The following is a 45,922-nucleotide window of genomic DNA, read 5'->3' on the forward strand; positions in this document are numbered from 1 at the left end:
CCCCCGCCAACGCCCCGAACAGCACCACCGCACCCACCAGCAGCGCATGGTCCTCCGACCGCAGCAGCACATAGAGCAGCCCATAAAGGACCGCCAACCCGGCGCCGAACGCCCCGCCCCGCCCGCGCCCCCCCAGGACGCCGCCGAGGTAGAAGCCCACCAGGCCACTGCAGGCCGCCGCCGCGATCGCATACGCCGGGCCGAAGCCCAGGTGCTCGGACAGCGACAGCAGCAGCAGGTAGAACATCGCCATCGCCAGCCCGGTCAGGCCGTACTGGACGACGTGGACCGGCCGCGCCGCCAGCGCCTCGACCAGGAACACCGCGCCGAACACCAGCGCCAGGAACAGCAGCGCGTACTTGATGGCCCGTTCGGTCATCAGGTAGCGGTCGACCGGCTCGACCAGCCGCACGCTGAATTCGCCCTCCTCCAGCGCCGAGCAGTGGGTGGCCGTGGGCACGCAGCCCGCCAGCACCTGCTGCACCCGGCTCGACAGCCGAGATACCGCCCAGCGTGCCTCGAAGCCTGTTTCGTCGATCTTGCGCGCATCGGGCAGGTGGCGACCCTCGAAGCCCGGGTGCGGCCAGTCACCGACCAGGCTGACGGTGGTGTCCGCGCCCACCGGCAGCCAGCCCAGGCGCTGGGTGCCGCTGAGGTCGAGGCTGACCGTGAAGTCCATCGGCGCCGCCAGCATCGCCACCGGTACCGGCGCGCCCAGGCCTTCGGGCAGCCAGCCCACGCGGGTGCCGGGCTGGACCGCCAGCTTGCGGCCGCCCAGCGTGATGCCCAGCGCCCGCACGCCACGGTTGTCGCCCAGGCCCAGGACCAGCCAGGCCCGCACCGGCTCCAGCCGCACGCCGTCCCGGGTCCGCGGGGCGTGCACCAGGCGCCCCTTCAGGCCCAGGCTGCCGTGGTAGAGCGGCACGCTGAACAGGCTGCGCCCGCGGCGCTCGGTCCGCAGGCGAGCGTCGATCGCCAGGGTTTCCGGGCTGACCAGGTAGTGGACGGTCTCGGTGTCCTGCTCGGTCTCCTGGCTCAGGTGCCCGTCGCGGCTGACCACGCGCTTGCGCTCGACCGGGCGCCGGGCCTCGACCAGCAGCAGCGGCCCGACCACCGACTGCGGCCCGGCCGAGGACCGGGCGATGTCCTCGGCCACCTCCAGGCCCCGCTGCTGGCGCTCGGCCACCAGCCCGTCCAGCATCGCCAGCGGCAGCAACAGCACCACCAGCAGGAATCCCACCAGCCCCAGCTTCCACCCGATGCGCATGGCGCCTTGCCCCGTTCATGCCGCCCAGCGCGGCAGGGGCATGGGAACCCGGCGGGCGGGCTTTGGCCGGGCGAAATCTGGCATCCGGCGGGCGAAAAGCGGCGGGAAAAGCGGCACGCAAAGCGGTACCGGGTTCATTTTCATCCTCGATGAGACAGCGCGGCCCGCCCGCCCTGTCTCATCGAGGATGAAAATGAACCCGGTACCCGGCATGGCCCCCGCTTTTCGGCTTGCCTGGCATGCCTGGCTTGGCCGGTGGGTTGGGCGGTTTATACTTGCGGGTCCTGCGCGGAACCCACCACCCTGCCCGGCCGGCGCGATCCCGCGCCGCCGCGGCCTGCGCCAAAGCTGAAGAGAGAGCGAGCCATGTCGCAATACATCTACACCATGATCGGCGTCAGCAAGACCGTGCCGCCGAAGCGCCAGATCATCAAGGACATCTCGCTGTCGTTCTACCCGGGCGCGAAGATCGGCCTGCTCGGCCTGAACGGCTCGGGCAAGTCCACCGTGCTGCGGATCATGGCCGGCGTCGACAAGGACTTCACCGGCGAGGCCCGTCCCCAGCCCGGCATCAAGGTCGGCTACCTCGAGCAGGAGCCGCGCCTGAACCCGGAGCACACCGTGCGCCAGGCCGTCGAGGAAGGCGTGGGCGACCTGCTGCACGCGCAGGCGCTGCTGGACGCGGTCTACGCCGCCTACGCCGAGGAAGACGCCGACTTCGACAAGCTCGCCGCCGAACAGCAGCGCCTGGAGTCGATCCTGGCCACCGGCGACGCCGCCACCCTGGAACTGCAGCTCGAAATCGCCGCCGACGCCCTGCGCCTGCCGCCCTGGGACGCGATCTGCGGCCAGCTTTCGGGCGGTGAGAAGCGCCGCGTGGCGCTGTGCCGCCTGCTGCTGTCCAAGCCCGACATGCTGCTGCTCGACGAACCCACCAACCACCTCGACGCCGAATCGGTCGAGTGGCTCGAGCAGTTCCTCACCCGCTTCCCCGGCACCGTCGTGGCCGTCACCCATGACCGCTACTTCCTCGACAACGCCGCCGAGTGGATCCTCGAGCTCGACCGCGGCAAGGGCATTCCCTGGAAGGGCAACTACAGCGAGTGGCTGACCCAGAAGACCGAGCGCCTGAAGCAGGAAGAGTCGGCCGAGAAGGGCCGCCAGAAGGCCCTGCAGAAGGAGCTGGAGTGGTCGCGCCAGAACGCCAAGGGCGGCCGCAGCAAGGGCAAGGCCCGCCTGCAGCGCCTCGAGGACCTGCAGTCGGTCGAGTACCAGAAGCGCAACGAGACCAACGAGATCTTCATCCCGCCGGGCGAGCGCCTGGGCGACAAGGTCATCGAGTTCAAGAACGTCTCGAAGTCCTTCGGCGACCGCCTGCTGATCGACGACCTCAACATCACCATCCCGCCGGGCGCGATTGTCGGAATCATCGGTCCCAATGGCGCCGGCAAGTCGACCCTGTTCCGCATGATCACGGGCCAGGAAAAGCCGGACAAGGGCGAGGTCAACATCGGCCACACCGTCAAGATCGCCTACGTCGACCAGAGCCGCGATTCGCTCGAGGCCGACAAGAACGTCTGGCAGGCGGTGTCCGGCGGCAGCGACATCATCACGATCGGCAAGGTCGAGATCCAGTCGCGCGCGTACATCGGCCGCTTCAACTTCAAGGGCAGCGACCAGCAGAAGCTCGTCGGCACGCTGTCGGGCGGCGAGCGCGGCCGCCTGCACATGGCCAAGACCCTGCTGCAGGGCGGCAACGTGCTGCTGCTCGACGAACCGTCCAACGACCTCGACATCGAGACCCTGCGCGCGCTCGAGGACGCCCTGCTCGAGTTCCCGGGCTGCGCCCTGGTCATCTCGCATGACCGCTGGTTCCTCGACCGCATCGCCACCCACATCATCGCCTTCGAGGGCGACTCGCACGTGGAGTTCTACCAGGGCAACTACCGCGAGTACGAGGAAGACAAGAAGCGCCGCCTGGGCGAGGAAGGCGCGCGTCCGCATCGCCTGCGCTACAAGGCGCTCAAGTAAGGCATCCGGCGGGAAAGCTTCGGGCCTGAAGGCCCTCCTACAGCAACACGGGTAGGAGGGCCTTCAGGCCCGAATGCGTTTGGGACGCTGGTAGGAGGGCCTTCAGGCCCGAAGGCGTTTCAGACGGTCGGCAAGCACCACGCCCGCGAAGTGGCCCCACAGCCCCAGCCACAGCACCGGCACCAGCCAGGCCGGCGTGTCGGCGGCCTCGAACTTGCGGAAGTAGCGCCACAGCCCGCGATGCTTGTGCCATTCCACCCAGGCCGGGCGGACGCGGCTGGAGACGCCGCGCACGTGGGTCGCGCGCAGGTCGTTGGCGACCACTACTTCGTAGCCGGCGGCGCGCACGCGCCGGCACAGGTCCAGGTCCTCGGCGTGCAGGCGATAGCCTTCGTCGAAACCCTCCAGGCGCACGAACAGCCCCAGCGGCATCAGCATCAGCGCACCGGACACGGCGTCCACCGGCTGCACCACCTGCGCCGGATCGTGGCCCAGGTACAGCGCATCGCGCCGGCCGAGGCTCGCCAGCTGTTCGCGCAGCGAGGGATCGGCGCGACGCGAGGCCAGGTCCACTTCGCCGTCCTCGCCCACCAGCTCGACGCCCAGCAGCCCGGCCCCGGGGCGCGCGGTGGCGTGCGCGACCAGCCGCGACAGCGTCTCGCGCTCGACGAAGGCATCGGGATTCACGAACGCCACCCAGGGCTGCGAAATCGCGGTCGCGCCCTGGTTGCAGGCGGCGCCGAAGCCGCGGTTGTCGGGATTGCGCACCAGCGCCAGGCGCGCGTCGCGGCGCGCCAGGCGCTCGACGATGGCCGCGGTGCCGTCGGGCGAGGCGTTGTCGATCACCACCACCCGCGCCACGTCGCGCGCCGCCAGCAGCCGGAACAGGCAGGCCTCGATGGTGGCTTCGCTGGCGTAGGTGACCACCACCACGCCGATGTCGCGCGCGCTGAAATCGCGAAGCCCGCTGGCGCCCAGCACCGGCCATTCGCGCGAGGTGTTCACTCCGGCGCCTGCCGCCGCTTGAGCTCCGCCTCGAGGTGGGCGATGTACGCCATCGCATTCCGGAAATTCACCACTTCGCGGCGATAGGCCTCGTACACGCCCTCGGCCTGGTCGCCGAACACCGACAGCGCCGGCAGTGCGGCCAGCGCCGCGGCGTCGCGCGCGCAGGCGGCCAGGAAGTACATCGGCGCATTGGCCACGCCGTCGTGAATGGCCTGGCCGTCGAGGCTGAAGGCCTGCGCCGGCGAGGTGGCGCCGTCGAGCGACCACAGCACCGACTGGAACAGCAGCTTCTGGCCGAACAGCCGCCGCGCCGGGAAGCGCCCGGCCAGCAGCGCCTCGAACTCCGGCCGGTACAGCTCGCGCACGTGGTGCGGGTTCTGCACGCCGGTCAGGTCGGTGTAGACGTGGCGGTCGGGCGTGGACACCAGCAGCAGGCCGCCGGGCGCGAGCAGCCGCGCGAAGCCGTCGAGCATGCGTTCCTGCGCCTCCACGTGCTCGAGCGTCTCGAAGCTAAGCACCAGGTCGAAGCTGGCGTCGGGCAGGTGGTCGAGCGCGGTCACGTCGGCTTGCGCGAACGCCAGCCCGGGCGTGCCGCCGTAGCGTGCGCGGGCATGCGCCACCACGTCCTCGCCGATGTCGAGCCCCAGCACCTGGCCGCCGGCGGCGGCGATCATCGCGCTGCCGTAGCCCTCGCCGCAGGCGGCGTCGAGCACCCGGCGACCGGCCGCCAGCGGCCGCGCGAAGGCGTAGCGATGCCAGTGCTCCTGCGCGATCTCGCGATCGCGCTCGGGCGTGTAGCGCTCGCCGGTGAATGCCATGACGGGGACCTGGGCCATGCGCAAATGCTATCCGAACAGGTCCCGCTGCGGGCCGGACGCGTCCAGCGACTGCAGCCGCTGCTCCAGCGCGATGCGCCGGGCGGCCAGCGGATCGGCCATGATGAAGCGCGCCACGCGCTCGTTGTAGTCGGGCCAGCGCGCCAGCAGCCGCGCGAGGTTGTCGCCACCCGGCGCCAGGTCCAGCGGCTGGAACGAGGCGCCGCCTTGATGCACCACGTAGGCGGTGTCGCACAGCACGTTGCGCCAGCCCATGGCGGCCGCGCGCAGGCAGAAGTCGTTCTCCTCGCCGTAGCCGCGGCCGAAGGTCTCGGCGTCGAAATCGCCCAGCTGGCGGAGCGCGGCGCGCCGCACGTACATGCAAAAGCCCACCGCGGTGGGCAGCTCGGGATAGGCCGGCGCGAGCCCTGCGGCGGCCTCGGCCACGGCATCCGGGAACTCCGGCGCCGGGTTGTCCTCGCAAAAGCGCGGCCAGGAGCAGATCTCGGCGTTGTTCGACCAGGGCGTGATGGTGGCGATGCGCGGGTCGCTGGCGGCGCAGCGCACCAGCTGCTGCAGCCAGCCCGCGGTGACGACGGTGTCGGAATTGAGCAGCACCACGTCCGCCTCGCCGGTCTCGGCGAAGGCGGCGTTGCAGTTGGCCGGGAACCCGAGGTTGCGCGGGCGCCGCACGTAGCGCGCCGCCAGCGGGCTGCGCTCGCACCAGCCGCGGGCCATCGGCTCGACCCGCGGATCGGTCGAGGCGTCGTCGGCCAGCAGCACCGGGCTGCCCGCCGGCAGCGTGCGGTCGAGCGACGCCAGGCAGGCGTCCAGCGCCTCGAGCGCGTTGTGGATCGGCACCACCACCACCGGGCCCGCGCTCATTCCCGGCTCCCGTGCCAGGCGTGCGGCAGCCGCGCCAGGCCGTATTCGCGCGCCGTGCCGGTGACCTTGACGTCCCGGTCCAGGGTGTCGAACAGGCGCAGGCCCTCGCCGTCGAGCGCGCTCGCGCGCAGGCGGTAGCTGCCCGGCAGCAGCGACAGCGGCTCGAACACCAGCCGGAACCGGAAGCGACCCTCGCCCAGCGGCTCGGCCGGCACCGCGTCCATCTCGGAGCTGACGCCATAGACCGGCGTGCCGTCGGCGCGCACCCAGCCGTTGAGCATCACCGGCGGCAGGCCGTCGCGGCTGTGGATGACCACGTCCTGCTCGATGCGCCCGCCCATCGGCACCGTCACCGGCCCCTTGCCGGGCTCGCCGTTGAGCGTGACCGATTCGACCCGGAACTCGGGCTGCCAGCCCGGTGCCGTCGCAGGCACCTCGACCTCCGCGGCGCGGCGCGCCTCCACCTCGGCCAGGTAGCGCTGGCTGACGTCGAACACCTCGCCCTGGGCGGCGATGCGGCCGTCCTTGAGCCAGATCGCGCGGCGGCAGAGCTTCTGCACGTGGTACATGCTGTGCGAGACCAGCAGCAGGGTGCCGCCGCCGGCCAGGTACTCGTCCATCCAGCGGATGCACTTGCGCTGGAAGTTGACGTCGCCGACCGCCAGCACTTCGTCGGTGATCAGCAGGTCCGGCCGCACCGCGGCCACCACCGCGAAGCCCAGCCGCACCACCATGCCCGACGAGTAGTGCTTCACCGGCTCGTCGATGTAGCGGCCGATGTCGGCGAAGGCCTCGATCTCGGGCATCTTCGCCGCCAGCGCCGGGCCTTCCAGGCCGCGCAGGGCGGCGGCCAGTCGCACGTTGTCGCGGCCGCTGAGCTCGGGATGGAAGCCGGCGCCCAGCTCCAGCAGCGCACCGACGCTGCCGCGGGTGGCCACGGTGCCGGCGCTGGGCGTCAGCACGCCGGTGATGAGCTTGAGCAGGGTCGATTTGCCGGCGCCGTTCTCGCCGATGATGGCCAGCGATTCGCCCGGCCACACCGCGAAGTCGATGTCCTCCAGGATGCTGGCCACGCGCCGCGGCGGACGCCCGCGCAGCACGTCCCAGAGCGCACTGACGCGGTCGCCGCGATGGCCCAGCACCGGGTAGCGCTTGGCCAGGCCCTCGGCGCGGACCAGCGGCTCGCCGCTCACAGGAAGTCCTCGAGATGGCTGCGCGCGCGCCGCGACAGCGCATTCGCCAGCCACAGCACGGCCAGCGCCACCGCCAGCGAGGCGCCCAGCGCCAGCCAGTCGGGCGAATGCCCGGTCAAGGCGCGGCGCACGCTTTCCACCGGCACCGCCAGCGGGTTGAAGGCCAGCCAGCCGGCCACCGGCCCGGGCAGCACGCTGCGGTCGTAGAGCACCGGCGTGACGAAGAAACCCAGCATCAGCAGCTGGCCGGTGACCGCGGCGATATCGCGCAGGAACACCTGCAGCACCGCCAGCAGCCGCGCCGCGGCCAGCGCATGCACGCCGACCACGGCCAGCGCCGCCAGCGCCGCCGGCAGCCCGGCCGGCGCCAGGCCCACGCCGAACGCCAGCAGCACCGCCAGCACCAGGACCAGGCCGGCCAGGTCGATCATCAGGCTGGCCACCACCCGCACGTCGATGTACAGGCGGTGCGGCACCGCGACCTTGCCGATCAGCGAGGCGTTGTCGGTCAGCGCCGTGACGCCGCGGTTGGCGGCATTGGCGAACAGGTTCCAGGGCCACAGCCCCAGCGCCAGGAAGGCGCCGTACGGCAGGTCGCCGCTCTGCGCGCGCGCCGGCAGCAAATGGCCGAAGACCCAGGACAGCACGGCCAGCTGCAGCAGCGGCAGCAGGAACAGCCAGGCGACGCCGAGCAGGCTGCCGCGGTAGCGCTCCTCTAGCTCGCGCCGCAGCAGCTCGCGGAAGACGGCGGAAACAGCGGGAACCATGGCGGACTCAGTCGGCGTCGCGCGGCTTGCCCAGCGGCTCCAGCGCGCGGAAGCGCTCGCCGTATTCGTCGGTGAGGCGGCGCGCCTCGGCCGGGTCGCGGATCACCCGCGGCGTCACCAGGATGATCACTTCCGAACGATTCGAGTCGCGCGTCTTGGTGCCGAACAGGCCGCCCACCACCGGCAGCCGGCTCAGGCCGGGGATGCCGCTGCTGCCGTCGGTGCTGCCTTCGGTGATCAGGCCGGCCAGCATCACGGTCTCGCCGCTCTTGATGGCGGCCTCGGTGATCAGGCTGCGCTTGTTGATGGGCACGTTGCCGGTCGGGTCGCCCGCGCGCGGGGCGCCGGGCGAACTCACTTCCTGCTCGATCTCCATGAACACGGTGCCGTCGCGGCTGATGCGCGGCGTCACCGTGAGGATGACGCCGGTGTCGAGGTACTGCACCTGGGTGAAGGTGCCGTTGCCCGAGCCCGGGTCGCCGGCGATCGGGTTGAAGCTGGTGCTGTTGACCGGGATCTTGGTGCCGACGTCGAGCTTGGCCTCGGCGTTGTTGCGCACCACCACCGAGGGCGTGGACAGCACGCGCACGTCGGAGACGTCGTCCAGCGCCGAGACCACGGCGGCGGCGTTGCGGCCCAGGAAGGTCCAGCCCAGGCCGTTGGCGCCGACGCTGCCGGAGATGTCGCCCCAGATGTCGCGGCCCAGGGCGCTGGGCAGGCCGGCGTCCTCGACGGCGTTCTCGAAGTACCAGTTCACGCCGTAGCTCAGCTCGCCGGTGAGCTGCACCTCGACCACCTGGGCCTCGATGTGCACCTGCAGCGGCATGGTGTCGAGGCGCTCGATGGCGCGGCGGATCGACTCCCACTGGCCGGGCGTGGCGCGCACCAGCAGGGCGTTGGATTCCTCCACCGCGCTGATGGCGACGTCGGCGTCGCTGCCCAGGGCGATGCCGTCGCCCCGGCCGGCCCCGCCGCCGCCGGCGCTGGCGGCGATGGCGTTGGCGTTCTCGGCGCGCGCCTTCGGATCGGCGGCATCGGCGGCCGGGGTGTCGATGGAGCGGATCTGCACCGGCGCCAGGCCGGGCATGATCGACGGCGGACCGCCGCGGTCGGTGCCGGCGCCCGCGCTGGCGGCGCCGCCGCCGAACACCTGGCTGAGCTGGTCGGCCAGGTCCACGGCCTTCATGTACAGCACTTCGTAGGTGTAAAGGCGCGCGCCTTCACCGCCACCGGCGTCGAGCCGCTCGATCCAGTCCTGCGCCTGGCGCAGGTAGCGCGCCTGCGGGGTGATCACCATCACCGCGTTCTGCCCTTCCAGCGGCATGAAGCGGAACATGCCCGAGACCGGCGTGCTGCCTTCCTCGCCGAACACGCCGTTGAGCTCGTCGACCATCTGCGCCGCTTCCGACGACTGCAGCGGGAACACGCCCACCGACATGCCGGCCAGCCAGTCGACGTCGAAGATCTCGACCGTGCGCAGGTAGTTCTGCAGCTCGCTGCGGGTGCCCGCCAGCACGATCAGGTTGCGCGAGGCGTCGACGCTGACCACGGCGTTGGCGCGGGCGTAGGGCTCGAGGATCTTCTTCATCTCGGCCGCCGAGATGTACTGCAGCGGCACGGCGCGCACTTCGTAGCCGCGGGCGTTGCCGACGCCGCCGGTGCGCGGCGACAGGTTGCCGGCCAGCGCCTGGTCGGCGGGCACCACGTTGTAGCGGCCGTCGGTCCAGACCAGGCGGGCGTTGTTCCAGCCCAGCACCATCTCGAGCAGGCTCAGCGCCTGCGCGGCGTTCACCGGGCGCGGCGTCGCCAGCGTCACCTGGCCCTGCACGCCCGGCGCGATCACGTAGTTCTGCTGCAGCAGGTCGCCCAGGATGGCCTTGACCACCGCATGCACCGACTCGCCCTCGAAGTTGAAGGTGGCCTCGCCCGGGCTGTCGATCGAGGGCGGCGCCGCGGCGGCGACGCGCTGGTTGATGACCTGGCCGGTCCCGGGCGCCAGCTGCGCGCCGCTGCCGGCCTCGGCCGCGGCGGCCGCGGCCTCGGGCGCCTGCTCGGCCGCAGCAGTCGCGGCCTCGTTCGCGCGCGGGTCGGCGCCGCGCTGGATCACCGGTCCGCCGGCGGTGGCGCAGCCGGTGAGGAAAACGACCAGGGCGAGGCCCAGGACAGGGGCCAGGGACGGGAAATTCTTCATCGGATCACTCTACCTGTTTGGCCCCGTCCTGCGCCGCCCGCTCCGCGGCGGCCTCGGCGGCGCGCTGGGCGCGACGGGCTTCGATGCGTCGGCGGATGGCTTCCACCTGCTGTTCGGGCGTGGCCGGGACGGCGGCTGCGGTCGCGGCCGCCGGGGCGGGTTCGCCGCCCGGGGGACTGGCGTCGGCCGGCGCGGGGGCCGGCGTCCGGGCGGCGTCGCGCGGACTGGCCGGGGCCGCGCCCGCGGCGACCGGGGCCTGGACCGCGGTGACCGGCTCGCCGCCGGTGCCGTCGAAGACGCGCAGGGGCAGTTCGCGGCGGCCTTCGGGGCCTTCGAACACGGCCTGGCGCGGCGCGATCTCGACCAGCCGCCAGGCGGTGCCTTCGACCAGGTCGCCGACCCGCACGCGGCGGCGGCTGCCGTCTGACTTGGCCTGCACGATCGCCAGCCGGACGTCGCCGGCGATCAGCACGCTGGTCAGCTCCACGTCCAGCGGCGCATCGCCGCTGCCCTCGCCCGCCACCAGGGCCGGCGGTCGCCGGTCGGCGCTGAGCAGGGGGCGATTGCCCACTTCCAGGTAGTCGGCGGCCGGTCCCAGGCGCGAGCCGACGGCTTCGAGCCGCACCTGCGGCACCGGCGGCGCCAGCGCGGCGTTGCCCGGGTGCAGGCCGACCCGCCCGCCCAGGCCGGCCAGCGCCAGCAGCAGCAGGCCGACCGACCAGGCCGCGATCGCGGCCAGCAGCGCACCCGCCGGGCGCAGGCGGCCGATCACGGCGCGGCTCCGGCGGGGGTCTTGAGGTAACCGTACAGGTCGAAGCTGGTGTCGATGGCGCCGCCCTCGGGGCCCGCGGCCAGGTAGCTGCGGCGCGACAGCAGGTCCAGGTTGTCGACGAACAGCTGCGGGCTGCCGCTTTCAAGCGCGTGCAGCACCGCGCCCAGCTCGGCCATGCCGCAGCGCAGGCGCACCTGCACGGTCGCGCGGACGAAGGGCTCCTCGACCCGCGACTCGGTCGGCGTGCGCGCGGTGATCTGGCAGCGGCCGGGCTGCGGGCTGGCCTCGGCGATCACCGCCTCGAGCCGCTGCACCAGGGCCGCGGTGGCCAGCTGGCGGTTGGTTTCGGGCAGGAAGCCGGGGTTGCCGCTTTCGAAGGCGCGCACCCGCGCCAGCTCGGCCTCGAGCACCGGGCGCTGGGCGATTTCCTCGCGCAGCGCCAGCTCCTGGTCGCGCAACTGGGCGATCTCGTCGCCCATCGCCAGCATCGGCGCGGTCCACCACCAGTGCAGCAGCAGGCCGTAGGCCAGCACCAGCGCCACGGCGGCGCCGGCCAGCAGCTTCAGGCGATCAGCGGCCTTCGTCATCGACGCCCTCCGTGGCGGCGTTGACCACGCGCGCGGTCAGGGTGAAACGGTCGCGGCCGGTGCGCGGGTCGGACTGCACCACGCCCGACAGCGCCGGATCGGTGATCAGCGGCGACGCCTGCAGCAGCGCGACCAGCGCCGGCGCGGCGCGGCTCTGGCCGACCATCACCAGCTGGTCGCCGGTGATCGCCAGCTTGTCGAGCGACGTGTCGTCGGGGATGCGACGGGTCAGCTCGTCCATCACCTCGAGCATGGTCGGGCGACTGGCGCGGGTGGCGGCCAGGAAGTTGGCGGCCTGGGCCGAGGACACCAGCTGGTTGCGCAGCAGGCGCGCCTCGCGGGCCTGGTCGTTGGCGCTGGCGACCAGGGCGCGCAGTTCGTCGCGGCGCTCGGCGCGGTTGTGCAGGCTCAGGCCCAGGGTCGCCAGCAGGCCGACCACCGCGGTGGCGGCGAGGGCAAGGTGCAGGCGGCGCACCGGGTCGCGGCGCTGCGCGCGGGCGGCGTCGGGCAGCAGGTTCAGGCCCAGGCGGCGGCCGTCGGCCTCGATGCCGTCGACGCCGGCCAGGCCGCGGGCCAGCGGGCCGATCGCGGCAAGTTCGGCGTCCAGGCGCGTGCGCGGCAGCACCAGCAGTTCGACCCGCAGCTGCTGCGCGGCGACGTCGCGCGACAGCACGCACCCCTCGAAACTGACCTGGTCGGCGGAGAACGGCGTCTGCCGGTCGAGCTCGAAGGCCAGCACCTCGCGCAGGCGCGGCTCGGCCGCGGCCGGCAGCACCAGCACCCGGCGCAGCATGCTGGCGGCCGGCACCATCAGCCAGCGCGGCGTGCCGCTGGCATCGGCGCGCGCGCCCAGCGCCTCGAGCAGGTCGGGATCCAGCGGCACTTCGCCCAGGCGCAGGTCGCCGCGGTGGCGGGCGGCCACCAGCACCAGGGTGTCGTCGTGGCGCCACAGGCACAGGCGCTGCGTTTCGCCGGCGACCTGGTCGCGCCAGCGCGCCGGCAGCAGCGACAGCACGGCCTCGCGCAGCCGCGCCGGCAGCGTGCTTCGCGCCAGGCGCAGCTTCAGGGGATCGAGCAGGGTGGCGAGGCGGTCGGCGGCGGGCATCAGTAAGGTTCTCCCGTCCGCCAGGCCAGCGGGGCATACAGTTGTCCGAAACCCGACCCCGCGCCGATGCGCAGCGTGGCGTGGACTTCGACGAGGGTGCCGTCCGGACGGGTGGCGCGGCTGGCCACACTATACGTACCCGACCCGTTCACGGCGAGGGTGCTGCCGTCGGGCAGCAGCGGCAGCGGCAGGCCCGGCCGCCAGGCCTGGCGCAGGGCCAGCAGTTCGGCCACCTGCGCCGGCGCCAGGCCCATCGCCTGCAGCACCGGCAGCTGCGCCAGGCTCATGTCGGGGCTCGGCATCGCGGTGTACACCGTGACGTGCGGCGCCAGCAGCCGGTAGGTGGCCAGGTCCATGCCCAGCAGCTGCTGCAGTTCGCCCAGCGTGGTGAACGGCTGGTCCTTGGCGCCGTATTCGAGGCCGGCGGCGGCGTAGTCGCGATCCTCGGCACCGCCGGACACGGCCAGCAGGCTGTCGGCGTCGCGCCAGTCCTGGATCACGCCGGCCAGGCGTTCGGCGCGGTCGGGCTCGACGCCCAGCCAGCCCATCAGCGCCGCGAGCTGGCCGGCGTCGGCGGCGTTGAGGTCCATCTTGGCGGCCTCGTCCTGCACCCGCACCTCGACCTGGTAGCCGTCGAACTCGAAGCGCTGCGGGCGGCCGTCGGGCACCCAGCGCGCGGCCGGGTCGGCTTCCACCAGGCGCAGGCTGGCCAGCTCGATGCCGGCCTCGGCGGCCAGGCGCGCCGCGACCTGCTGCCGCAGCGCACTGCCCTGCAGCGCCTCGGTGCGGGTGCCCAGCGCGAACACGGCGATCAGCCCCGCCATCAGCAGCAGCATCCACAGCACCAGCAGCAGGGCGGCCCCGCGGGCGGCGCGCGTCACGGGGTTTCCTCCGTCGGGTTGCCGTCGATGCGGCCGCCGCCCCAGCCCGCCGACACCGCGGCGGCCTGGCGCGGTGCGGCGACCAGGGTCGGGAAGCGCGCGCGTTCATCGGCCATGCGCAGCTCCAGGCGCACCAGCCGCGGCATCGTGTCGGGGCTGTCCCAGCGCGCGGTCCAGGCGCCGGGACGACCGTCGTCGTCGAGGGTGCGGAATTCGAAGCGGCCGTCGGCGATGCCCTCGAGCAGGATCTCGGGCTCGCGGTCGCTGTCGAGCGGGCCGTCGGGCGTCAGCAGTTGGTGTTCGAACTCCAGCCGCAGGCCGTCGCTGCCGCGCACCAGCCGGAAGGTCTGCACGTAAGGGCCGCCGCGCGACAGATAGCCCGGCATCGGCGCCACCAGCTGGATCTCGTCCTGGTCGGCGACGAAGAGCGTGGCGCGGCCGGTGCGCGTATCGGTCTCGATCGGCAGCGGCAGTGCGTCCTCGACCTGGCGGCGCAGGAAGGACTGCACCGCGCGCAGGCGCTCGTGGCGCTGGGCCATGTCCTCGGCGCGACCGGTGGCGACGGTGGCGTTGCGCAGCGTGGCGAAGGCCAGCGCCACGCCGGCCGCCAGCAGCGTCGTCGCCAGCAGCACTTCGACCAGGCTGAAGCCGCGGCGCGCGTTCACTGCAGTCCCTGGCCGGGGCTGGGATAGCGCACGCGCAGGGTGGCGAAGCGCAGCGTGCGCGGCGTCTCGTCCTCGCCCCAGCTCACGTCCAGCTGCACGCGGTACAGCACCGGCGCACCCACCGGCTGCAGGCCCACGCTTTCGATCGGCACCACGTCGGCGCCCGACTCGGCGCGCGGCGCCGGGTCCTCGACTTCGCTGATCGCCAGCTCCCAGCGGTAGCGGCCGCGGTCGAAATCGCCGCGCTCGACCCCGGGTTCGATCGGCTCGAGCACGCCCACCTGCTCGAGCAGCGACTGCGCGTGCAGGGTCGCCTCGGTGGCGTCGCCGGCGTTGCGCACCTGCGCCAGCCCGCCGCTGAGGATGGCGATCAGGATGCCCAGCCCGACCGACAGCAGGGCGAAGGCAAGGATCACCTCGAGCAGGCTGAAGCCGCGCGGACGCCTCATGGCGCACCCTCGCCGCGGCGCAGCCGCACTTCGCCGGTGAGCCAGGCGACGTCGACGCGCCAGGCGGCGTCGCCGTTGCGCAGCACGATCCGGCCGCCGGTGGCGGCGCCTTCGGGGAAGAAGCGGATCGCGACCACCTGCGGCGACGCGAGCTCCTCGCGCGCCCCGGTGACTTCCAGCGCGATCGCGGCGGGCAGCTCGCCGCTGCGATCGCCGGCGCCGCGCCAGCGTTTTTCGCCCACGTCGAGGCTGAACACCTGTTCGCGGCCGGTGGCGATGGCCTGGGCGCGGGTGAAGCGCAGCTCGGCGGCGAGCTCGCGCGCGGCGCCGCGCAGCTGCTGCCCCGGCAGGCCGCTGCCGATCGCGGCCAGGCCCAGCGTGGCCAGGGCGGCGATGAGCACCATCACCACCACCAGCTCCACCAGCGAGAAGCCGCGCGGACGCATCATCGGTGGCGACCGGGGGCCGGCGCTCAGGGCCGGCGGATGTCCTGGTTGACGCTGTCGCCGCCGGCCTGCGCGTCGGCGCCCAGGCTGACCAGTTCGAACGGACCGTTGGCGCCCGGGCGCTTGAACTCGATCGCGGTGCCCCACGGGTCCTTGAGCTCTTCGGCGCGGGCGTAGGGACCCAGCCAGTTGGTGGCGCCGGTGGACGTGACCAGCTGGTCCAGGGAGTCGGGCAGCTTGCCGGTGTCCATGCGGAACTGGTCGATCTTGCCGGCCAGCGTCACCAGCTGGGTCTCGGCGATGCGCACGTTGGCGCGGTCCTGGCCGCCCATGATGCGGCTGGTGATCAGGGCCAGCACCGAGCCGATCAGGACGATGACGATCATCAGTTCGATCAGGCTCATGCCGCGGGCGTGTCGGGGGGAAGCAGGCAGTCGTCGCATCTCGGGGTCCTGTCAGATGGAATTGGTGAGGTCGTAGATCGGCAGCAGCACCGACAGCATGATGGCGCCGACCACGAGTGTCATCAGCACGGTGAGTGCCGGCACCAGCGCCGCCAGCAGGCGGTCGAGCGCGTTCGCGGTTTCCTGGTCGAAGGTGTCGGCGGCCTTGAGCAGCATGGCATCGAGCTCGCCCGACTCCTCGCCGACCTGGATCATGTGCACCGCCAGCCGCGGGAACACCTTCTGCCGCCCCAGCGCATAGCCCAGGCCGCTGCCGGTCTTGACCTCCTCGGCCGCGGCTTCCACGGCCTCGGCCAGCACGCGGTTGGACAGCACCGGGCGCGACAGGTTCAGGGCCCCCAGCAGCGGCACGCCGTTGCGCACCAGGGTGCCCAGGGTGCGCGCCAGCCGCGCGGTGTCGAGCTTGGCGACCAGGTCGCCCGGGAACCGGTACCGCAGCAACCGTGCGTCGATGGCGCGGCGCACCGCCGGGTCGTTGAACCTGAACGCGGCCCAGGCCGCCCCGCCCAGCGCGAGCACCAGCAGCGCCCACCACCAGCTTCGGATGAACAGGCTGGTCTTGAGCACCGCCAGCGAATACCAGGGCAGGTCGGCGTTCATGCTCTCGAACAGGGCCTGGAACTGCGGCACCACGAAGGCCATCAGGAAGGTGATGGAGGCGAACACCAGCACCGTGAGGATGGCCGGGTAGATCATCGCGTTGAGCACGCGGGCGCGCAGCACCGCGCTGCGCTCGAGATAGTCGGCCAGCCGGCGCAGGCTCTCGTGCAGGTTGCCGCCGGCCTCGCCGGCCCGCACCAGGTTCACGTACAGGCGGGAGAACAGGCCGTGCTGCTGTTCGAGCGCGGTCGACAGCGGCGTGCCGCCGCGCACCGACTCGCGCACGCGCTCGACCACGCGTCGCGCCTCGGGCGTGTCGGGCAGCTCCAGCAGGATGCCGAGCGCGCGGTCCAGCGGCTGCCCGGCGCCGAGCAGGGTCGCCAGCTGCTGGGTGAACTGCAGCACCTGCGGGTCGCCGAACTCCTTGCGCTTGAGCAGCGCGCCCAGGCCGTCGCCGCCGCCCTGGTCGGCGCGTCGCGCCTCCACCGGCAGGTGGCCCTGGTCCTGCAGGCGCGCGATCACTTCCTCGGCGCTGGCGGCCTCCATCTGGCCGTCGAGGCTTTCGCCGGCGGTCGACAGCGCCTTGTAGCGGAACAGCGCCATCGGCCTAGGCGTCCTGCGTCACGCGCAGGACTTCCTCGATGGTGGTCAGGCCCTGCATGGCCTTGACCAGGCCGTCCTCGTACATGGTGCGCATGCCGCGCGCGCGCGCCGCTTCCTCGAGTTCGCCCATGCCCGCGTGCTGCATCACCAGCCGGCGCAGGCTGTCGTCCATCACCAGGAATTCCATGATGGTGGTGCGGCCGAGGTAGCCGGTCGGCGTCAGCGCCGAAGGCTTCGGCCGATACAGGTAGATCGTGCCCTCGGGCTGGAAGCGGCGCAGGCCGAACTCCTCCACCACTTCCGGCAGCGCCTCGTAGCGTTCGGCGTGGGTGGGCTCGATCCGGCGCACCAGGCGCTGGGCCAGGATGCCGTTGACCGTGGACGTGAGCAGGTAGTCCTCCACGCCCATGTCCATCATGCGGGTGATGCCGCCGGCGGCGTTGTTGGTGTGCAGGGTGCTGAGCACCAGGTGGCCGGTGAGCGCCGACTGGATCGCGATGCGCGAGGTTTCCAGGTCGCGCATCTCGCCGATCATGATGATGTCGGGGTCCTGGCGGACGATGCTGCGCAGCGCGTGGGCGAAGTCCAGGCCGATCTGCGGCTTGGCCTGGATCTGGTTGATGCCCTCGATCTGGTATTCGACCGGGTCCTCGACGGTGATGATCTTGACGTCGGGCGTGTTGAGCTGGCTGAGCGCGGCGTACAGCGTGGTGGTCTTGCCCGAGCCGGTCGGGCCGGTGACCAGCAGGATGCCGTGCGGCTGCTCGAGCACCTTCACGAACTGGCCGAGGAATTCATCGGTGAAGCCCAGCGCCTTGAAGTCGAGCACGACCGATTCGCGGTCGAGCAGTCGCATCACCACGCTCTCGCCGTGCGCGGTGGGCACGGTGCTCACGCGCAGGTCCAGCTCCTTGCCCTGCACCCGCACCATGATGCGGCCGTCCTGCGGCAGCCGGCGCTCGGCGATGTTGAGCTTGGCCATGATCTTGATGCGCGAGATCACCGCCGCGGTGAGGTTGGCCGGCGGCGATTCGGATTCCTCCAGCACGCCGTCGACGCGGTAGCGCACCTTCAGGCGGTTCTCGAAGGGCTCGATGTGGATGTCGGAGGCACGCAGTTCGACGGCGCGCTGGATGACCAGGTTCACCAGCCGGATGACCGGGGCTTCCGACGCCAGGTCGCGCAGCTGTTCGACGTCGGCCTCGTCGCCACCGGACTCGTCGCCCAGGTTCTCGACGATGGTGCCCATGGCCGACCGGCCGGAGCCGTAGTAGCGCTCGACCAGGTCGGCGATCTCGGCGCGCAGGCCCACCTTCACCCGCACGCCGCGGCCGGTGGCCAGGGCCACGGCCTCGGCGGCATACGGATCCTGGGGATCGGCCACCAGCAGCTCGACGTAATCCTCGCCCTCGCCCACCGGGCACACGGCCAGCTGCTTGAGGAAGCGCAGCGACAGCGCCACGCCCGGGGGCGGCGCGTCGGGGCAGTCCTTGGCCGCCAGCAGCGGCAGGTCCATCACCTCGGCGGCGGCCTCGGCCATGTCGCGCTCGGACACCATGCCCAGCCGCACCAGCAGCGCCGCCAGCGAACCGCCGGCCTCGGCCTGCAGGCGCTGGGCGCGCGCCAGGTCCGCTTCCTTGAGCCGGCCGCGCGCGGACAGCGCCGCGGCGATGCGGCTGTCGGCGGTTTCCATGGTTTCTTTCACGACCGAGGCCACGGCGGCTCCACGCAGGACGACCCCCGGAATTTAGCAGGTCACGGCGCTCGCCGGCGCTACCGTCACGGCCGAGGGGCTATCTTGGCGGGCCTGATTCCGTTCATCCAAGGAGGCCACCGCCATGACCAAGATCCGAGCCTGGGCCGCGCCCACCGCCGGCGCCGCCCTGCAAGCCTTCGAGTACGACCCCGGCCCGCTGGGCCCGGAAGACGTCGAGATCGCGGTCGAACACTGCGGCATCTGCCACTCCGACCTGTCCCTGCTCGACAACGAGTGGGGCTTCACCCAGTACCCGTTCGTGCCCGGCCATGAGGCCGTCGGCCGCGTGGTGGCCCTGGGCCCGCAGGCCAAGGGCGTGGTGCTGGGCCAGCGCGTGGGCCTGGGCTGGAACGCGCGCAGCTGCCTGCATTGCGAACAGTGCCTGGCCGGACGCCACAACCTGTGCGTGTCGGTGCAGCCGACCCTGGCCGGCCGCCACGGCGCCTTCGCCGACCGGGTGCGCGCCCACTGGGTGTGGGTCATGCCGCTGCCGGCCGGGCTGGACCCGCGCGAGGCCGGCCCGCTGCTGTGCGGCGGCATCACGGTGTTCGCGCCGCTGCGCGAGCTCAAGATCGCGCCGACGGCGCGGGTCGGCGTGGTCGGCATCGGCGGCCTGGGCCACCTGGCGCTGAAGTTCTGCAAGGCCTGGGGCTGCGAGGTCACGGCCTTCACCACCAGCGCGTCCAAGGCCGAGGAAGCGCGCGCGTTCGGCGCCCACCGTGTCGTGTCCACCGGCGACGCCGAGGCGCTGGCCCAGCTGGCCGGCCAGTTCGACCTGATCATCGACACCGTGAACGTGTCGCTGGACTGGGACGGCCTGCTGGCGGCCCTGGCGCCCGAGGGACGCCTGCACGTGGTCGGCGCGGTGCTCGAGCCGATCCCGGTGCCGGCGTTCTCGCTGATCATGGGCCAGAAGTCGATCTCGGGCTCGCCCACCGGCTCGCGCGCGGCGATCGACACGATGCTCGGCTTCGCCGCCCGCCATGGCGTGCTGCCCAAGACCGAGCATTTCCCGATGAGCCGCGTGAACGAAGCGCTGGACCACCTGCGCGCCGGCAAGGCGCGCTATCGCATCGTGCTCGACGCCGACTTCCGCTGAGCCCGCCAAGGAAAAAGCCGGCTTGCGCCGGCTTTTCCACGGGCCGCCGGCCGCCTGGCCGTGGTCAGCGCCCCGGCACCCGGCAGCACTGCGCCCAGGCGCGGGTGGACTGGGCGGTGCCGCCGAGGTTGTAGGTGAAGATGGTGCCGCCGGACGAGTTGATCGCGGAGTCGGCCATCACCACGTTCGCCGCCGCCTCGATGCCCAGCCCGGTCGCGGTGTAGCCCGACGGGCAGGTCGCCGACACGCCGAAGCCGTAGGTGTTGGCCGGGACGCTGACGAAATTGCCGAACTGCCGGGTGCACTGCAGCGCGGTGGCCATCGGCGCGGCGTAGTAGCCGACGACATCGGCCACGAAGTCCGCGGTGGCGAAGGTGTAGACGGAGAAATCCTGGCTGGTCAGCGGCGACGGCAGCTTCACCACGATCGAATTGTTGACGATCGACCCGGCGGTGTAGTTCACGCTCGACGCCAGCGGACGCGCGGTACCGAAGGGATAGGCCGTGGCGAAGCCGGCGCCCGCCGGCGTGACCACGGTGAGGTTGACCACCACCGCCGCCTGGCCGGCCGCCACCATGCCGCAATCGGTGGCGCTGCCGCCCTGGCTGCTGAAGTTGCCGCCGGCGCCGACCACGGCGTTGAAGTCGCGGCTGAAGGTGCCGGCGATCGCGCCACCCGACACGCGGGTGTCGAGGATGCGGCAGGGCGTCACCGGCGTGTACACCAGGTCCGACGCCGCCGAGCCCAGCGCCAGCGTCACGTCGTCCGCCGACAGCGCGACCGGGGCCAGCTTCGCCCGGGCCATGGAATCGATCACCTGCTCGTCCGACAAGCGCGACCCGGTGCCACTGAGCACGGCCGAGGCGCCTTCGTACGTCGTGCGCCGCAGGGCCTCGCGCAGGTTGTCGGGATCGGCGTGCGCGAAGGTGGACCCCATCCGCTCGGCCCAGGCCTGCGCGGACACGCCGTAGACCTCTTCGACGTAGGGCCCCCACTTGCGGACGAAGTCGCGCGCCAGCGCGTCGCGCCGGGCGGGCGACAGGGACGAGGCGGTGGCGGCCTGGGCCGGGGCCTCGACCCGCTTGGCCTGGCCCGGCGAGGGCGCGATGGCCGCGAGGCCGAGGCAAACCAGCGCCACCGCGGAGGGGAGACTGCTCGACATCACTTTGACCACGGACCTGCTCCTGGTTGAGGGGAATGACAGCACACCACACGCGGCACGGCCGCCGGAGCGGCCATGCCCCGCAGGCCGCCGGATCAGTCTACCCAGGCGCGGGCGTTCCGGAAGATCCGCAGCCAGGGCGAGTCCTCGCCCCAGCCGGCCGGATGCCAGCTCATCTGCAGGGTGCGGAAGACGCGCTCGGGGTGCGGCATCATCAGCGTGGCCCGGCCGTCGCGGCTGGTCAGGCCGGTGATGCCGGCCGGCGAACCGTTCGGGTTGGCCGGATAGGCTTCGGTCGCCTGGCCCTGGCCGTCGACGAATCGCAGCGCCACCCGCGCCTGGTCGGCATCGCCCGGCGCATCGAAGCGCGCCTGGCCCTCGCCGTGCGCCACCACCACCGGGATCCGGGAGCCGGCCATGCCGGCGAACAGGATCGACGGCGATTCCTCCACCTGCACCTGCGCCAGCCGGGCTTCGTACTGCTCGCTGCGGTTGCGCAGGAAGCGCGGCCAGTGCTCGGCGCCGGGCACCAGGCCCTTGAGCTGGGCCAGCATCTGGCAGCCGTTGCAGACGCCCAGGCTGAAGCTGTCGGCGCGCTCGAAGAAGCGCGCGAACTGCTCGCGCAGGTCCGGCCGCTCCAGGATCGAGGTGGCCCAGCCGCGGCCCGCGCCCAGCACGTCGCCGTAGCTGAAGCCGCCGCAGGCGGCCAGGCCCTTGAAGGTGTCGAGCCGCAGCCGGCCGGCGATCAGGTCGGACATGTGCACGTCGACGGCGGTGAAGCCGGCGCGGTCGAACGCCGCCGCCATTTCCACCTGGCCGTTGACGCCCTGCTCGCGCAGGATCGCCACGCGCGGGCGCACGCCGGTGTGGATCCAGGGCGCGGCGATGTCCTCGGCCGGATCGAACGAGAGCTTCGCCGACAGGCCGGGGTCGGCGAAATCAAGCCGCGCGGCGCGCTCTTCGTCGGCGCCGGCGGGATCGTCGCGCAAGGCCTGGATGGCGTGGGTCACTTCCCACCAGGCGCCGAACAGCTCCTGCCAGCTCCACTCGGCCAGCACCTGCGCGCCGTCGCTGACGCGCACCACCGGCACCGAGGTCGGGCGGCCGATGCGCTGGGCGCAGTGGGTCAGCTGGTGGCGGTTGACCAGGTCGGCGAAGGCCACGCGGTCTTCCGCGGCGACCTGCACCACCGCGCCCAGCTCTTCGTTGAACAGGGTGGTGAACGGATCCTCGCCCCAGCCTTCGAGGTTGATCTCGAGGCCGCAGTGGCTGGCGAAGGCCATTTCGCACAGGGCCGCGAACGCGCCGCCATCGGAGCGGTCGTGGTAGGCCAGCAGCAGGCCGTCGGCCCGCGCAGCCTGGACCAGCGCGAAGAAATCGCGCAGCCGCTCGGGCTCGTCCAGGTCCGGACTGGCGCCGCCGAAGGCCGAATGCACCTGGGCCAGGATCGAGCCGCCCATGCGCCGCGCGCCGGCGCCCAGGCCGATCAGCCACAGCTCGGACTCACCGCTGCGGTCGAGCACCGGCACCAGGGTCTGGCCGGCGTCGGCCACGCGCGCGAAGGCGGTGATCACCAGCGACACCGGCGACACCGACTTCTGCGGGCCTTCGGGCGCCTGCCACTGCGCCTGCATCGACAGCGAGTCCTTGCCGACCGGGATGGCGATGTCGAGCTCGGGGCACAGTTCCATGCCCACGGCCCTGACCGCGTCGAACAGCAGCGCATCCTCGCCCGGGAACGAGGCGGCGGCCATCCAGTTGGCCGACAGCTTCACTTCCGACAGCGAGGCCACGCCGGCCGCGGCCAGGTTGGTGATGGCTTCGCCGACCGCCATGCGCGCCGAGGCGGCGGCGTCGATCAGGGCCAGCGGGGTGCGCTCGCCGATCGCCATGGCTTCGCCGGCGACGGTGTTGAAACCGGTCAGCGTGACCGCGACGTCGGCCAGCGGCAGCTGCCACGGCCCGACCATCTGGTCGCGCGAGCACAGGCCGCCGACGCTGCGGTCGCCGATGGTGACCAGGAAGTTCTTGGCGGCGACGGTGGGATGCGCCATCACCCGCAGGCCCGCCTCGCGCAGCTCCAGCTTGGCCACGTCCAGGCGCGGCCAGCGGGTGGCCGACGGGCGCTGGGTGTCGCGGTGCATGCGCGGCGAATTGCCGAACAGCACGTCCATCGGCAGGTCGATCGGCTGGCTGCCGTCGGGCGCCTTGAGCACCAGGCGCTCTTCGGCGGTGGCGAAGCCGACCACCGCGAACACGGCGCGCTCGCGCCGGCAGATCGCCTCGAAGTCGGCGATGCGGTCGGCGGCGACGCCGAGCACGTAGCGCTCCTGGGCCTCGTTCGACCACAGCTGCATCGGCGACAGCGAGGGATCGTCGCTGGGGATGCGGGCCATCTCGATCACGCCGCCGACGCTGGAGTCGTGCAGCAGCTCGGGAATCGCGTTCGACAGGCCGCCGGCGCCGACGTCGTGCGCGGTCAGGATCGGGTTGCGCTCGCCCTGGGCGAAGCAGCGGTCGATCACTTCCTGGCAGCGGCGCTGCATCTCGGGGTTGTCGCGCTGCACCGAGGCGAAGTCGAGGTCTTCCGAACTCTGGCCGGCATCGACCGAAGAGGCCGCGCCGCCACCCAGGCCGATCAGCATGGCCGGGCCGCCCAGCACCACCACGGCGTCGCCGGGGCGCAGGTCGAGCTTCTTGACCTGGCTGCGGTCGATCGCGCCGAGGCCGCCGGCCAGCATGATCGGCTTGTCGTAGGCGCGGGTCAGGCCCGGCTGGTCGGTGGGCTGCTCGAAGCTGCGGAAGTAGCCGGTCAGCGCCGGACGGCCGAATTCATTGTTGAACGCGGCGGCGCCGATCGGACCGTCGGTCATGATCTCGAGCGCGGTGGCCATGCGCGGGTTCAGCGGGCGCTCGGCTTCCCAGGGGCGCGGCAGCGTGGGGATGCGCAGGTGCGAGACCGAGAACCCGGTGAGCCCGGCCTTGGGCTTGCCGCCGCGGCCGGTGGCGCCCTCGTCGCGGATCTCGCCACCGGAGCCGGTGGCGGCGCCCGGGAAGGGCGAGATCGCGGTCGGGTGGTTGTGGGTTTCCACCTTGATGCAGAAGGCCGAATCCAGCGGCGCGCCGTGGCCGTATTCGCCGGTGTCGGGCTCGGCGCGGAAGCGCGCGGCCGGATGGCCCTCGACCACCGCGGCGTTGTCCTTGTAGGCGCTGAGCGTGAACTGCGGCGACTTCGCATGCGTGTTCTTGATCATGCGGAACAGCGACAGCGGCTGCGGCTCGCCGTCGACGGTCCAGTCGGCGTTGAAGATCTTGTGCCGGCAGTGCTCGGAGTTGGCCTGCGCGAACATCATCAGTTCGGCGTCGGACGGGTCGCGGCCCAGCTCGGCGTAGCGCGCCTGCAGGTACTCGATCTCGTCGGGCGACAGCGCCAGGCCCAGGCGCAGGTTGGCCTCGGCCAGGGTGGCGGCGGGGATGCGCTCGAGCGCGCCCGGGGCCAGCTGGACGAACAGCCTGGCGGCGTCCTCGCGGGTGGCCAGCAGCGACTGCGTCATCGGGTCGTGCAGCGCGCGCGCCAGCTTGGGCCAGCGCGGGTCGCCGGCGGGCGGCAGGCCGGCCAGGTCCAGGCGCAGGCCGCGCTCGACCCGCTTCACCGCCAGGCCGGCGCCCTGGACGATCTCGGTGGCCTTGCTCGACCACGGCGACAGCGTGCCCAGGCGCGGCACCACGAAACGGGACGCGGCGCCGTCGGCGAGCGGTTCGCGGCCGGTGCAGCCCTCGAGGATGCGGCCGAGCGCGCCGAGGTCCGGCGAGGCGCCGGATTCGGGTTCGACGAAGTAGACATGCCAGGCCCCGGTGACCCGGAGGCCGTCGACGATCTGCTGCAGGCGGTTCTGAAGACGGTCGCGCCGAAAGGGCGACAGGGCCGGCAGGCCCTCGAGGACGATCATGTCCGCACAATTCCGTGGGAAACGAGCGCCGTATTGTAGAGCAAGACCGGGCCCGCGGCCCGGCCTGCCTGCCCGGCCGGTCCTACCTGGCGGCCTTGGCGGCCTTGGCGGCCAGTTCGTCGAGCCTGGCCAGCATGGCGGCGGGCTCCAGGTAGCCGCCCAGCTGGACGCCGTCGCGGGTGTAGATGGCCGGGGTGCCGTCCAGGCCGATCCGCCGGCCCAGGTCGTAGTCCATGGTCACCGGGTTGGTGCAGTCGCCCTTGGGCGGGACCCGGCCGGCCTTGGCGGCGGTCAGGGCCTCGTTGCGGTCGGGCGCGCACCAGACCGCGACGGCCTTGTCGAAGGACTCCGAGCCGATGCCGCCGCGCGGGTAGAACAGGTAGTCGACGGTGATGCCCAGGCGGTTGTACTCGGCGATCTGCTGGTGCATGCGCTGGCAGTAGCCGCAGTCGATGTCGGTGAACACGGTGATCGTGTACTTGGGCTGGGCCGCGGCGAAGGTGATCTTGCGGTCCTCGCCCACGGTCGCCAGCAGGTCCTTGCGCAGCACCGATTCGCTGGCGGAGGTCAGGCTTTCGCGCGCGGCGATGTCGAACAGGGTGCCCTGGATCAGGTACTTGCCGTCGTTGGAGACGTAGATGACGCGGCCCTCCAGCGGCACTTCCTGGAAACCGGGGATGGGCGAGGCGGACACCTTGCCGACCTCGGCGCCGGGGGCCAGCTCGGCCAGGGCGGCACGGACGACCTGTTCGACGCCGGCGGGGGCCGCGGGCGCGGAGGCCGAGGCGGCCGCCGCGACCGGCGCGGCCGGCGTGGCGGTGGCGGGCGCCGACGGCGGTTCGGCGGCACAGGCGGTCAGGCTGACCAGGAGGGCGACGGGCAGGGTGCGGCGGATCATTCGGGGCGTCCTTCGGTGTCGATGCGGTTCCGACCGCGGCCGGGGCGGAAAGTTCGGCGATTGTGGCACGGTCGCCGCCGGCTCAGGCACGGGGGTGGTGCTGCTGGTGCAGGCGCTTGAGGCCTTCACGGGCCACCAGCGTGTAGATCTGGGTGGTGGACAGCGAGCTGTGGCCCAGCAGCATCTGCAGCGCCCTCAGGTCGGCGCCGTGGTTGAGCAGGTGGGTGGCGAAGCTGTGGCGCAGGCCGTGCGGGCTGACCTTGGCCGGGTCGACGCCGGCCACGGCGGCCAGGCGCTTGACCACGTTCCAGAACTGCTGGCGGCTCAGGGCCTGGCCGGCGCGCCCGAGGAACAGCGGCACCGCCGCCCGGCCGCCCGCCAGCGCCGGCCGCGCCTCGGCGAGGTAGCGCTCCAGCCAGTGCTGGGCCTCCTCGCCCATCGGCACCAGGCGCTCCTTGCTGCCCTTGCCCATGACCCGCACCACGCCCTGGCGCAGGTTCACGGCGGTGGCGGGCAGGTTCACCAGCTCGCTCACGCGCAGGCCGGTGGCGTACATCAGCTCGACCATGGCGCGGTCGCGCAGGCCGGCCGGGACGGCGAGGTCGGGCGCCGCCATCAGCGCCTCGACGTCGCTCTCCGAGAGCGCCTTGGGCAGGGACCGGCCCAGCTTGGGCGGGTCCAGGCGCGCGGTCGGGTCGCTGTCGCGCAGGCCCAGCCGGACCTGCTGGCCGAAGAAGGCGCGCAGGGCCGACAGCAGGCGGGCGTTGCTGCGCGCCGCGTAGCCTTCGGTGGTGCGGCGGGAAAGATAGTCGAACAGCACTTCGCGATCGACGCCGGCGAGGTCGCGGCCGCGGGTGGCGAGCCAGCGCGCCAGCCCCTCCAGGTCGCGCCGGTAGCTGTCGAGCGTCAGCCGGGACAGGCCCGATTCGGCCCAGGCGCGGTCCAGGAAGCCGCCGATGGCGCGCTCGTCCTGCGGCGCCGCCGGAGGCAGCGCCTGGGCGCGGGCACGGCGATCGGCGGGGCGCGACGGGGACATGGCGGCAGGATAGCCCAGCGCGGCCGCGGCCTCCGCTATCCTTCGCGGATGTCCGAAGCCTCCCCGTCCCCTGCCATTCCCGCCCACCTGGGCTGGCGCCTGCTGGCGCTGGTCTACGACGCGCTGCCCAACATCGCGCTCTGGTTCGCCGTCAGCGGCCTGGCGCTGGTGATCACGCCGGGGCACGCCGCGTTCGCGCCCTGGAGCCCGGGCCAGTTCGTGCTGTGGCTGGCCTGCGCCGGCATCAGCGGCCTGTACGCGGTGCTGTCGTGGCGCGGCATCGGGCAGACGCTGGGCATGCGGCCCTGGCGGCTGAAGGTGGTCGGCACCGACGGGCGCCTGGCGCCGGCGCGGGCGCTCTGGCTGCGCTACGCGGTGGCCGTGCTGTCGCTGGCGGCCGGCGGGCTGGGCTTCCTGTGGTCGCTGGTGGACCGCGACCGCCGCACCTGGCACGACCTGGCCAGCGGCACGGTGCTGGTGCGGCTGCCGCGCTGAGCGCTACTCGCGGCGGGCGAACAGCCCCCAGCACAGGCCCAGCAGCGCCAGCGGCGGCAGCAGGTAGGCCAGGCGCGCATCGAAGCCGTAGACGTCGGACAGGCTCACCGCCAGGCGCTGCGCCAGCAGGTAGCCGACGCCGATGACGATGGCGATGAACAGGCGCTTGCCGAAGCCGCCCGAGCGCAGCGAGCCGAACGCGAACGGCAGCGCCGCCAGGCACAGCACCACCACGTTCACGGGGTAGAACCAGCGGCCCCAGTAGACGTTGCGGAAGGCCTTGGCATCGAGGCCGTTGCGCTCGAGGTATTCGATGTTGCGCTGCAGTTCGCTGGCGCTGAGGTAGCGCGGCCGCTTGGCGGCCGAGGCCAGCGCCTCGGCGTCGATCGCAGTGTCCCAGCGCTCCTCGGCGACGGTTTCGCTGGCCACCGCGCGCCCGGTGAAGCGCGCGCGCTGGACGTCGCGCAGGCGCCAGCCGTCCTCGCGATGCTCGGCCACGCGCGCCTCGGCCAGCGACAGCAGCCGGCCTTCGTCGTCGAATTCGAACAGGCGCACGCCCTGCAGCTCGGTCCAGGCACCGGCATCGGTCTCGCGGCGCACGCCGTTGCGGGCGTTGAGGTAGACGTTGCCCTCGCGCAGCCACACGCCGGAGACGCGGGCGACGATCATGTCGCCGGACTTGGCGGCGTTCACCACCGCCTGCGCGCTCTGTTCGCCGCGCGGCGCGATGGTCTCGGCGTTGACCATCATCAGCGCCGCCAGCAGGCCCAGCGACAGCAGCGCCCCGAGGCCGATGCGCAGGCGCGACATGCCGGCCGAACGCATCGCGGTGAGCTCGGAACGCGCCGACAGGCCGCCCAGCCCCAGCACGCAGCCAATCAGCGCGGTCGTCGGGAACAGCTCGTACATGCGGCGCGGCACCGTGTAGGCGGTGTACAGCACGGCGTGGCTGAGGGTGTAGCCGCCCTCGCCGATCTCGTCGAGTTCGTTGACGAAGGCGGAGATCAGGTCGAAGCCCAGCAGCACCGCCCAGGTCGCCAGCGCCGTCAGCAGCACGGTGCGCGCCAGGTACAGGTCGACGATGCGCGGGCGCAGGTTCATGCCGCCACCGCGCGCGGGCGGCGCAGGCGGCCGTCGACGTGGAACAGCCACGCGGTCAGCAGGCCCACCGGCACCAGCAGCCACCACAGTCCGGCCCAGGCCGGCACGGTGCCGAGCGCCAGCCAGCCCTTGCCCAGCACCAGCAGGACCATGGCGTTGACGTAGATCAGCAGCGCCGCGAGCATCCGGCCGTAGCGCGCCTGGCGCGGCTCGCCGCGGCCCAGCGGCAGCGCCAGGAAGCCGAGCGCCAGCGTCAGCAAGGGCGTGGCCAGGCGCCAGTGCAGCTCGGCCCGGGCGGCGGGGTCGGTCTGTGCCAGCAGCACCCGGGTCGACCGCGCTTCCAGCGCATCGGCCTCGGCCTCGACCTCGCGGTCCGGGATGCGCAGCTCGTTCTGGTTGAAGCGCATCAGCCGGAAATCCTTCGAGGCCGGCGTGCCCTCGACCCGGAAGCCGTCGCGCAGCCGCAGGAACCGGCCGGTTTCCTCGTCGAAGAAGATCTCGCCGTCACGGGCGGTGATCACGTCCAGGCGGCCGTCGCGCTCGGACTGCACGAACAGCTGGCCGAAACGGGTGCCGTCCGGGCTGAGTTCGCCGACATAGAGGATGCCGGCGCGGCCCGGCAGCTCGAGGAAGCGACCCGCCTCCAGCCCCGCGACCAGGAAACTGCGGTTGGCGGTCTCGATCATGTCGCGGGCGATGCGCGCGCCCGACGGCGCCAGCCACAGCGACGACACCGCCACGATGGCGACCACCGGCAGGGTCACCAGCAGCAGCGGCCGCCAGAGCTGTCGCGGCCCCAGGCCCACCGAGGTCAGCACGGCCATCTCGCTGTCGCCGTACAGCCGCCCGACGGCCAGCAGCAGGCCGACGAACAGGGCCAGCGGCATCAGCAGGGGCAGCACCTGGATCGAGCGCAGGCCCAGCTGCGACAGCAGCAGCGCCGCCGGCACCTTGCCGCGCGCGATCTCGGCCATCAGGTCCACCAGCAGGCCGCCCAGGCCGACCAGCAGCAGCACGGCCGCCACGGCGGCCACGCTGAGGGCGAACTGGCGCAGCAGGTAGCGTTCGATCAGCAGCAAATGGGGCGTCCTGGCCGGGCGGGGGTGGGCGTGGGGCTGAGTTGCTAGAATCGCGGGGTCATCACGGCGGCTCGCCACAATCGGCCAGCCTGCCCCCGAAACCCTTTCGATTGTACGGAATCCCAGACCATGGCCCTCGAATTTCACCTGAACCCCGCCGATCCCACCACCGCCGCCACCGATTGCCTGGTGATCGGCCTGTTCGCCGACGGCAGCTTCGCGCCGTCCGGCCAGGCCGTGGACAAGGCCAGCGGCGGCAAGCTGGCCGCCCTCGCCGCCCGCGGCGACCTGTCCGGCAAGACCGGCCGCACCGCCCTGCTGCCCGACGTGCCCGGCATCGCCGCGCCGCGCGTGCTGGTGGTGGGCCTGGGCGACGCCGGCAAGTTCGGCGTGCCGCAGTACCTCAAGGCGGTCGCCGATGCCGTGCGCGCGCTGCGCGCCGGCCCGGCCGACAGCGCCCTGCTGACCCTGTCCGAGATCGCCGTTGGCGGCCGCGACGCCGGCTGGAACCTCCGCCAGGCCGTGATCGCCGCCGACCACGCCGCCTACCGCTACACCGCCACCCGCAGCAAGAAGGAAGAAGCCGGCCTGGCGAAACTGGCGGTGCTGGGCGCCGAGGCGCAGCGCGCCGAGTTCGCGCGCGGCGTCGCCATCGCCGCCGGCGTCGAACTGGCCCGCGAGCTGGGCAACCTGCCGCCGAACATCTGCAACCCCGGCTACCTGGCCGACACCGCCCGCAAGATCGCCGCCGAGCACGCCAACGTCGAGGCCGAGATCCTCGAGCGCGCCGACATGGAGAAGCTGGGCATGGGCTCGCTGCTGGCCGTGGCCCGCGGCTCGGCCAACCCGCCGCGGCTGGTCGTGCTGCGCTACACCGGCGCCGGCAAGGACAAGCCGCACGCGCTGGTCGGCAAGGGCATCACCTTCGACACCGGCGGCATCAACCTCAAAGTCCAGGGCGGCATCGAGGAGATGAAGTTCGACATGTGCGGCGCCGCCACCGTCATCGGCACCTTCACCGCCGTGGCCAAGATGCAGCTGCCGATCAACCTGGTGATGGTGGTGCCGGCGGTCGAGAACATGCCCGACGCCGACGCCTACCGCCCCAGCGACATCCTCACCTCGATGTCGGGCAAGACCATCGAGGTCGGCAACACCGACGCCGAGGGCCGCCTGATCCTGTGCGACGCGCTGACCTACGTGCAGAAGTACGAGCCGCAGGCCACCGTCGACGTCGCCACCCTCACGGGCGCCTGCGTGGTCGCGCTGGGCAAGTTCGCCGCCGGCCTGATGAGCAAGCACGACGACCTGGCCGACGAGCTGCTGGCAGCCGGCGACACCGTGTTCGACCGCGCCTGGCGCCTGCCGCTGTGGGACGAGTACCAGACCCAGCTCGAGTCGGCCTTCGCCGACGTCTACAACATCGGCGGCAAGAACGCCGGTGCGATCACCGCCGGCTGCTTCCTGGCGCGCTTCACCGAAGGCCAGCGCTGGGCCCACCTCGACATCGCCGGCGTCGCCAACGGCGACGGCCGCAAGGGCATGGCCAGCGGCCGCCCGGTCGGCCTGCTGACGCAGTGGCTGATCGACCAGGCGGGCTGACGTGGCGCGCGCCGATTTCTACCTGATCGGCAAGCCCCGCTTCCGCGAGCAGCCGCTGCTGCTGGTCTGCGAGCTGGCCCGCAAGGCCAGCGACGCCGGCCTGCCGATGCTGGTGCTTTGCGCCAGCACCGCGCAGGCCGAGGCGCTGGACGACCTGCTGTGGTCCTTCGATCCGGACGCCTACGTGCCGCACCAGATCGTCGGCGCCGACGAGGACGAGGAGGAGGTGCCGGTGCTGATCGCCGCCCCCGAGCACGATGCCGCGCTGCGCCCGCTGGTCCTGAACCTGCGCGACGCGGCCGTGGCCGACGGCTTCGAGCGCGTGCTGGAAGTGGTGCCCGCCGACGACGGCGCCCGCGGCCCGCTGCGCGAGCGCTGGAAGCAGTACGTCGCCCGCGGGCTCGACGTCGCCAAACACGACATGTAATCCGCAAGGAGCCCCGATGGCCGCGAAGGACCGCTACGAATCCCTGGACGAACTGGGCAAGGTCACCGTCGTCCTGCTGTGCATCGAGATCACGCTGCAGGCGCTCTACTTCCTGGCCACGCTGGCGCGCACCGGGGAAATGGCCGACATCATCGCCGGCCGCGCCGCGCGCCCGGTCGACGTCACGCCGTTCGAGCTGCTGCAGGGCATCATCGGACTGGCCCTGGCGGCGATCGCCATCAGCCTGTTCTTCGTGATCGGCCGCTGGATCTTCCGCGCGGCCTGGAACATCCGCCACCTGGGCGCGAAGCGCCTGGAATTCTCGCCCGGCTGGGCGGTCGGCTGGTATTTCGTGCCCTTCGCCAACCTGGTGTACCCGTTCAGGGCGATGAAGGAGATCTGGCTGGCCAGCCACGACCCGGCGCGCTGGCGCGAGGGTTCGGTCGGGCTGCTGACCGCCTGGTGGACGCTGTGGCTGGCCGGGAACATCATCGGCAACATCGCCCTGCGCCTGTCGATCAACGCCGAGACCATGGAATCGATCCTGCTGGCCGAGCGGATCGGCCTGGTCTCCACGGCGCTGTCCATTCCTTGCTCGGTGCTGTTCCTCCGGATCGTGCGCAGGGTCGGCGCCGCCCAGGACCGCCAGGCCAACGCGCCTGCCCCGCCGGCGCCGCCTGAGCCCGAGTCCGAGACCTTGGTTGCCTGAGTTGACAGGCGACTTGCGCTTGCGTGGCGGCAGGGTTTGAACGCGGATCAGAGCGGAAACCGCGGATAAAAGCGGATTAAAGGCGTCTTTAGTGGGTCTTCGCCAGAATCATCCGCCTGGCGAAGAGCAGACAGAATTCTTTTGCCCCATCCGCTCTTATCGGCGGTTTCCGCTCTGATCCGCGTTCAAACACGCCCACCCCATGGACGCGCGCACCCCCTGCACGCCGCACAGCAATTCAGGCGAGCCCCGTTACCGCGACGCCAGCACGTCCTGCACGGCATCCACCGACTTGGGCACGCCGTCGGTCAGGACCTCGTGGCCCTCGCGCGTGACCAGCACGTCGTCCTCGATGCGGATGCCGATGCCCTGCCACTTCGCCGGCACGCCCTTGGTGCCCGGCGCGATGTACAGCCCGGGTTCGATGGTGAACACCATCCCCGGCTCGAGCTGGCGATACTCGCCCGCGAGCTTGTATTCGCCGACGTCGTGCACGTCCAGCCCCAGCCAGTGGCCGGTCTTGTGCATGTAGAACTTCTTGTAGCTGCCGCTGGCCAGCGCCGACTTCAGCGAGCCCTTCAGCAGGCCCAGCGACAGCAGGCCCTCGGTGAGCACGGTCACCGCCGCTTCGTGGCCGGCGATCCAGGGCTGGCCCGGGCGCGCCTGGTCCAGCGCCGCCGCCTGCGCCGACAGCACCACCTCGTACAGCGCGCGCTGCTCCTTGGAGTAGCGGCCATTGACCGGCCAGGTGCGGGTGATGTCGGAGGCGTAGTTGGCGAATTCGGCGCCGGCGTCGCACAGCAGCAGGTCGCCGTCGGCGGTGGGCGCGCGGTTGTCGCGGTAGTGCAGCACGCAGGCGTTCGGGCCCGAGCCGACGATGGGCTCGTAGGCGGCGACGGCGTTGTTGCGGCGGTAGACGTACTGCAGCGCCGCCTCGACCTCGTACTCGCGGCCGCCCGGGCGGGTGGCGCGCATCGCGGCCAGCTGCGCCTCGCAGGCGATGCGGGCGGACTCGCGCATCAGCTTGAGCTCGGCCGCGCTCTTGAACAGGCGCAGCTCGTGCAGCAGGTGGCCCAGCTCCAGGAACTCATGCGGCGGCTGCGCGCCGTGGCGCACCTGCGACCGCACGCGGTTCACCCAGCCGATCAGCTTGAGGTCGAACTCGGTGTCGCGGCCGAAGTGGTAGTAGACCCGCGAGCGCCCTTCGAGCAGGCCGGGCAGGATCTCGTCGAGGTCGGCGATCGGGTAGGCGTCGTCGAAGCCATGCGCTTCCACCGCGCCCTCGGGGCCGGCGCGCGGGCCGTCCCAGGCCTCGCGCTCGGCGTCGCGCTCGCGGCAGAACAGCAGCGCCTCGCCGTGCTTGCGGCCCGGCACCAGCACCAGCACGGCCTCGGGCTCGGCGAACCCGGCCAGGTACCAGAAATCGCTGTCCTGCCGGTAGGGATAGTGCGTGTCGTGGCTGCGCACGCGCAGCGGCGCGCTGGGCAGGATGATGATGGCGTCGTCGTCGGCCATCCGCATCAGCTGCTTGCGGCGGCGGGCGAACTCGGCGGCCTTGATCATGGCGACCTCAGTTGAGCTTGCGGCGGTGCCGGGGTCCCAGCACGCAGTCGCTGTGCAGCAGCAGCACGGCGACCCGGATGAATTCGGACACTTCCTCGAGCGCGGCGGCGTCTGCCTCGGGATCCTCGTAGCTCAGGTCGCTGGCGGCGATGCGGGCGATGTCGCCCAGCGCCTCCTCGGACTCCTCCGACAGCGGCGGCTTGGCGCCGGCCGCCAGCCCGAAACCGCCGAGGAAGCCCCGGCACCAGGCCACCAGGCCGTCGCCGCGCTCGCTGACCGGGGCGGGATCGGCCGGCAGCAGCAGTTCGAACTCGAAGTCCGGCGACTCGAGCTGGCGCGTGCTGGCCGAATACAGGCGATCCAGGGCGCCATCGGCCTCGGGCGCCGAAAGCAGCGGATCGGCCATGACCAGGGCGAACCAGGTGCGCCGGTCGTGCTTGCCGCCGCCCGAGAGATAGCCGCACAGCGAACCATGCAGGTCGCAGGGGTCCAGGCCGGCTTCCAGGGCCTGCAGTTCGGCGACGAGTTCGGCGTGGTCGGGCAGTTGGGCTTCGGACATGGCTGGGCGGCGTTCGGGAGACCCGCATTCTAGCAAGGCCGCCGGGGGCGGGCCGACGCCGCTTGTGGCGGTGTTAGCGCCACCCTACACTGCCTTGGTTGAGGGGCGCTGGTTCACAGGGGATTACCGGGCTACATGGCGCGTTCGCGAAACAGGGGCAGGCGTCGGACACACGGCCTGCCGGTCGGCGTGGCCGCAGGATGCCTGCTGCCCGCGCTTGCCCATGCCCAGGCCGCCGGATCGGGCGATGCCGGCTTCGTGCTGCAGCTGGTGCTGTTCGTCATCGCCCTGTTCCTGGGCTGGCTGCTGTGGCGGGTGTGGACCCACCGCCGGCGCCAGGAAACCTCCCTGCTGGGCGAGATCCGCGAGCGCGAGGAGCGCCTGAACCTGGCGCTCTGGGGCTCGGGCGACGAGTTCTGGGACTGGAACATCCGCGAGAACAGCCTCTACCGCCTCGGCGCCAACCAGCTGCTGGGCCAGGGCAGCCGCGAGGAAATGAGCACCGACGACTGGCGCACGCACTCGATCCACCCCGAGGACCTGCCGCGGGTGCAGAAGCTGCTGCAGGAGCACATCGTCGGGCATTCCGACGTCTTCGAGTCCGAGCACCGCATCCGCAACGCCCGCGGCGAGTGGGTCTGGGTGCGCTCGCGCGGCAAGGTGGTCGAACGCGACGCCAGCGGCAGCCCGCTGCGCATGGCCGGCACCGCCCGCGACATCACCATCATCCGGCGCGCCGAGCGCGAGCGCCGGGTGGCGCTGGAGGTGCTGCGTTCGATGAGCGAAGCGGTGGCGGTGATCGACCTCGACTTCCGCTTCATCTCGGTCAACCCGGCCTTCTCGCGCATCACCGGCTACAGCGAGGAAGAGGTGATCGGCCAGAACAGCCGCCTGCTCGACTCCAGCCAGCACAGCGCCGAGTTCTACCGGCGCGTGCGCGACGTGCTCGAGCGCACCGGCCACTGGGCCGGCGAGATGTGGCAGAAGCGCAAGGACGGCGAGGAGTTCCTGGGCTGGATCGAGATGAGCGAGGTCCGCGACGCGATGGGCCTGCGCAGCCATTTCGTCGCCGTGGTCAACGACATCACCGACAAGAAGCGCGCCGAGCAGGAGCTGCGCTACCTGGCCAACTACGACACGCTCACCGGCCTGCCCAACCGCGCCCTGCTGTCGGAGCGGCTGGGCCGCGCCATCGTGCGGGCGCGCCGGCAGGAGACGCGGGTGGCGGTGCTGTTCCTCGACCTCGACCGCTTCAAGGACATCAACGATTCGCTGGGCCACGCCGCCGGCGACCGCCTGCTCAAGGCGGCGGCGACGCGCCTGCAGGCCACCGTGGGCGCCTCGGACACCGTGGCGCGGCTGGGCGGCGACGAATTCACGGTCGTGCTCGAGGACGTCGAGTCGATCCCGGCGGTCGAGCGCATGGCGCGCGAGATCCTCACCGCGTTCTCGATGCCGCTGGAAGTGGACGAGCGCCACGACGTGTCGATCACGCCGTCGCTGGGCATCAGCCTCTACCCCGACCACGCGCTGGTGCCCACCGACCTGCTCAAGTATTCCGACACGGCCATGTACCAGGCCAAGGCCGAGGGCCGGAACACATACCAGATCTACAACGAGACCATGGACGCCGAGTCGCGCCGGCGCGCCACCGTGCTGGCCTCGCTGCGCAAGGCGCTCGACCGCGGCGAGTTCCGCCTGGTCTACCAGCCGCGCATGGCCCTGGCCGACGGCCGCATCACGGGCGTCGAGTCGCTGCTGCGCTGGCACAGCGCCGAGCTCGGCGAGATCCCGCCCACCGTGTTCATCCCGCTGGCCGAGGAATCGGGCCTGATCCTGCAGATCGGCGACTGGGTGCTGAGCGAGGCGCTGCAGACCCTCAAGCGCTGGCGCGGGCATGGCCTGAGCGAGATCTCGATCGGCATCAACGTCTCGGTGCTGCAGCTGCTGCGCGGCAACCTGCCCGAGACCCTGCGCAACCTGATCCGCGACCTGGGCGTGCCGGCCAACCGCATCGAGCTGGAGGTCACCGAGTCGATGGTGATGCAGAACGCCGAGCAGACCACCCACGTGCTCAACGAGCTGCGCAAGCTCGGCATCACCCTGGCCATCGACGACTTCGGCACCGGCTATTCCTCGCTGGTCTACCTCAAGCGCCTGCCGATCGACACGCTCAAGATCGACAAGGAATTCATCGGCGACCTCACCCGCGACCCGGACGACGAGGCGATCACCGCCACCGTCATCACCATGGGCCATTCGCTGGGCCTGAACGTGATCGCCGAGGGCGTGGAGAGCGAGCAGCAGCTGAGCTACCTGCGCGAACAGGGCTGTGACGAGATCCAGGGCTTCTGGCTGTCGCCGCCGCTGGACTCGCACCGCTGCCTGGCCTTCATCCGCAGCTGGCAGCCCGGCACCGTGGCGGCGATCCCGGCGCCGTATTGACCCCTTCCCCCCGCCCCGCCTAAGGTGGCCGCGATGAGCGCGAACGATCCCATTTCCCAGCTCCAGGCCCTGGCCGAGCGCTTCGAGCGCCTCGCGGACCAGCACCGCCGGCTGCTCGAGGAAAACAAGAGCCTGCGCCAGGGTCAGGAACAGCTGGTGGCCGAGCGCGCGGCGCTGCTCAACAAGAACGAACAGGCCCGGTCCCGGGTGGAAGCCATGATCACGCGGCTCAAGTCGCTGGAGCACAACGCGTGAGCGAGCCGGTCAACGTCAAGATCCTGGACCGCGAGTACACCGTCGGCGTCGAGCCGGCCGAGCGCGACAGCCTGATGGCCGCGGCGCAGCTGCTGGACGCCCGCATGCGCGAGCTGCGCGGCAGCAACCGCATGGCCGCGATCGACCGGGTGGCGGTGCTGACCGCCCTGAACCTGGCCCACGAGCTGCAGCAGCTCAAGCAGGCCGCCGAGCAGCGCGACCAGGCCCTCGCCCGCACCCTGGGCGAACTCAACCGCAAGCTCGACGGCCTCTTCGACGCCCCGCGCTGACCCCGCTTCCCTGTAGGAGCGCCTTCAGGCGCGAAGCTCTTCGCGAAAAGATTCGCGCCTGAAGGCGCTCCTACCGGGAAGCGCGTTCACGCTTCGGATAGGGGGCGGGTCTATAATCGCGACGTCCTCTGCCGTGTTCGACAGCGTGCCTAACATTACACCTTGTCCCATAAACACGACCCGGGAATCCGCCCCATCCGTGGTGTGCATGTCCGCCCTGTTGCGGAAAGCCTGAAGCGGTGGTTCGGGTACCCACTTGATCCCTGGGATCAAGGTCGTTTCGTACGCATCGGCATGGTGGAGGAACTCCTTTGACTTCGACGCGCGCCACCCTCCGCGCCGAACTGCGCGCCCGCCGCGCGGCGCTGCGCCCCGGCGAACGGCTGGCCGCGGCCGATGCCGTCGCCCGGCACCTGGGCGAGCGCCCCGAACTGCGTGAACCCGGCTACGTCGGCGGCTACTGGGCCGTGAACGGCGAACTGCCGCTGCATGCGGTGCAGCTGCGGCTCGCGCCCGGCCAGGTCTGGTGCCTGCCGGTGACCACGACCGACGGCAACCTCCGCTTCGCGCCCTGGCGCCCCGGCGACGCGCTGGTACCCAACCGCTACGGCATCCCCGAACCGGTCGCCGATGCCACCCTGGCCCCGGCCGAGATGGGCCTGGTGCTGGTGCCCCTGCTGGGCTTCAGCGCCGAGGGCCATCGCCTGGGCATGGGCGGCGGCTACTACGACCGCGCCTTCGCCTTCCGCCGCGACCGGGGCGCGCCGCCGCGCCTGGTCGGCGTGGGCTATGCCTGCCAGCAGGTCGCCGGCCTGGCCGCCGAGGCCTGGGACGTGCCGCTGGATGCGGTCGCGACCGAGCAAGGATTCCTCGCGTTCGGGCGATAATGGCGGCATGAAACGATACTGGCTGATGAAGTCCGAGCCCGAAGAGTTCTCGATCGAGGCCCTGGAGAAAGTGGGGCGCGAGCCCTGGACCGGCGTGCGCAACTACCAGGCGCGCAATTTCATGATGAAGGACATGAAGGTCGGCGACGGCATCCTGTTCTACCACTCCAACTGCGCCGTGCCAGGCGTGGCGGGGCTGGCCGAGGTGGTGTCCGACGCCTACCCGGACCCGACCCAGTTCCAGAAGAAGTCCGACTACTACGACCCGGGCAGCAAGCCCGACGAGCCGCGCTGGTGGATGGTCGACGTCGGCTTCGTGCGCCGGCTCAAGCGCACCGTGTCGCTGGACGACATGCGCGCCGAAGCCGAGGCGCTGGGCGAGGACTTCGCCCTGCTCCGCCGCGGCAACCGCCTGTCGGTGCTGCCGGTGACGGCGGCCCAGTACAAGCACATCCTTTCCCTCGAATAAGCCGGAGCCGCCGATGTCCCGCGACGCACAGAAGAAACTCGCCGCCGAGAAGGCCCTGGAGTACGTCGAGGACGGCACCGTGGTCGGCGTCGGCACCGGCTCCACCGTGGCCTTCTTCATCGACGGCCTGGCGCGGATGAAGGGCCGGATCGAGGGCGCGGTGTCGAGTTCGGAGCAGAGCACGCGCCAGCTCAAGTCGCACGGCATCCCGGTGTTCGACCTCAATGCGGTCGGGCCGCTGAAGCTCTACGTGGACGGCGCCGACGAGTGCGACCCGTTCAACCGCCTGATCAAGGGCGGCGGCGCCGCGCTGACCCGCGAGAAGATCATCGCCGAGGCCAGCGAGCGCTTCGTCTGCATCATCGACGAGGCCAAGCAGGTCGAACTGCTGGGCCAGTTCCCGCTGCCGATCGAAGTGATCCCGATGGCGCGCAGCCTGGTCGCCCGCCGCATCGTCGAGCTCGGCGGCCAGCCGGTCTGGCGCGAAGGCGTGACCACCGACAACGGCAACTGGATCCTGGACGTCCACCACTGGCGCATCGCCGACCCGGTGGGCCTGGAGGCCAAGCTCAACCAGATCGTCGGCGTGGTGGCCTGCGGCCTGTTCGCCGCCCGTCCCGCCGACGACGTCATCATCAACGGCCAGGTCCGCCCCCTCCGCCATCCCTGACCAACCCCTGCCGGGCGCCTGATGGACGCCTGATGTATCCCTGTAGGAGCGCCTTCAGGCGCGAAGCTCTTCGCGAAGAGATTCGCGCCTGAAGGCGCTCCTACAAAAATACCGGGGTCAGGCGGGCGCGTTCGCGGCCATCAGCCGCAGCATGGCGCCGAGGCCGCCATGCAGGGCGCTGACCTCGTAGCCCAGGCGCTTGAGCACGAAGGCGGCAGCGGCCGAACGCTCGCCGGTGTTGCAGTACACGACCACCCGCGCGCCCGAGGGCAGCACGTTGGCGACATCCTCGCGCAGGCGGTAGAGCGGGACGTTGATCGAGCCGTCGATGGCGCGCTGGGCGTGCTCCTCCGGCATGCGCACGTCCAGCAGCGCGGCGCCGCCCTGCACCAGGCGGGCGGCCTCGGCCGGCAGCACCCACGACAGCATCGGCGGCTTGAGCACCGCCTCGAAGGCCTCGCGCGAGAGCCGCATCAGCTGGCCGCCCTGCATCATCCGCACCGTGGCATTGCGCGGCAGGTTCGACAGCAGCGCGTCCTCGCCGAAGGTGTCGCCCTCGCGCAGGTAGGCCACCACCTGCGGCGCCCCGTCGAGGTACTTGGAAATGGACGCGGTGCCTTCGCGGACGACGTAGAAATAGTCGGCGGCGTCACCCTCGCGCATCACGATCTCGCTGGGCTTGACGCTCACCGGCTCGAACAGCTGGAACATCTTCTCGATGTTGCCGGTGGGCAGGCGTGCGAAGGCCTGGCTGCGCAGCAGGCGGAACACCCAGTTGTTGCCGCCCGGCGCCGAGCCGAAGTGGCGGTAGTTCTCGTCGCGGCTCAGCTGGTCCCAGGTGATCAGCTTCTCGAGGTAGCGGCGATCGATCCGCATCACCCGCGCCTTCGACGACACCACCTTGGCCGTGAAGCGGCGCGGCACCGCGTCGTTGAGCGAATAGCGGCCGTGCGGCGCGCTGGCGATATGGGCGACGCTGCGGCCATCGGGGTAGCTGCAGCGCAGCTCGCCCTCGAGCAGGTAGATGGTGTCCTCGTCCAGGTCGCCGGCCTCGAACACGTTCTCGTTGCGGCCGTAGTCCGACACCGAGGCCTCGCGCGCCAGCTGGTCGCGGGTCTCCTGGCGCAGGGACTCGAGGGGGAAGAGGCGGGCCAGGTGGTCGGCGGGAACGGGCATGGGGCGGACTCCGGAGGCGTATGCGCCGAGTCTATCGCCGGAGAGGCGGGCTGCGGTAGCCGCCCTTCCCTGTAGGAGCGCCTTCAGGCGCGAAGCTTTTCGCTGCGGGCTTCGGGTTTTGGGTGTTTGGTGAAAAGATTCGCGCCTGAAGGCGCTCCTACAGTCCCCCGGCCAAAAAAGAAGGGCCCCCTTTCGGGGGCCCTTCTTTTTTTGGCTGGGGGACTAGGATTCGAACCTAGATAGGCAGAGTCAGAGTCTGCAGTCCTACCATTAGACGATCCCCCAATCTGGGGTCGCCGCCAGACCTGGAAGCGATTAGCGCTTCGAGAACTGGGTGGCGCGGCGGGCCTTGTGGAGGCCAACCTTCTTACGCTCGACCTCGCGGGCGTCGCGGGTCATGAGGCCAGCCTTGCGCAGGTCCGGCTTCAGGGTGTCGTTGTACTCGACCAGCGCGCGGGCGATGCCCAGGCGGATGGCGCCGGCCTGGCCGGTGATGCCACCGCCCTCGACCGTGACGGTGAAATCGAACTTGTCGCCCATCTGGCTGACGACCAGCGGCTGGCGCACGATCATGCGCGAGGTCTCGCGGCCGAAGAACTCGTCGACCGGACGGCCGTTGACGACGATCTTGCCGGTGCCCGAACGCATGAACACGCGGGCGGTGGAGGACTTGCGACGGCCGGTGCCGTAGTTCTGCTGGATAGCCATGTCTTTGCCTTAAGCCTTGAAGTCCAGAGCCTGCGGCTGCTGGGCGGAATGCGGATGCTCCGAGCCCTTGTACACCTTGAGCTTGCGGTACATGGCGCGGCCGAGCGGATTCTTGGGCAGCATGCCCTTGACCGCGATCTCGATCACGCGCTCCGGATGGGCGTCCAGCGCCTGGCCCAGCGACTCGGTCTTGAGGTTGCCGACGTAGCCGGTGAAGCGGTGGTACTTCTTGTCCTGCAGCTTGTTGCCGGTGACGTGGATCTTCTCGGCGTTGATCACGACGAGGTAGTCACCCGTATCAACGTGCGGGGTGTATTCCGGCTTGTGCTTGCCGCGCAGACGACGCGCGAGTTCCGAGCACAGGCGGCCCAGGGTCTTGCCGTTGGCATCGACCACGTACCAGTCTTGCTTGACGGTCTGGGCGTTGGCGCTGACGGTCATGGTCTTCATGACGGCTCCAAAATATAGAAAGCGGGGTGGAAAGAGGCGGAATGATAGCGGCCCTTTCCGGCCCGTGCAAGCCCGGATTAACCCCGTGTTAGCATCCGGGCATGCCCACGCCGCCTGAAACGGCCTCCCGCCCCGCGCCCGGCGCGCCTGCCGCCGGCCTGGTGGCGCTGGCCGACCGCTGCGTGCAGTGCGGGCTTTGCCTGCCCCATTGCCCCACGTACGGGCTGGACCGCAGCGAGGCCGAATCCCCGCGCGGCCGCATAGCCTACATCCGCGCCACCGCCTCGGGCCAGCTGGCGCCGACCGCCGCCGGCGACATCCACCTCGACCATTGCCTGGGCTGCCGCCGCTGCGAGCAGGCCTGCCCCGCGGGCGTCGAATACGGCGCCCTGCTGCTGGGCGCCCGGGCCGCGCAGGCCCAGCGCCGGCCGGCCTCGCGGCCCCAGCGCCTGGCCGGATGGCTGCTGGCCCGGCCGCCGCTGCTGGGGCGGCTGCTGGATGCCCATCGCCTGCTGGCCCCGGTCCTGCCCGGCGTCCTGGCCCCCGGCCTGCCGCCGCCCGCGCGGCCGCAGCCGCTGCCGGACGCCGCCGGACGGCCCACGCTCGCGGTGTTCGCCGGCTGCATCGCCGACCGGCACGAATCCGGCACCCGCGCCGCGCTGGCGAAATTGCTGGGCGCCGCCGGCCTGGCGCTGGCGCTGCCCGCCGGCCAGGGCTGCTGCGGCGCCGCCGCGGCCCACGCCGGCGATGCCGCCACCGCCGCCCGCCTCGGCGACGCCAACCGCGCCGCCTTCCAGGGCCACGAGCGCGTCCTTTGCCTGGCCAGCGGCTGCCTCGACACCCTGTCGCGCAGCCTCGACGGCGGCGCCGAGGACGCGCTGGCGGCGCTGGATGCGCTCGGCGACCGCCTGGCGTTCCGCCCCGCCGCCGGGCGCGTCGCGCTGCACCTGCCCTGCACCCAGCGCAGCGGCGCCGCCCTGCGCCGCCTGCTGGGCCGGATCCCCGGCCTGGACGTGGCCGTGCTGCCGGACGCTGGCTGCTGCGGCGCCGCGGGCCTGCACCAGGTGGCTTTCCCGGACCGCGCGGCGGCGCTGCGCGGGCCGGTTCACGCCGCGGTGGCGGCCAGCGGTGCCACCCTGTTGCTGTCGGCCAACATTGGTTGCCGGCTGCACCTGGCGCAGGGCCTTACAATCCCGGTACGCCATCCCCTGGACTTCCTCGCCGAGCACCTGGCATGACCGTCGCACGCCGCTACAGCCCGCTGGATCGAATCCTCATCGAGGCCCAGCACGCCCTGGGCACCACCCTGGGTTCGGCCCGCGCCGAGCGCGCGAATCCGGCCGGCGACCTGCCCCCGGCCCGCCTGGAGGCCGCGGAACGCCGCCACGCCGCCGGCCTGATGCGGATCAACCACACCGGCGAGGTCTGCGCGCAGGCGCTGTATGTCGGCCAGGCCGCCGTGGCCCGCGACGCCGCCACGCGCGCCCAGCTCGAGCACGCGGCGCAGGAGGAAACCGACCACCTGGCCTGGTGCGCCGACCGCCTGCGCGAGCTCGACAGCCGCCCCAGCCTGTTCAATCCGCTCTTCTACGCCGGCAGCTACGCCATCGGCCTGGCCGCGGGCCTGCGCGGCGACGGTTGGAACCTGGGCTTCGTGGTCGAGACCGAACGCCAGGTCGAGGCCCACCTGGAGGAACACCTGGCCACCCTGCCCCCGGGCGACGACCGCAGCCGCGCGATCCTGCGCACCATGAAGGCCGACGAGGCCCGCCACGCCGACGAAGCCCTCGCCGCCGGCGCCCGCACCCTGCCCTCGCCCATTCCCCGGCTGATGGCCCTGACCTCGCGCCTCATGAAAGCCGTCGCCTACCGGGCCTAGTTTTTTTGGCCACGGATGAACACGGATGAACACGGATAAAAGCAGGTAAAGCAGACGCACACGGGGATTTTGGCGAGGCCATCCATCGCGCGGAGAGCCAATCAGTCTTGTTCCTTATCGGTTTTTATCCGTGTCCATCCGTGTTCATCCGTGGCAAAAACAAAAAGCCCGGCACTCGCGTACCGGGCTGATTCTCGCGCCGACGGGAAGGCTCAGTCGGCGAGGTTGTGGCCGTTGAAGAGCTCGACGATCTCGCGCTTGAGCTGGTTCTCGATGCGCATGCGGTCCTTGAAGCCGAGGTTCTTGGCCTTTTCCTCGAACAGGTAGGTGTCGAGGTCGAATTCCTTCAGGTGCATCTTCGTGTGGAACAGGTTTTCCTGGTACACGTTGACGTCGATCATCTCGTACTTGCCCTTGATGGGCTTGGACAGGAAGTCCTGGATCGAGTTGATCTTGTGGTCGATGTAGTGCTTCTTGCCCTTCACGTCGCGGGTGAAGCCGCGCACGCGGTAGTCCATCACCACGATGTCGGACTCGAAGGACTCGATCAGGTAGTTCAGGGCCTTCAGCGGCGAGATGACGCCGCAGGTCGCGACGTCGATGTCGGCGCGGAAGGTGGCGATGCCGTTGTGCGGGTGGGTTTCCGGATAGGTGTGCACGGTGATGTGCGACTTGTCCAGGTGGGCCACCACGGCGTCGGAGATCAGCTCCTTGCCGGCCGCCTTCTTGTCGATCACGGGCTCTTCCGAGATCAGGATCGTCACCGAGGCACCCTGCGGGTCGTAGTCCTGGCGGGCCACGTTCAGGATGTTGGCGCCGATGATCTCGGCCACGTCGGTCAGGATCTGGGTCAGGCGCTCGGCGTTGTAGGCCTCGTCGATGTACTCGATGTAGCGCTGGCGCTGCTCTTCCGAGACCGCGTAGCAGACGTCGTAGATGTTGAAGCTCAACGCCTTGGTGAGGTTGTTGAAACCCTGGAGCCGGAGGCGAGGCAGTGGCTTGACCACGTGGGCATTCCCATATGCGGAGGGGGTACAGCGAGGGGGCGCATTATCGGCCAAACGGCCCCCCGGGGGAACCTTGGCCCCGGCGAGGGCCCCGCCGGCATTGCCCGGGGCACGTTCCCGGCCTAAGCTGAACGCTTCAGCGGGCCACGAGAGCCCGCCCTGGCGCCGAAATTACAGGAGTTCGCCGAATGTCGATCCAGCCGCCGAAACTGGTCAACAGCCCGCTGGCGCCCGATGCCGCGACGATGGGCCGCTTCCTGGACCACTGCCACCGGCGACGCTATCCGACCCGCACGGACGTGTTCCGGCCCGGCACCCCCGCCACCTCGCTCTACTACGTGGTCAGTGGCTCGCTCAGCGTGGTCAGCGAGGAGCCCGATGGCCGCGAGCTGATCCTGGGCTACGTCAACGCCGGCGAGTTCATCGGCGAGATGGGCCTGTTCTTCGCCGCCGACGCCCGCGCGGTGGTGGTCCGCACCCGCAGCGCCTGCGAGCTGGCCGAGATCAACTACGACCGCCTGCACCAGCTCTTCGCCGGCCCGCTGCAGTCCGAGTGCCCGCGCATCCTCTACGCCATCGGCCTGCAGCTGTCCAAGCGCCTGCTCGACACCAGCCGCAAGGCCAGCCGCCTGGCCTTCCTGGACGTCAGCGGCCGCATCATCCGGACGCTGCACGACCTGTGCGCCGAGCCCGATGCGCTGTCGCACCCGCAGGGCACGCAGATCCGGGTCTCGCGCCAGGAGCTGGCCCGCATCGTCGGCTGCAGCCGCGAGATGGCCGGCCGGGTGCTCAAGCAGCTGCAGGAGCAGAACCTTCTGCATGCGCGCGGCAAGACGGTCGTGGTGTACGGCACCCGCTGAGCCATGGGCCGGACCGGCACGGCGGCCACCGATTCGCTGCTGGTCCGACCGGCCACGGCCCAGGACGCCGCCGGCGTGGCGACGCTGCTGGGCGTGCTGGGCTATCCCTGTGACCGGGCCGAAGCCGCCAGTCGGCTGCGGGCGCTGGACGACGAGCCGGACCAGGAGATCCTGGTCGCCGATCGCCACGGTTGCCTGGTCGGGCTGTTGGCGCTGGACCTGATGTACTACCTGCCGCTGGGTGCGCGCACTTGCCGGATCACGTCGCTGGTGGTCTCGGAAGGCGAGCAGCGCCGGGGCGTGGGGCGGCTGCTGTTGCGGGAGGCGGAGCACCGGGCCCGGCAGGCCGGTGCGGCGCGCATCGAGCTCACTTCAGCCACGCACCGCACGGAAGCCCACGCGTTCTACCGCGCCTGCGGCTTCAACGAAAGCGCCCTGCGCTTCCTCAAGCGCCTCGGCGACTGACTCCCTGTTCGAGCGCGTGCGCTCTGCGCACGAAGGGCCGCACGCCGTGGCCTCGCGGCAGCGCCGCCGCCCGCTGCACTAGTCCTTCTGCCCGCCGTCTTGCTAGCGCCATCCCTGGCAGCAAACGTCGGCCGTTACGGGCTTCCTGCCCTTCACTTCAGAAGGACTAGTGCAGCGTGCGACGTCGCCCCGGAGG

The 45,922-nt window shown here is 71.5% G+C and carries 45 protein-coding genes, 1 tRNA gene and 1 other RNA gene; 17 read left to right on the forward strand and 30 right to left on the reverse strand.

Features of this window, described 5'->3' with window-relative positions; genetic code table 11:
- A partial coding sequence (gene creD, locus VFQ84_RS00970) for a cell envelope integrity protein CreD (RefSeq protein ID WP_325128271.1) occupies nt 1-1,267 on the reverse strand: 1,267 nt, incomplete at its 3' end.
- Between the two features lie 366 nt (nt 1,268-1,633).
- Between creD and ettA the strand changes: the two genes are divergently transcribed.
- Nucleotides 1,634-3,298 (forward strand): energy-dependent translational throttle protein EttA, encoded by a 1,665-nt coding sequence (ettA, locus tag VFQ84_RS00975; protein ID WP_325128273.1) that lies wholly within the window; start codon nt 1,634-1,636, stop codon nt 3,296-3,298.
- Nucleotides 3,299-3,400: 102 nt separating this feature from the next.
- Here the strand turns inward: ettA and VFQ84_RS00980 are convergent, their stop codons facing one another.
- From VFQ84_RS00980 to gspE, 16 genes are all read right to left on the reverse strand, one after another.
- Nucleotides 3,401-4,237, reverse strand: a complete 837-nt coding sequence (locus tag VFQ84_RS00980; RefSeq protein WP_414636984.1) for a glycosyltransferase family 2 protein — start codon at nt 4,235-4,237, stop codon at nt 3,401-3,403.
- A 62-nt stretch (nt 4,238-4,299) separates the two neighbouring features.
- A complete protein-coding gene (locus tag VFQ84_RS00985) occupies nt 4,300-5,142 on the reverse strand; it encodes a class I SAM-dependent methyltransferase (RefSeq protein ID WP_325128276.1) in 843 nt (280 codons plus the stop codon).
- Between the two features lie 9 nt (nt 5,143-5,151).
- On the reverse strand, nt 5,152-6,006 hold the full coding sequence (locus VFQ84_RS00990) for a glycosyltransferase family 2 protein (protein ID WP_325128279.1): 855 nt from the start codon (nt 6,004-6,006) through the stop codon (nt 5,152-5,154).
- On the reverse strand, nt 6,003-7,199 hold the full coding sequence (locus VFQ84_RS00995) for an ABC transporter ATP-binding protein (protein WP_325128280.1): 1,197 nt from the start codon (nt 7,197-7,199) through the stop codon (nt 6,003-6,005). Before VFQ84_RS00995 ends, VFQ84_RS00990 begins: the two co-directional genes overlap by 4 nt.
- Complete coding sequence (locus VFQ84_RS01000) at nt 7,196-7,966, reverse strand: ABC transporter permease (RefSeq protein ID WP_325128281.1); 771 nt, start codon at nt 7,964-7,966, stop codon at nt 7,196-7,198. Before VFQ84_RS01000 ends, VFQ84_RS00995 begins: the two co-directional genes overlap by 4 nt.
- Before the next feature lie 7 nt (nt 7,967-7,973).
- A complete protein-coding gene (gene gspD, locus VFQ84_RS01005) occupies nt 7,974-10,157 on the reverse strand; it encodes a type II secretion system secretin GspD (protein WP_325128283.1) in 2,184 nt (727 codons plus the stop codon).
- 4 nt (nt 10,158-10,161) lie between these two features.
- The gene (locus VFQ84_RS01010) at nt 10,162-10,929 is read right to left on the reverse strand and encodes a hypothetical protein (RefSeq protein WP_325128285.1); all 768 of its coding nucleotides are present in this window, start codon (nt 10,927-10,929) and stop codon (nt 10,162-10,164) included.
- A complete protein-coding gene (gene gspM, locus VFQ84_RS01015) occupies nt 10,926-11,516 on the reverse strand; it encodes a type II secretion system protein GspM (RefSeq protein WP_325128287.1) in 591 nt (196 codons plus the stop codon). The genes VFQ84_RS01010 and gspM overlap by 4 nt, the downstream gene beginning before the upstream one ends.
- Nucleotides 11,500-12,621 (reverse strand): PilN domain-containing protein, encoded by a 1,122-nt coding sequence (locus VFQ84_RS01020; RefSeq protein ID WP_325128289.1) that lies wholly within the window; start codon nt 12,619-12,621, stop codon nt 11,500-11,502. Before VFQ84_RS01020 ends, gspM begins: the two co-directional genes overlap by 17 nt.
- On the reverse strand, nt 12,621-13,502 hold the full coding sequence (locus tag VFQ84_RS01025; protein WP_325128291.1) for a type II secretion system minor pseudopilin GspK: 882 nt from the start codon (nt 13,500-13,502) through the stop codon (nt 12,621-12,623). Before VFQ84_RS01025 ends, VFQ84_RS01020 begins: the two co-directional genes overlap by 1 nt.
- Nucleotides 13,499-14,167, reverse strand: coding sequence for a prepilin-type N-terminal cleavage/methylation domain-containing protein (locus tag VFQ84_RS01030; protein ID WP_325128293.1), 669 nt, complete (start codon nt 14,165-14,167; stop codon nt 13,499-13,501). The genes VFQ84_RS01025 and VFQ84_RS01030 overlap by 4 nt, the downstream gene beginning before the upstream one ends.
- Nucleotides 14,164-14,616 (reverse strand): type IV pilus modification PilV family protein, encoded by a 453-nt coding sequence (locus tag VFQ84_RS01035; protein ID WP_325128295.1) that lies wholly within the window; start codon nt 14,614-14,616, stop codon nt 14,164-14,166. Before VFQ84_RS01035 ends, VFQ84_RS01030 begins: the two co-directional genes overlap by 4 nt.
- Nucleotides 14,613-15,065, reverse strand: a complete 453-nt coding sequence (gene xpsH / locus VFQ84_RS01040; RefSeq protein WP_325128297.1) for a type II secretion system protein XpsH — start codon at nt 15,063-15,065, stop codon at nt 14,613-14,615. Before xpsH ends, VFQ84_RS01035 begins: the two co-directional genes overlap by 4 nt.
- 23 nt (nt 15,066-15,088) lie before the next feature.
- A complete protein-coding gene (gspG, locus tag VFQ84_RS01045) occupies nt 15,089-15,505 on the reverse strand; it encodes a type II secretion system major pseudopilin GspG (RefSeq protein ID WP_325128299.1) in 417 nt (138 codons plus the stop codon).
- Nucleotides 15,506-15,517: 12 nt separating this feature from the next.
- Nucleotides 15,518-16,729 (reverse strand): type II secretion system F family protein, encoded by a 1,212-nt coding sequence (locus VFQ84_RS01050; RefSeq protein ID WP_325128301.1) that lies wholly within the window; start codon nt 16,727-16,729, stop codon nt 15,518-15,520.
- 4 nt (nt 16,730-16,733) lie between these two features.
- Nucleotides 16,734-18,422 (reverse strand): type II secretion system ATPase GspE, encoded by a 1,689-nt coding sequence (gene gspE / locus VFQ84_RS01055; protein WP_325128303.1) that lies wholly within the window; start codon nt 18,420-18,422, stop codon nt 16,734-16,736.
- Between the two features lie 145 nt (nt 18,423-18,567).
- On the opposite strand from gspE, the gene ahr reads away from it, so the two are divergent.
- Entirely contained in the window at nt 18,568-19,584 is a 1,017-nt protein-coding gene (ahr, locus tag VFQ84_RS01060) for an NADPH-dependent aldehyde reductase Ahr (protein WP_325128304.1), read from the forward strand.
- 64 nt (nt 19,585-19,648) lie between these two features.
- On the opposite strand, the gene VFQ84_RS01065 is transcribed toward ahr, so the two are convergent.
- The 4 genes from VFQ84_RS01065 to xerD form a co-directional block, all read right to left on the reverse strand.
- Nucleotides 19,649-20,758 carry a hypothetical protein gene (locus tag VFQ84_RS01065; RefSeq protein ID WP_325128307.1) on the reverse strand — a complete coding sequence of 370 codons (1,110 nt, stop codon included), beginning with the start codon at nt 20,756-20,758 and terminating at the stop codon, nt 19,649-19,651.
- Nucleotides 20,759-20,841: 83 nt separating this feature from the next.
- Nucleotides 20,842-24,696, reverse strand: coding sequence for a phosphoribosylformylglycinamidine synthase (gene purL / locus VFQ84_RS01070; RefSeq protein WP_325128309.1), 3,855 nt, complete (start codon nt 24,694-24,696; stop codon nt 20,842-20,844).
- 82 nt (nt 24,697-24,778) lie between these two features.
- Nucleotides 24,779-25,594, reverse strand: coding sequence for a thioredoxin fold domain-containing protein (locus tag VFQ84_RS01075; RefSeq protein ID WP_325128311.1), 816 nt, complete (start codon nt 25,592-25,594; stop codon nt 24,779-24,781).
- Nucleotides 25,595-25,676: 82 nt separating this feature from the next.
- Complete coding sequence (xerD, locus tag VFQ84_RS01080; protein ID WP_325128314.1) at nt 25,677-26,630, reverse strand: site-specific tyrosine recombinase XerD; 954 nt, start codon at nt 26,628-26,630, stop codon at nt 25,677-25,679.
- A 48-nt stretch (nt 26,631-26,678) separates the two neighbouring features.
- On the opposite strand from xerD, the gene VFQ84_RS01085 reads away from it, so the two are divergent.
- Nucleotides 26,679-27,125 (forward strand): RDD family protein, encoded by a 447-nt coding sequence (locus VFQ84_RS01085; RefSeq protein WP_325128316.1) that lies wholly within the window; start codon nt 26,679-26,681, stop codon nt 27,123-27,125.
- Nucleotides 27,126-27,128: 3 nt separating this feature from the next.
- Here VFQ84_RS01085 and lptG read toward each other — a convergent pair whose 3' ends face one another.
- Together lptG and lptF are read right to left on the reverse strand one after the other, a co-directional pair.
- Nucleotides 27,129-28,226, reverse strand: coding sequence for an LPS export ABC transporter permease LptG (gene lptG, locus VFQ84_RS01090; protein WP_325128318.1), 1,098 nt, complete (start codon nt 28,224-28,226; stop codon nt 27,129-27,131).
- Nucleotides 28,223-29,305 (reverse strand): LPS export ABC transporter permease LptF, encoded by a 1,083-nt coding sequence (gene lptF, locus VFQ84_RS01095; protein WP_325128322.1) that lies wholly within the window; start codon nt 29,303-29,305, stop codon nt 28,223-28,225. The genes lptG and lptF overlap by 4 nt, the downstream gene beginning before the upstream one ends.
- 129 nt (nt 29,306-29,434) lie before the next feature.
- Between lptF and VFQ84_RS01100 the strand changes: the two genes are divergently transcribed.
- The 3 genes from VFQ84_RS01100 to VFQ84_RS01110 are packed head-to-tail and all read left to right on the forward strand — an operon-like array spanning nt 29,435 to nt 32,043.
- Entirely contained in the window at nt 29,435-30,907 is a 1,473-nt protein-coding gene (locus tag VFQ84_RS01100; protein ID WP_325128324.1) for a leucyl aminopeptidase, read from the forward strand.
- Nucleotide 30,908: 1 nt separating this feature from the next.
- Nucleotides 30,909-31,334: a DNA polymerase III subunit chi gene (locus VFQ84_RS01105; protein ID WP_325128327.1), complete on the forward strand. Its 426-nt coding sequence runs from the start codon at nt 30,909-30,911 to the stop codon at nt 31,332-31,334.
- A 16-nt stretch (nt 31,335-31,350) separates the two neighbouring features.
- On the forward strand, nt 31,351-32,043 hold the full coding sequence (locus VFQ84_RS01110) for a DUF4328 domain-containing protein (protein WP_325128329.1): 693 nt from the start codon (nt 31,351-31,353) through the stop codon (nt 32,041-32,043).
- Between the two features lie 252 nt (nt 32,044-32,295).
- Here VFQ84_RS01110 and VFQ84_RS01115 read toward each other — a convergent pair whose 3' ends face one another.
- Together VFQ84_RS01115 and VFQ84_RS01120 are read right to left on the reverse strand one after the other, a co-directional pair.
- Entirely contained in the window at nt 32,296-33,606 is a 1,311-nt protein-coding gene (locus VFQ84_RS01115; RefSeq protein ID WP_325128331.1) for an aminopeptidase P N-terminal domain-containing protein, read from the reverse strand.
- A gap of 7 nt (nt 33,607-33,613) precedes the next feature.
- Entirely contained in the window at nt 33,614-34,165 is a 552-nt protein-coding gene (locus VFQ84_RS01120) for a UPF0149 family protein (RefSeq protein WP_325128335.1), read from the reverse strand.
- A gap of 189 nt (nt 34,166-34,354) precedes the next feature.
- Between VFQ84_RS01120 and VFQ84_RS01125 the strand changes: the two genes are divergently transcribed.
- The 7 genes from VFQ84_RS01125 to rpiA all read left to right on the forward strand — a co-directional run bounded on the left by VFQ84_RS01125 (nt 34,355) and on the right by rpiA (nt 39,181).
- Nucleotides 34,355-36,610: a putative bifunctional diguanylate cyclase/phosphodiesterase gene (locus VFQ84_RS01125; protein ID WP_325128337.1), complete on the forward strand. Its 2,256-nt coding sequence runs from the start codon at nt 34,355-34,357 to the stop codon at nt 36,608-36,610.
- Nucleotides 36,611-36,643: 33 nt separating this feature from the next.
- A complete protein-coding gene (locus tag VFQ84_RS01130) occupies nt 36,644-36,865 on the forward strand; it encodes a TIGR02449 family protein (RefSeq protein WP_325128339.1) in 222 nt (73 codons plus the stop codon).
- A complete protein-coding gene (locus VFQ84_RS01135; protein WP_325128341.1) occupies nt 36,862-37,155 on the forward strand; it encodes a cell division protein ZapA in 294 nt (97 codons plus the stop codon). Before VFQ84_RS01130 ends, VFQ84_RS01135 begins: the two co-directional genes overlap by 4 nt.
- Before the next feature lie 122 nt (nt 37,156-37,277).
- Nucleotides 37,278-37,463: non-coding RNA, 6S RNA (gene ssrS, locus VFQ84_RS01140), on the forward strand.
- A gap of 3 nt (nt 37,464-37,466) precedes the next feature.
- Complete coding sequence (locus VFQ84_RS01145) at nt 37,467-38,042, forward strand: 5-formyltetrahydrofolate cyclo-ligase (RefSeq protein ID WP_325128343.1); 576 nt, start codon at nt 37,467-37,469, stop codon at nt 38,040-38,042.
- A 7-nt stretch (nt 38,043-38,049) separates the two neighbouring features.
- Entirely contained in the window at nt 38,050-38,511 is a 462-nt protein-coding gene (locus VFQ84_RS01150; protein ID WP_325128345.1) for an EVE domain-containing protein, read from the forward strand.
- Nucleotides 38,512-38,524: 13 nt separating this feature from the next.
- Nucleotides 38,525-39,181: a ribose-5-phosphate isomerase RpiA gene (rpiA, locus tag VFQ84_RS01155; RefSeq protein ID WP_325128347.1), complete on the forward strand. Its 657-nt coding sequence runs from the start codon at nt 38,525-38,527 to the stop codon at nt 39,179-39,181.
- 117 nt (nt 39,182-39,298) lie between these two features.
- On the opposite strand, the gene VFQ84_RS01160 is transcribed toward rpiA, so the two are convergent.
- The 4 genes from VFQ84_RS01160 to rplM all read right to left on the reverse strand — a co-directional run bounded on the left by VFQ84_RS01160 (nt 39,299) and on the right by rplM (nt 41,515).
- A complete protein-coding gene (locus tag VFQ84_RS01160) occupies nt 39,299-40,357 on the reverse strand; it encodes a cyclic nucleotide-binding domain-containing protein (protein ID WP_325128349.1) in 1,059 nt (352 codons plus the stop codon).
- A gap of 211 nt (nt 40,358-40,568) precedes the next feature.
- Nucleotides 40,569-40,642: transfer RNA gene (locus VFQ84_RS01165), tRNA-Gln, on the reverse strand.
- Nucleotides 40,643-40,672: 30 nt separating this feature from the next.
- On the reverse strand, nt 40,673-41,065 hold the full coding sequence (gene rpsI, locus VFQ84_RS01170; protein WP_325128351.1) for a 30S ribosomal protein S9: 393 nt from the start codon (nt 41,063-41,065) through the stop codon (nt 40,673-40,675).
- Nucleotides 41,066-41,074: 9 nt separating this feature from the next.
- Complete coding sequence (gene rplM / locus VFQ84_RS01175; protein ID WP_325128353.1) at nt 41,075-41,515, reverse strand: 50S ribosomal protein L13; 441 nt, start codon at nt 41,513-41,515, stop codon at nt 41,075-41,077.
- A gap of 101 nt (nt 41,516-41,616) precedes the next feature.
- On the opposite strand from rplM, the gene VFQ84_RS01180 reads away from it, so the two are divergent.
- Together VFQ84_RS01180 and coq7 are read left to right on the forward strand one after the other, a co-directional pair.
- Nucleotides 41,617-42,753, forward strand: coding sequence for a (Fe-S)-binding protein (locus VFQ84_RS01180; protein ID WP_325128354.1), 1,137 nt, complete (start codon nt 41,617-41,619; stop codon nt 42,751-42,753).
- Nucleotides 42,750-43,394 (forward strand): 2-polyprenyl-3-methyl-6-methoxy-1,4-benzoquinone monooxygenase, encoded by a 645-nt coding sequence (gene coq7 / locus VFQ84_RS01185; RefSeq protein WP_325128356.1) that lies wholly within the window; start codon nt 42,750-42,752, stop codon nt 43,392-43,394. Before VFQ84_RS01180 ends, coq7 begins: the two co-directional genes overlap by 4 nt.
- A gap of 212 nt (nt 43,395-43,606) precedes the next feature.
- Here coq7 and speD read toward each other — a convergent pair whose 3' ends face one another.
- The gene (speD, locus tag VFQ84_RS01190; RefSeq protein ID WP_290890938.1) at nt 43,607-44,401 is read right to left on the reverse strand and encodes an adenosylmethionine decarboxylase; all 795 of its coding nucleotides are present in this window, start codon (nt 44,399-44,401) and stop codon (nt 43,607-43,609) included.
- Between the two features lie 188 nt (nt 44,402-44,589).
- On the opposite strand from speD, the gene crp reads away from it, so the two are divergent.
- Together crp and VFQ84_RS01200 are read left to right on the forward strand one after the other, a co-directional pair.
- Nucleotides 44,590-45,261 carry a cAMP-activated global transcriptional regulator CRP gene (crp, locus tag VFQ84_RS01195; protein ID WP_325128361.1) on the forward strand — a complete coding sequence of 224 codons (672 nt, stop codon included), beginning with the start codon at nt 44,590-44,592 and terminating at the stop codon, nt 45,259-45,261.
- 3 nt (nt 45,262-45,264) lie between these two features.
- Complete coding sequence (locus tag VFQ84_RS01200; protein ID WP_325128363.1) at nt 45,265-45,726, forward strand: GNAT family N-acetyltransferase; 462 nt, start codon at nt 45,265-45,267, stop codon at nt 45,724-45,726.
- Nucleotides 45,727-45,922: the final 196 nt, after the last annotated feature.

The organism is Arenimonas sp. (genome assembly GCF_035721105.1).
In the GTDB taxonomy this organism is placed as follows: Bacteria; Pseudomonadota; Gammaproteobacteria; order Xanthomonadales; family Xanthomonadaceae; genus Arenimonas.

Coding starts and splice junctions, on each gene's coding strand:
- VFQ84_RS01180 (WP_325128354.1), top strand. CDS start 41,617: ATGCCCACGCCGCCTGAAACGGCCTCCCGCCCCGCGCCCGGCGCGCCT.
- VFQ84_RS01130 (WP_325128339.1), top strand. CDS start 36,644: ATGAGCGCGAACGATCCCATTTCCCAGCTCCAGGCCCTGGCCGAGCGC.
- crp (WP_325128361.1), top strand. CDS start 44,590: ATGTCGATCCAGCCGCCGAAACTGGTCAACAGCCCGCTGGCGCCCGAT.
- ettA (WP_325128273.1), top strand. CDS start 1,634: ATGTCGCAATACATCTACACCATGATCGGCGTCAGCAAGACCGTGCCG.
- VFQ84_RS00985 (WP_325128276.1), bottom strand. CDS start 5,142: ATGGCCCAGGTCCCCGTCATGGCATTCACCGGCGAGCGCTACACGCCC.
- rpiA (WP_325128347.1), top strand. CDS start 38,525: ATGTCCCGCGACGCACAGAAGAAACTCGCCGCCGAGAAGGCCCTGGAG.
- VFQ84_RS01150 (WP_325128345.1), top strand. CDS start 38,050: ATGAAACGATACTGGCTGATGAAGTCCGAGCCCGAAGAGTTCTCGATC.
- VFQ84_RS01050 (WP_325128301.1), bottom strand. CDS start 16,729: ATGGCGCTGTTCCGCTACAAGGCGCTGTCGACCGCCGGCGAAAGCCTC.
- ahr (WP_325128304.1), top strand. CDS start 18,568: ATGACCAAGATCCGAGCCTGGGCCGCGCCCACCGCCGGCGCCGCCCTG.
- gspD (WP_325128283.1), bottom strand. CDS start 10,157: ATGAAGAATTTCCCGTCCCTGGCCCCTGTCCTGGGCCTCGCCCTGGTC.
- rpsI (WP_325128351.1), bottom strand. CDS start 41,065: ATGGCTATCCAGCAGAACTACGGCACCGGCCGTCGCAAGTCCTCCACC.
- VFQ84_RS01115 (WP_325128331.1), bottom strand. CDS start 33,606: ATGATCAAGGCCGCCGAGTTCGCCCGCCGCCGCAAGCAGCTGATGCGG.
- gspE (WP_325128303.1), bottom strand. CDS start 18,422: ATGGAAACCGCCGACAGCCGCATCGCCGCGGCGCTGTCCGCGCGCGGC.
- gspG (WP_325128299.1), bottom strand. CDS start 15,505: ATGCGACGACTGCCTGCTTCCCCCCGACACGCCCGCGGCATGAGCCTG.
- VFQ84_RS01110 (WP_325128329.1), top strand. CDS start 31,351: ATGGCCGCGAAGGACCGCTACGAATCCCTGGACGAACTGGGCAAGGTC.
- VFQ84_RS01200 (WP_325128363.1), top strand. CDS start 45,265: ATGGGCCGGACCGGCACGGCGGCCACCGATTCGCTGCTGGTCCGACCG.
- VFQ84_RS01100 (WP_325128324.1), top strand. CDS start 29,435: ATGGCCCTCGAATTTCACCTGAACCCCGCCGATCCCACCACCGCCGCC.
- rplM (WP_325128353.1), bottom strand. CDS start 41,515: ATGAAGACCATGACCGTCAGCGCCAACGCCCAGACCGTCAAGCAAGAC.
- purL (WP_325128309.1), bottom strand. CDS start 24,696: ATGATCGTCCTCGAGGGCCTGCCGGCCCTGTCGCCCTTTCGGCGCGAC.
- VFQ84_RS01075 (WP_325128311.1), bottom strand. CDS start 25,594: ATGATCCGCCGCACCCTGCCCGTCGCCCTCCTGGTCAGCCTGACCGCC.
- VFQ84_RS01035 (WP_325128295.1), bottom strand. CDS start 14,616: ATGAGGCGTCCGCGCGGCTTCAGCCTGCTCGAGGTGATCCTTGCCTTC.
- VFQ84_RS01020 (WP_325128289.1), bottom strand. CDS start 12,621: ATGCCCGCCGCCGACCGCCTCGCCACCCTGCTCGATCCCCTGAAGCTG.
- xpsH (WP_325128297.1), bottom strand. CDS start 15,065: ATGATGCGTCCGCGCGGCTTCTCGCTGGTGGAGCTGGTGGTGGTGATG.
- VFQ84_RS01085 (WP_325128316.1), top strand. CDS start 26,679: ATGTCCGAAGCCTCCCCGTCCCCTGCCATTCCCGCCCACCTGGGCTGG.
- VFQ84_RS01160 (WP_325128349.1), bottom strand. CDS start 40,357: ATGCCCGTTCCCGCCGACCACCTGGCCCGCCTCTTCCCCCTCGAGTCC.
- VFQ84_RS00990 (WP_325128279.1), bottom strand. CDS start 6,006: ATGAGCGCGGGCCCGGTGGTGGTGGTGCCGATCCACAACGCGCTCGAG.
- lptG (WP_325128318.1), bottom strand. CDS start 28,226: ATGAACCTGCGCCCGCGCATCGTCGACCTGTACCTGGCGCGCACCGTG.
- VFQ84_RS01000 (WP_325128281.1), bottom strand. CDS start 7,966: ATGGTTCCCGCTGTTTCCGCCGTCTTCCGCGAGCTGCTGCGGCGCGAG.
- coq7 (WP_325128356.1), top strand. CDS start 42,750: ATGACCGTCGCACGCCGCTACAGCCCGCTGGATCGAATCCTCATCGAG.
- VFQ84_RS01120 (WP_325128335.1), bottom strand. CDS start 34,165: ATGTCCGAAGCCCAACTGCCCGACCACGCCGAACTCGTCGCCGAACTG.
- gspM (WP_325128287.1), bottom strand. CDS start 11,516: ATGACGAAGGCCGCTGATCGCCTGAAGCTGCTGGCCGGCGCCGCCGTG.
- xerD (WP_325128314.1), bottom strand. CDS start 26,630: ATGTCCCCGTCGCGCCCCGCCGATCGCCGTGCCCGCGCCCAGGCGCTG.